Here is a 57,671-nt window from a genome sequence, read left to right as displayed (position 1 = left end):
ATTAATACTTCACATAAAGAGCGATAGAAACACGCTTGAAGATATTAGAGATAATATATACAATTTAAAATCGATTGGTAGAAGTGAAGATTTTGTAGAGGTTATAGAGACCTGTTTTGTAGATGTTGTGGAAAGATATGAAGAGGGAATGTCGAGTGATTATTCTGCTTACATCAATTATAATCTTGTGAAAAATAAGAATGTATATTTAAAGTCAGGAGATAAAATAATAGCTAATGGAACAAAATATTACTTAAATAAAAATTATAAAATAAAAGATAATAAACGAATATTTGAAAAAAAGAAAGTTGTATATACATCTGGATATTCAATAGAAGAAGGTTGTGAGAATCTTTATTTTGATATAAACAAAGATAAGTCATATATAGTTAATTTTAATTAGGGGTGATCTTATGGATTTATCTATATATAAAGCAAAACCTGACAAAACGATAAGAGAGCATACGGATGAAGTATTGAAAAATCTTGATATATTACAAAATCTTAATTATATAAAAAGCAAATATGTTTATGAACTTTTAAAAATTGCTTGTGAATATCATGATTATGGTAAAGTTAATAAGGAGTTTCAAAAAAGAGTAAAGAATAATACTAAGTTTAATGAAAATATTGAGATGGCACATAACGTGTTATCTTTATATTTTATAAATCAAAAAGAATTTAAAAATAAAGAAGATTATTATAAAGTAGGATTTGCAGTTTTAAATCATCATAATTATTGTGATAATTTAAGAGCAATACAGAATAAAGAATGCAAGGAATTATCAAAAAGTTTACTAAGTGAATTTAAAATATATCCTATTAAAATAAGTACGCCTAGTAATTTAAAAGAAATAACAAAAAATGATGATGCAATTATCATAAAAGGGTTACTCCATAAATGTGACTATAGTGCTAGTGGAGAAATTCCAATTGAATATGAAAATAATTTTCTGAGTTGTGGACTTAATAATTTATTAAAGAAATGGAAAAACGAAGATAATGATGCAAGCTGGAATGATCTTCAGAAATTTTGCAAAGAAAACACCAATAACAATATTACGGTAGTTGCGCAAACAGGTATGGGAAAAACTGAGGCTGGACTTCATTGGATAGGCAATACGAAAGGCTTTTTTATATTACCATTAAAGACAGCAATAAATTCTATATATAAAAGAATCAAAGAAAATATTTTAGATAATCAGCATATTGAATCTAGATTAGCACTTCTTCATTCGGATTCACTAAGTTATTATAATGACGATAAAAATGATGAAATGGATATTATGGATTATTACAATCAAAGCAAACAACTATCTTTACCTCTTAGTATTTCAACATTAGATCAATTATTTGATTTTGTTTTTAAATACCAAGGTTATGAGCTAAAACTTGCTACATTATCATATTCAAAAGTAGTCATTGATGAAATTCAAATGTATGGTGCGGATTTACTTGCATATTTGATTTATGGGATTAAAACATTAAATAAATTTGGAGGAAAGATTGCAATTTTAACTGCAACATTAGCTCCATTTATAAAAGATTTATTAAAGACAGGGAAAAATCCTATTGAGTTCGAGGAAAAAACATTTATAACTGATATAAAAAGACATAATGTGAAGATATATCATAATCAGATTGATACTGATATTATATATAATAAATTTGAAGAAAATAAAAAAAAGGGTGTAAGTAATAAAATTCTTGTGGTTTGTAATACTGTAAAAAAGGCACAACAGATATACATAGAATTGTCTAAAAAAAAAGAATCAAATATAAATATTTTGCATAGTAAATTTATTAAATGTGAAAGAACAGCAAAAGAAATACAAATTTTAAGTTTTGGGAAAACTGAAGTAATAGGTGAGGGTATATGGATATCCACACAAATTGTAGAAGCGAGCTTAGATATTGATTTTGATTATTTGTTCACAGAGCTCTCAGATATAAGTGGGTTATTTCAAAGGTTTGGTAGGTGTAACAGAAAGGGTGTAAAACCTATAGATGAAGCTAATTGCTTTGTGTTTTTAGAAATAGATAAAAATCTTTTGACAAATGGAAATAAAGGATTTATCGATAGTAAAATATATTCAGTATCAAAAGATGCATTGAAAAATATAGATGGGGTATTAACAGAAATAGATAAAGTAAATATAGTAAATAAGTATTTAACAATACAAAATTTAAAAGGTAGTGACTATTTATTTAATTATAACAGATTTATGAAATGGGTAGAAGATTTAGAGCCTTATGAGCTAGACAAAAAAGATTCCAGATTAAGAAACATTGTATCATACAATGTCATACCTAATAAAATTTACCAAGAGAATAAAAATGAGATAGATGAGAATTCTAGAAAGCTATTAAAATGCATAACAAAAAAGTTAGAAAAAAAAGAGTTAGATAAAATAAGATTAGAGAAAATAAAGGTAAAAGAAGAAATTTTAAAATATACTGTACCAGTTGGTAGATATGATATCTACTATCAAGGCACAAATGTAATAACTAAAAAAATTAAATTAAGTAGAAATGAAGTTATTAATGTTGTTAATTGCAAGTATAATGAGTTGGGATTTATACGATTGACAAGCAAAGAATTAAAAGATGTAGTAGATAACTATGATAATTTTTTGTAATAGGAGGTATTGGTATGGATAAGCCAATTAGTGGAATGATGATTTATTATTACATTGTTTGCAAGAGGAAATTATGGTACTTCTACAATCAGATACAAATGGAATCAGACGATGAAAATATTAAAATAGGAAAGGTTCTTGATGAAAATACTTATGAAAGAGAAGAGAAACATATAAATATAGATAATGTAATTAATATTGACTATATAAAAGATAAAGGGATATTACATGAAGTTAAAAAAAGTAGAAAAATCGAAGAAGCAGGAATAATTCAGATAAAATATTATTTGTATTATCTAAAACATAAAGGTGTGGAAAACATTAAGGGTAAAGTTGACTATCCACTTCTAAAGCAGTGTATTAACATAGAATTGACAGAGGAGGATGAGAAGTGTATAGAAGCTATTTTAATAGATCTAAAAAAAATTGTAGGTAGAAAATTACCACCTATGCTTGAAAAAAAAGGGTTTTGCAAGAAATGTGCATATTTTGAACTGTGCTATATTTAATTAAGGAGGTGAGCTAATTGAAACGTAGTTACTATATATATACTAATGGAAATATACATAGAAAGGATAATACACTGCAATTTACAAATAGTTATAATGAAACTAGAGATATTCCTATAGAACAAGTAAAAGATATATACTTTATGTCTGAAATGACATTAAATACAAAATTTATAAATTTTGCATCAAAAAATCAAATACCATTACACTTTTTTAATTATTATAGTTTTTATACAGGTAGCTTTTATCCAAAAGAGGTTTTGCTTGCAGGTAACTTGTTAGTAAAACAAGTTAGGCATTATGATGATGACAGAAAGAGAATTGGTATAGCAAGGAAATTTATTGATGCTGCTGCTGCCAATATTTATAGAAATTTAAGATACTATAATAGTAGAGGTAAAGATGTAAAAAAAACAATGATAGAAATTGATTCTCTGAGAAAAAAAATATTAAAAACTGATAGTATTAATGAATTAATGGGTATTGAAGGTAATATTAGAAAACAATATTATTCTGCGTGGAATATTATAGTTGATCAGCAAATAAATTTTGAAAAGAGAGTAAAAAATCCTCCTGACAATATGATTAATACAATGATTTCTTTTGTTAATGGATTAGTGTATACAAGAGTATTAGGAGAAATATATAGAACTCAACTTAATCCGACTATTAGCTATTTACATGAACCAGGAGTAAGGAGATTCTCATTAAGTTTGGATTTAGCAGAGGTATTTAAACCAATTTTAGGTGATAGATTAATATTTTCACTACTAAATAAAAATCAAATTACAGAAAATAGTTTTACAAAAGATTTAAATTATCTTCATTTAAAAAAAGATGCATCGAGATTAATCTCGATGAAGTTTGATGATATGCTTAAAAAGACAATTCGGCATAAAGATTTATCAAAAAATGTAACGTATCAGCATTTAATTAGACTTGAATGTTATAAATTGATAAAACATTTAATGGGAGAGAAAGAATATGAGGGGTTTAAAATTTGGTGGTAGGAGGAAAAAAAGAAATGTATGTTGTTTTGGTATACGACATAAGTGGACTAGGAAATGGACAAAAAATATTAGGTAAAGTGTTTAAAATCTGTAAGAAATATTTAACTCATATTCAAAATTCTGTTTTTGAGGGTGAAATAACAGAAGGACAAATAGTAAAATTAAAGTCAGAATTAAATAAACTTATTAGAAAAAACATAGATTCTGTGATAATATTTAAAAGTAGAAATGAAAAATGGTTAGATAAAGAATTTTGGGGTAAAAAGGATGATGCATTATCTAACTTTTTTTAATACTAATGAATTGTCGATGTAACATAGTGTGAAAATACTGGGAGTACGACAAAAGTTAAAGGCATGCAGGTTTAGGTAGATAGAATACTTAATTTGTGATATTATTAAATTAATAATAGACATAATAAAAAGAGGTCGACAAAAACTATAATTTAAGTGTACATTAATAGGGGACTTAAATGAGATGCGTATTAATCTATCCATATTGGAATGTAAATCTAGGATTATGAAGTCTATCGGTTACTTTTAACGGAGTATTAATCTATCCATATTGGAATGTAAATGTTAAAATATCATCTGCTCCAAATCCATTAGCCATGTATTAATCTATCCATATTGGAATGTAAATTGGTCTTTAAATGCTATATGACGTATATATGGTTCAAAGTATTAATCTATCCATATTGGAATGTAAATTTATAATATATATATCTAAATCTTCTTGAATGTCTAGTATTAATCTATCCATATTGGAATGTAAATATTGGAATTGATAGTTACGATTTTGTAAGCGAAGTTGTATTAATCTATCCATATTGGAATGTAAATAAACACAAGTAACGGTATCTATGTTAAAAGAAGCCAGTATTAATCTATCCATATTGGAATGTAAATTATGAAACTAGCTTGGAGTTTAGCGCAAAGATGGAGGTATTAATCTATCAATATTGGAATGTAAATCATGTATTTATTTTGAAATGAATGTGTTGTGTCTTGGTATTAATCTATCCATATTGGAATGTAAATAAAGAAATGGTTGAGAAATATATAAAAAAGCATTTAGCGTATTAATCTATCCATATTGGAATGTAAATGGTGATGAATGGTCCAGACTTCCACACTTTTGTTAGTATTAATCTATCCATATTGGAATGTAAATATTGAAGAATGTATGAATAAACTTAAAAGTACAACAGTATTAATCTATCCATATTGGAATGTAAATGAATATAAGGGACTAATTGTAAAAACTGGTGTTTATGTATTAATCTATCCATATTGGAATGTAAATACAGCTGAAGATAGATTTATAAAATATTTATATTAGTATTAATCTATCCATATTGGAATGTAAATATACATAACCACCTTGCATTACCATAGCTGTTATAGTATTAATCTATCCATATTGGAATGTAAATTCCCCACAAATGCTGTTCCATATTACAGCTGTTTCGTATTAATCTATCCATATTGGAATGTAAATTATGATGCAAATACATTGGTTTTGCCTTCTGAATATGTATTAATCTATCCATATTGGAATGTAAATAATAATGAAGCTTATTAAATATAGTCTTTACATCATAGTATTAATCTATCCATATTGGAATGTAAATAACGGCTTAAATGGCGTGTGTGATATTATGGTTTATAGTATTAATCTATCCATATTGGAATGTAAATTTTATACGTTTGCAAATATAAAGATTACCATAATAGGTATTAATCTATCCATATTGGAATGTAAATACTTTAGATTTGGCTGCTGCAAGTGGAGAAAGTCTGTATTAATCTATCCATATTGGAATGTAAATGTGTGACTTGAAGTTGAAGCAGGAGTAGAATACTCAGTATTAATCTATCCATATTGGAATGTGAATTAGAAAAAGATATCATGACATATTCCCGGATTTAAAGTATTAATCTATCCATATGGAATGTAAATTTAAATTAAGCATGAATTTATTCACCTCTTTTTTTGTATTAATCTATCCATATTGGAATGTAAATTTTTATAAAATGCCTATAAAGGAATTTAAAGAATATTGTATTAATCTATCCATATTTTGAATGTAAATAAGTGTAGCCATAGTAGAAGATGGTGAAGAAGCCAGTATTAATCTATCCAAATTGGAATGTAAATGTTTTCTTTGAAGTAAAAGCGATTTCCTTATCATTCAGTATTAATCTATCCATATTGGTAAGTTAAATTATAAGTACCTGTACAAAATATATAAATGAAGATTATTTAACCAGAAGGCTCAATAATAAGCTTACTATAATTAACCCTATTAATAGTAGAAATATTAAGCTCCCATTTTTTTATCGTACCAGAATGAACATTCAATAACTCACCTAATTCCTTACGAGTTAAATTCAATCCCTCTCTTATTGATAATATTTTCTTTGATGGATTATTTTTAATAAACCTCAAATAACTATCACATAAATAATCTTCATCTACCTGTAATACTTCAGCAATTTTTCTTATATTATATAAAGAAGGAAAGTATTGGTCATTTTCAAAACCTATTAAATATTTCCTACCAATGTTAGCTTTCTTAGCAAGAGCTACTTGTGATAACCCCTTTTTTAGTCTATTTTTTCTAATTCTATTCCCTATTGTAATCTCTGGTAACTGATTAACTGATAACTCACTATATCCTATTTCTAATGTAGTCTTTTGGTTAGCATAGATAATGAATTACTAATGATGCTAAGGAATGAAAAGAAACATGCAAAAGAAATATCACTTCAAGAACCTATAGGAATTGATAAAGAAGGAAATGAGATCAGTTTAATTGATGTTATTGAGACAAAAGCAGATTCTATTGTAGACCAAGTCGATCTGAAGATGAAAATACGTCTATTATATAATAAAATGAAGTATGTACTAGGACAGAGAGAGAAAACAGTAATAGAGCTAAGATATGGGTTGAATAATGGAGCAGAAAAGACTCAAAGAGAGATAGCAAATATGCTAGGGATTTCTAGGTCGTATGTTTCTAGGATTGAAAAGAAGGCACTTAGTAAGTTGTATAAGGAGTTTAATGGAAGTAGATAATGATACACAGAAAATAAAAATAACATATTTAAAGAATTATTTAGTAAGGCTACGGTGATAAACTGTAGCCTTACTTTTGATTAAAGAATATACAGGCTGAAAATAGGAAAGAGTAAAAAATAATAGTTTTATCAATCCTCATCTAGGACTACGACTGCGTTCTCGACGACGATGACGATCACGCTCACGACGACGGTGGCTATCATGCTCGCGACGACGGCGATCATCAAACTCAGGACGACGGTAATCATCAGGTTCACCACGATGATAATCGTCAAACTCATGACGATGGTAATCATCATATTTGCGACTAGGGCGAACATCAAGCTCAGGACGACGATAATCATCATGCTCATAACGACGGCGACCATCAAGTTGGCGACGAGTACGATGCATCTTATCCAGATATAAGATTATATCACGAACCCATTTATTTATATTTTTTCCGTCATTGAAGGTAGTGTCAACATGTAAATTGTAAATTCTTTTAATACAATTAACAATACCCTCTGCAAACCAACCTCTATATTTATAAGGTGCACCTTGGTCTATCGTATCCATATCTTGAAGAACTGTATTAAATTTATCAGTACCAGTTTCAAGTACTTCCATACCACTTAGTTCATCATCTAGGATGGGGCATTCGGTTCTAGTCGTTTGATAAGTACCATTTTGGATAGCAATTCTTTTATCACTCTTAGTAGCCATATTTTGGTTAATTAGGGTTTGAAGATCTCTAAAATTATCATTGCTTAATTTGACTTGCACTATGTAAGCTTTTAGCTTTCCTCTGTCATATATAGGTTGTACATTTACATCTCGATCTTGATGTACTCCATAGCTGTCATCAAGTAAATTTACTCCTGTTTCTTCCATGAATTCAGTATTGGCAAGATTAAAGGGGCTACCTGAACTGGAATCAGGTGTTCCCCCGGGCAAAACTAATTTTTCGGGTGTTTGTGATGAGTAAAATTCTTGAGGTTTTCTTGGTATGTCTTCACCACCACTTTTTTTGTGGAAAAAGTATCCTTCTTTATTTCTTCTTCCCATAAGAAATTTAGTAGGTGTATCCGGTCCGTCATTACAATATACTAGCATATAATAGGTTGCCATATAAAATCAATCCCTTCTTTTTTATATAATACAAGGAGTATAATACAGATTTATAACAAGTACAATGCATTTGGACACAGTCAGTAATGAACCAGACATAATCGGGACATAAGTAGGAATTAAGGAATTAAATTAAATCTAAAAATGATTAATAAGTTTAGCCACTAAAGTTTGGTCTAGTTCAGGAACAACTGTAAAAGATTGATTTTACAAAGGGGGAATTAGAGATGCAAAATGAATTAGAATCAGTTATAGAGAAAGTACAAAAATTACTTAGATTAGCAGAGAGTCAGAATGAGTATGAGGCTCAATCTGCAGTCACAAAAGCTTCAAAGGATAAAGAAATCCAAGAGAAAACTACTTAATTAAGATAAAGATTATAAGGCATTTGTTCCAATATGGTATTGTCCCTCTAGGATTGAGGAGATAGGTACTGAATTGTCTAAAGGGCTTTTTAGTATTCAATACCCTAGCCTTTTAACTTTATGTGAATATTAATTAATGTTTCAGTAATTTTTAACAAGGTTAAAATAATACCTAAAATAATAATAAAAGTATTCATAAAAGGTCCTCCCCATTCGTCAGGCGAGGGACACACCATATTAGTAATATTATAACAGAATATTAAAACAATGTAAAACAAATAGTTATAAAGACAAATTATATATATACTAATACATTATATATTCTTGTTGCTGAGATAGTAATTATATATATTCAATTTGGAGTGTAGTTTTTTGGTTAGCATAGATAATGAATTGCTAATGATGCTGAAGGTTTGAAAACAATAAATAAAGGGTATATAATTGAGTATATATTGAATTTGAATATTAGTATAAAAGAATTTTTTTCAAAACTATGGGTTAATATATTTTAAGTTTTTGAAAGGGAGGTTTATTGATGAAAAATAATTATTATGCACAAAAATTAAATTCAACAATGTTATTTAAGGCATACGAAACTGAAATACCCAGAGTAAAACAGTATTTGGATGCGGAAATCTCTTTTGTTAGAGATAATCTGACAAGCAGTGAAAGGGTTTTGGAATTAGGTGCAGGTTATGGACGTATTGTTAAGGAATTAGCGGGTGATTGTAAATCAATTGTTGGCATTGATGTTTCTGTAGAAAGTGTTGAGTTAGGAAAGGAATATTTGAAGGATAGTCACAATGCAAAGATTATAGATATGGACGTACATAATCTTCAGTTCGAAGAAAAGTTTGATGTAGTACTTTGTTTGCAAAATGGTTTGTCTGCAATGAAGATTAAATCGACTGATTTGATTGAGAAGATTTTGAAAATGGTTATGAGTGGTGGAAAAATTTTTTTCAGTACTTATAGTGAAAAATTTTGGGAGTATAGGCTAATGTGGTTTGAAGAACAAGCTGATAAGGGGTTAATAGGTGAGCTTGATTATGATAAATCAAAGGATGGAGTTATTATTTGTAAGGATGGTTTTAAAGCTACTACGCATACTCAGAAAGATTTAGAAGAGATTGGAGATTTATCAGGGTATGACTATAAAATTCATGAGGTAGATGAGTCAAGTGTTTTTCTTATTATCCATAAAAATTAGATTTAGTAATGAAAAGAGTTTTGCGGAGAAAACAGAGTAGGTAGAAAAGAGGAAAACAATAAATGATATTCATTACTGGTTATGGACCGATTAACAATTTTTTTGGTAATGTAAAAGGTATATTCTGTCCCATACATGGTCATGGAACAATTAAAGAAAATAGAGCATATATTTATTCAATGTTATATCAAGAAGTGGCGAAAATCTGGGTTGAACAAGAACTATTTAATCACGCGATAGCAATATACGCCCATGATCAGATAGCAATAAATACATTCTTTCAAAATGGATTTGGTATGAGGTGTGTAGATGCTATTACATCTATTAATAATGACAAAATAATATATAAGAGCATACCAAATATAAGCAGAATCAAAAATTAATCCTATAGTAGTTGATGATAAAACGCTAGAAATGATGGAGCAGATAGAGTATGATTTTACAAAATTTGAAGGCTCATGGATGACCCAGTCAGGAGTGACAGTTAGAGCAGAAATACTTGACCGAGAACTAGATTGTTAATATTAATACCTTTTTTCAAAAAAACTTTAATAATAGAATAGTTCATATTAAAATATAGATAAAAAAATATTAAACATAATTGAAATAAACTAAATATTAACAATAATGTAAATGTGTCAAAAATTGCGAATTTTACATACAATATTTGACAGACTTTTTATTGTGATAAGTGTATTGTATACATTGTACTAAAGTTGATTTAATTAAGGGGGATAATAGAATGAAAAAAATATTAGGTTTAATATTAGCTGGAAGTTTAATTTTATCACAAGGCATGATTGCAAATGCAGCTTATAAAGAATATGTAGAAGATGAAAATAATGATACAATGGAAAATGCGGATACTTATGATGTAGAAGAGAGTAATACATTTGTTCATGGAACTGTAAATGGTTATGATGATACTGATTATTTTAAACTTGTTGCCACTACATCTGGAGAGATGGATATAGATTTTTATTTTGGTGAAGCTAGTAGTGATATAGACATAGATTTTTATGTTTATGATTCATCAGAGGATATACTGATAAAGATTTCTGATTGTAAGGGTAATGAGAATTACAAAACTGATGTAAATAAGAATGATTATGTATATGTACGTGTAGACTATGATGGTGGAAATTTAGCAGAACCATACGAATTATGTTTTGATATGGATTAATAAAAAAAGATAAATTAGATTTACTTTAGTACGAGCCTGCCTTAATTGGTAGGCTTAAATTTTATCATTAAATATCATCTTTATTTCCTAAGAGAAGATAAGGTAGTAAAAAAAATTATAATTAGTATAATAATACCCAAAGAAAATGATTGCTAAAAACGGCATGAATTATAACAAACGGGGGGAATATAATGTTTGAATTAAAAGAACAAGATTTTGGAAGGATTAAACCACTGATTGATAATATAAGCCATAGTAGAGCACTAATATTTTCAGTTGTAGAGGGTAACTTAAAAGGTAGAATTTTTGTAGACAATATGGCTACACCAAAAACTGCATTTATAGAAGGTGAATTTTTATATCTAGTTGGTTTTGAAGACAATACCAACTTTAATAAAAAGCTAATCAAGTATATATTTGATGAAAAGATTCCGAAATCAAAGGACAAGGAGCTAATACTATTTTTATGCTCTGACAAGTGGATGGAAATTGATAAAATGTTTAAGAAACGTGGTTGTATTACTATTCAAAGGAAAACTTTTAGCTTTGATGTAGATAAGTATAAAGAAGTTAGAAATAGATACGATAAAATAACTTACAAAGATGAAGTTAAAAAAATCAAGGATACATCAAATTTTGGATTTAGAATTGTTAATAATGAAGAGATAATAAGTGAGTGTATGTCAATTGCAGTAGGTTCAGGTGAAGCAGAAATAAATATAAATACAAAAGAGGCATATAGAAGAAAAGGATATGCGACTACAGTTGCCATGGAATTCATTGATTATTGTATTTCCAATGAACTTATACCAAACTGGTCTTGTTGGCCATTTAGGAAGGAATCCATTAACCTAGCAAAGAAATTAGGGTTTAATGAAAAATCAGATATTCCTGCTATTTACTGGGCAAAGAATATGTAACAGTATAGTTTCTTAGTAATAAATAAATATAAATTAAAAAAATAATAGTTAGAAGTAAAGTAATTGTAGCCAGTCATCCTATGATAATAACAGATTTATCATGGAATAAACTGGCTATATTTTTATTCTAACAGACAAAAAAATCATATGAAACATTAAGAGTGATATTTAATGAAATTAGTCTAAGCAAGGTATGGTATGGATAAACCAACTTAAGAATTGACCAGAACAAACTTAATGCAAAAATTCCAATAATTTAATATCAATAATAATATGTTAAACAAAGTTTTAACTCACTATTATATCTTGACTATATACAGAATTGGTAATAAAATTACATGTATAATATATATTATTAGTGTTTAGTTCTACACGTACATATTTTTAAATATTTCAAATTGAGCATGTGTTGTAAAAAATAAAAAATTTGGTAATGATTACAAGTTTTATATGTAAGGGGGTTGTTATAACGGAGTTGCTAAAAAATGCTGTTACGGGAGTAAATATTATACCTACAGTTTTATTAGGAGTAGTATTGTTGTACTGGATTATTGTTATTATTGGTGCATTTGATTTCGACTTTCTGGATGTAGATATCGACATAGGTGCTGATAATTCAGGTCCATTCTATGCAATTTTAGCGTTTCTAAATGTAGGAGAATTGCCTTTTATGTTAATTATAAGCATATTTATACTGAATTTTTGGATTATATCAATGTTGATATATTACTTACCTTTTGTTGCAGTAGGAGGTCTGTTAAATGGAATATTACTAATACCTACCATGATAATCAGTATATTTCTGACAAAGTATGAAACCATTCCTCTAAAAGGTATATTCAAGTATAGCAATATGCAAGATAACAAAGACAATCAAGTACTTGAACAACTATGCATACTTATGTGTGATGTGAAAGATGGACGTCTAGGTCAAGCTAAAATCAAAAGAGATGGTGCTTCAATAATAATTAATGTTAAATCCGAGTATGAGGAAGAGTCATTTAATAAGGATGAAGCTGCATTTGTCAGCAGAAAAGACACAAATAAAGATATATATTACATTGTCAAGTTAGATTTATAAAATTAAAAATCTACAATTCTATTAGAAGGAATTCAGTTCCAACAATGAAATTATCTCAGTAAAAAATAAGGAGTGTTAAAATGAATTATTCAGTTCAAATTATATTAGCTACTGTAGGAGTAGTAGTAATAGTTGTTGGTGGATTACTTGCACTATTTTCAAGATTCTATCACAAGGTAGAACAAGGAAAAGTAATAGTAAGAAATGGTGTTGGTGGTCCAATAGTATGTTTTGGTGGTATTTTTGTAGTACCAATAATTCATAGATATGAAGTAATGGATATCTCGGTTAAAAGAGTAGAAATAGCAAGAGAAGGAAAAGATGGTTTGATTTGTAAAGACAATCTAAGAGCTGATATAAGGGTTGCTTTTTTTGTTAGAGTTAATCAAACTAGGGAAGATGTATTGAAAGTTGCTCAGTTATTAGGTTGCCAGAAAGCATCAGACCCAACAACGTTAATGGAATTCTTTGATGCCAAGTTTTCAGAAGCCTTAAAAACAGTTGGTAAGAAATTTGATTTCGTCCAGCTATATACTGAAAGAGAGACTTTCAAAAATGAAATTCTACAGATTATTGGAACAGATCTAAATGGTTATGTTATGGATGACGCGGCAATCGATTATCTAGAACAAACAGATGTTGGGCTTTTGAATAGTAATAATATCTTGGATTCAGAAGGTATCAAGAAAATAACTGAACTCACTTCAGAACAAAGAATTTTAGCTAATCAGATTGAAAGAGATAAGCAAAAAACTATTAAACAACAGGATGTATCTGCAAGAGAGGCTATATTAGAACTTGAGAAGCAAAATGCTGAGGCAGAAGCTAAGCAAAAAAGAGAAATAGCGATTATTAATTCTAGAGAAACAGCAGAAGCTGAAAAAGTAGCCCAAGAAGAGAGATTCAAGTCAGAAATGGCAAGAGTTAAAACTGAAGAAGAGATAGAGGTTGCTGAGCAAAATAAAGAAAGACAAGTTATTGTTGCTATGAAGGCAAAAGAAAGCACAGAAGCTGTTGAGACTGAAAGAGTAGATAGAAAAAGATTACTAGAAAGAACAGAGAAAGAAAAGTTAGTTGAACTTGCTACTATAGAAAAAGAAAAAGAGGTAGAGGTTCAGAAGAAAGATATTCAGTCAGTTATAAGAGAAAGAGTGGCTGTTGAGAAAGATACTGTAGTTGAGGAAGAAAAAATAAAAGATACACGTGCAATTGCTGAAGCTGATCGTTATAAAACTGTAGCTATCAAAAAAGCAGAAGAACAATCAGAGAAGGATCTCATTATAAAAGTTAAGACAGCAGAAGCTTCAAAACAAGCTGCTGAGAGAATTGCAGAAAAGACAATCATTGATGCTGATGCAAAATTAAAAGCTTCACAAAAAGAAGCAGAATCAATAAAAGTAATTGTTGATGCTAAGGTACTTGAAGAATCAACTAGTGGTATAGCTGAGGCAAAAGTTATTGAAGCGAAAGCTTTAGCACAGGCAAAAGGTGAAACTGCTAAGATTGATGTAAAAGAAAAAGAAGGAAATGTTGAAGCTGATATCTTGAAGAAAAAATATTTGGCAGAAGCGGAAGGAATCAAAGAAAAAGCTACTAGCATGAAAGCATTAGACGAAGTAGGAAAAGAGCATGAAGAGTTCAAACTCAAACTAGAAAAAGAAAAAGAAATTGCACTTGCAGATATCAATATCCAAAAAGATATAGCAAGTTCACAAGCAGCTGTTATCACAGAAGCACTCAAATCAGCTAAGATTGATATTGTTGGTGGAGAAACTATGTTCTTTGATAAAATCGTTGGTTCTATTACAAGAGGTAAATCATATGACCGTTTAGTTGATAATAGTGAAGTACTTAGTGATATAAAGGAAACATTTATAACAGGAGACCCAGATTACTTTAAGAAACAATTACAAGAATTAGTAGGTAGATTTAACTTAACATCTGAAGATTTAAAGAATCTATCAATAGCTGGAGCTGTTAATAAAATGATGAATAATGCTAATGGTGAAGACAAAACAATGTTAGGTAAACTATTAGATACTGTTAATAAGGCAGGAGTTGCTGACTTATCAGCAAAATTGATGGAAACTACACGTAAATGAGGTAGATGATATTGGATGTTAAAGATAATAAAGATATAAAAACTAAAAATGATAATAACGATATGGAAAATGGTACATATGAAGTTATTAAGAACAGACTTGTAAAACAAGGTAATGACTTAAAGGAACGTGTCCACAAACTAAATTCCGTTAGAAAAGAAGTCTTTGGTTCTATTGAAACAAAGCTTCTTGGAAGCGAACGTATTATAACCGAGAATAATTGTATACCTAGAGATATGGCGCCAGTGGATGACTTCTTTATCTTTGGTTACAATGTTCATATCGGATTAAAATCCAAGGTGGAACTTAGTGATGTATTTTCTATTTATCAATATAAAGATCGTACATTCCAAAAACAGACACTTGAATTAATTAATGATGATCAGTTTCTAAGAGATTTTGATGAGCTATACAAATATTATAAGAATACGTTTTTCGCTAAATTCACTATAATTGAACCATACTTCTATATGGTTTTCCAGACAGGTAAAAATGCTACAGACATTAAAGTATTCAAATGGCTGATAGAAGATGGAAGATTAACATATGTAGATTGTAGAAGTGACCATGAAGTTAAATTCATAGGTAAAAACGAATTCAAGTTTGTCAAAGCATCAAGAGATGATCAAAGAACAGGGATACATCCACATGTCTCAATTCTTGATAAAGTCTTTGTAGAAACTATCGGTGGAGACTTGACAATAAAAGTAGAAGATAATACAGAAACAGGTAAAGGGATATATTCTGAAGATGTTGAGGATAAGGACCAGAACCTTGATGATGCTGAAATATTTTATGCGGATTTAGACCAGATAATAATACTTAAGATTAAGCCATACAAGGAGAATGATTACAGGTATTTCATATTCAACAATAAGTTGAAAAATGTTGTAAGAATTGATTCCATAAAAGATACATGTATGCTCCTGCCAGGAAACCATGGTCTTATATTCCCTCAGGGTTATTATCTTCAAAACGGCGAATATAAAGTATTTGATGTACCAGCGGATAATTCAGTTTTTGATCAGATGATTAGTTCATCTAACGGAGAGGATTATCAGTATATCTTCTATAACATTGATAGCGGAATATATTTAGTATATTCATATAACATAATTGAACAGACAATAGATACACCTATTGTCTGTAGTGGATACTCCCATTTTAATAATGGTGAGATGATTGTCTTCAAAAATGAAGAAGAGCCTAGAAAAAATCATATGATACAGATATGGCAAACACCTTATGTTGGAAAAAACTTTGTAAGTGAAAGTAAAAATGATTCTATCTTATTTAATATCGGCAATAAGGATATAGTAAACTGTATGGCTGAATGTAAGATAGTATATAAACTCATTCAAAAAGGTGAGAGCTATCAGAGTATATATATTGATATTGTAAAAGAATCGGAACAAATAATAGATTCATACTTCTGGCTTGATAAAAAAGAGGTATATAACTTAAAAGAAGTACTTATATCTATAAAAGAGACATCAACATTTGCTATTGGTGAATTCGAGAAAGTAGTAAGAATCAAAAAAGCTACAAAGAAGCAAATAAGCAGTGTTTCAGATGAGGCAGAAGAACTTCTCAAAAAACTGGAATATGGTACATTTGATAGTATAAATGAATATGTAAAGGTATTAGCTGACATACGAAATCTTCGAGGCAAGATTGTTTCCCTAAGGGACCTAAGATATACAGATATACCATTCGTTGATTCATTAGGTGGCAAAGTTAAAGATAAGAATGAGGAGTTCTCTAAAAAATGTGTAGAGTTCATAATTGAGCCTGAAGGTCTTAAACCTTACGCTGATAAAGTAAAAGAATTACAAGATAGCGTTGATAAAGTTAACAAATCAAAAGAGGGAAAAGAACTCTGGGAAAAAATAGATGAAACATGTGCCGAATTAGAACTTTTGATAGATATTGTAAGTAATTTTAAGATTGAAGACCCAACTATGACTACAGAAATCATTGATAAAATTTCATCCTTGTTTTCTCTGATTAATAATGCTAAGGCAAGATTAAAAACCAGAGTGGAGCAATTTACGAAAAGTGAAATGACTACTCAGTTTAATTCACAAATGAAATTACTTAGTCAAGCTGTAGTTAATTACCTAGATGTCTCTGATACAGTAGAAAAATGTGACCAATATCTCAATAAAGTTATGGTCCAGATACAAGAATTAGAAGGTAAATTCGCTGAATTTGATGAGTATATAGATAAGCTTGGTGAAAAAAGAGAAGAATTATATACTGCTTTTGAGAGCAAGAAACAGGCATTGATAGATAAGTTGAATAAACGTATCCTTGGATTGGTTAACTCTTCGGAGCGTATCATAAAGGGAATAACCAATAGGCTTGATAGTTATGATTCAGTGGAAAAGATTAATGGATATCTTGCTACTGACATTATGGCTGAGAAGGTTAGAGATATTATTTCTCAGCTAAGAGAATTAGGAGACAATGTCAAGGCAGATGAAATTAGCTCGAGACTGAAAAAATTAAAAGAAGATGCTATCCGTCAACTAAAAGATAAAGAAGAACTTTATGTTAATGGTGCAAATGTTATAAAATTAGGGCGACATCATTTTTCAGTTAATACAAAAGCCATTGATTTGTCTATTGTACAAAAAGATGATGAATTATATTATCATATAACAGGTACTGATTTTTGGGATAAAGTGGTTCATGAGGATATAAGTAGATATGAACATGTTTTTTCACAGAGTATTGTATCAGAAAGCAGAAATGTGTATAGAGGTGAATACCTTGCTTATTTGGTGTTTAGAGCAGCAAGTAATAAACAGTATGAAAGTTTGGATGTGCTATACTCTAAATCTGAAACTCAGTTGGTTGAAATTGTTCAAAAATATATGGAACCAAGATATCAAGAAGGCTATACCAAAGGGGTACATGATAGTGATGCAGCTAAGATATTAAAAGCATTACTTGAACTTAATCAGAACATAGACTTGTTAATATACAGTAGTCAGGTTAGGGCTTTGGCCAGACTATTTTGGAATAGATTAATAGATGCTGATACGAAAAAATTATTGACATCCAGGTTAAGAGAATTAGCTAAGGTGAGTGAATATTTTAATACATCACCTAATTTGGAAAGTTATATACCTTATATAGTGGAAAAACTTGAAAACACCTATAATAATATAGTGCTGTTTGATAGCAAGAATATGCCTGATGCAGCCGAATATCTCTGTAAGGAAATCATGAAAAATAAAGATTTCGTAGTCAGCATAGAAGCTAAAAAAATATATGATGGCTTTGTTTGCTATCTACGAGATAAAAATGCCCTAGAAACTTTTGAACTATCTGTCAAAAACAGTAAAGATGACATAGAAGGTCTTTTTTATCTAATCAAAGAATGGGTTAAGGCCTATGGAATAGAGACTAATGCTTTTGAAGATATAGATGAGGATGAATTGCCAGGGTTACTTGATGAAGTAATTGTTCTATTAATTGAGAACGATGCTAACTTAGGTAGAGTTATCAATGTAGATTCCAAGATAACCATAACCGAATTAGTTGGCAGCCACTATGTAATTAACGAAGGAACATACAAATTAGCCTATACTAGATTTATGAACAAATTAAAATACTATAGTGAAGTTACTGTAAATGACTATATCAAATTCCAAGATATCAAGAAGGAACTTATCAAGGAATTTAAAACAGAACTCAATCTTGATGAATTCAAGCCAAAAGTCCTTTCATCTTTCGTTAGGAATAAGCTTATTGATAAAGTATATTTACCTCTAATTGGAGATAATCTTGCTAAGCAGATTGGTGTTATAGGAGAAAATAAGAGGACTGATTTAATGGGTATGCTATTATTAGTATCTCCACCAGGCTATGGTAAAACTACTTTGATGGAGTATATAGCAAGTAGACTTGGTATTATACTCGTTAAGGTTAATGGTCCTTCCCTTGGTAACGATGTAACATCATTAGATCCAGGAAAAGCAAATAATACCAGTGCCAGAGATGAACTTAAAAAACTCAATCTTGCACTTAAGATGGGAAATAATGTAATGATATATGTTGACGATATCCAGCACTGTAATCCAGAATTCTTACAGAAATTCATATCATTGTGTGATGGACAAAGAAAGATTGAAGGAGTATATAATGGTATTGGGCAAACATATGATCTAAGAGGTAAGAAAGTAGCTGTGGTAATGGCAGGTAATCCTTATACTGAAAGCGGTGAAAAATTCAAGATACCAGATATGCTATCAAATAGAGCGGACGTCTATAATCTTGGAGATATGCTTAGGGAAAATGAAGAAGCCTTCAAGCTTAGTTACATTGAAAACAGCTTAATCTCTAATCCTGTACTTAGTAAACTCACAAGCAGGAGCCAAAAAGATATATATGGTCTTATTGAAATGGCTAACGGAGCTGAAAGAGAAACTGTAAATCTTGATAACAATTATTCAATAGATGAACTTAATGAGTATACTAGTGTCATAGAAAAGCTATTTAGAGTCAGGGATGTAGTTCTAAAAGTTAACATGGAATACATTTATTCTGCAGCTATGGCTGATGAATATAGAAATGAACCCCCTTTCAAACTTCAAGGTTCTTATAGAAACATGAATAAAATAGCAGAAAAGATTGTACCTATAATGAATGACGAAGAATTGAATCATCAAATACTGGCAAGCTACGAAAATGATTCCCAGACACTAACCTCTGATGCCGAAGCTAACATGCTCAAGTGGAAAGAAATTGTGGGTTGCCTTAATAGTGAAGAACAAAAACGTCTTGATGAAATAAAATCTATATTCCTCAAGAACAAACTTATAAAAGGCGATGACAAATTAGGTCAAGCTGTAAGCGTTTTAAGTAATCTTACAGACAACATAGAAATGATTAAAGATATCTTATCTGGAAGTATAAAATAAACTAAGTTAGTATATTAAAATAAGATTCATCAGAAGAAGGGGTTGTCTGATAATACTTTTTGGGATGTTACTAAATTGTATTATCTAACAACCCCACTTTATTTTATAATACAGCAAATTAAATATTATATAATCTGAACCGCAGAGTGTAGATAGTATAGGGGAATATGTAGCAGTGAATATTCCCCTATACTATCTACACAACTGTCAGCCACTTTCAATCATCTTTTATTAATTAGTTCACAATCTACCACATATATATTTATTAACACACATAAACAAGGAGTAATTTTTGAATAAAAAAGATATCAAGGTCATAATGAAATTCCCTGACAATAAAGAAAATGATTGTAAAAAAAATATCGACAATATATTAACTGAATTATATGCCGAAGCTATTATCAATAAACTAAAAGAAAATGTTCCAGAAGATAAGATGGTAGACTCTATATCAAATATACAAAAGTTACTTAAATTTAATGAATCAAAAAATTATTAGATTTGTAGTAATTTTTAGTCAATATTTCTAAATAAATAACCCCTTAAAAAGGTCATAAAATGACCTTTTTTATCTTATATGAAAGTTTTAATTAAGCATATGGAATAAAACCATTTTCATATGCATTAAGGTACTTTCCTAACAACTTAAACTTCCTACGGATGACGTAACATAGTGAGTTTTTTGTTTTACAAAAATTGGAAAATGTATTATAATATAGGAGTCTAAGCATTTAATAAAATAAAATTAAATAAAACGATTATTAAGATAATTCATTCTATTAATTATACAAAATAGTAATTGAATATACAAATTACAATCCATAATTTGACACAACTGCTATATTATTATAAAATGTGTTATATTATCCATTACAATAATTATGAAGTTACTATTAAAATTAGTAATAACTGGCTAAACTATATTTAGTAAGTACTTGATAATATAATCTGAAGTATACTGGGAGTTTAATTAATTACATATAAGGTTAAAGTATTCTATAGGTTATTAAGGAATGTATGAGAATTTTTAGGAGGAGAGTACATGAACACATTAAAAAAAATAGTTATCTTAGGAACTATGGTATTATCGTTGACGGCATGTTCGTCTAATAATAACGATAAATATATGACACTATACAAAGAATTACTGGAGCAGCAACCCCCAGATATAGAAAACATAGTATTTGAAGATGAGTCAGGAAATAAATTATCAGAAGATGAATCTGGTTTTATAACTATTTATAACAATACCAAATTAACAGCATCGGTAGATGGCAATTCAACAGATGCAGAAGTATATTTTGTTCCATCAGGAAGTGACAATAGCGAATATCAACAATTAGTAACTTCAGGCTCTATAGAGGATGATAGGGCAGAGTTTATATTAAAACAAGAAGAATTTTCAGATGGTCTTGGATATTTATGGGTAGTGGTATATAATAATGAATTAGGAAGAAAATCTGAAGAATTTAAAATATCACTTGCAGAAGAATAGTATAAGGAGGAAATATGATGAATACAGCTTACTTATTAATAGATTACGTATATGATTTTATTGATGATAGAGGTGTTTTATCTTTGAGTAAGCGTGGGCAGGCTATAAAAGATAATATAATAAAAGTTATTGATAAAATAAAAGAAGATAAAGATATATTGTATATATGCAATGATGACCATGAGGAAGATAGTTACAAGTTTTCACCTGAAGCTAAGTTGTTTCCTTTTCATTGTGATAAAAAAGGAAGTAAATTAGCTATTGATGAAGATGTATTCATGAAAATAAAACCTGAAAAAACATATAATATATCAAAGGTAATGTATTCTTCATTTAACGGAACCAGATTAGATTTGGTTTTAAGACAACAGAATATCAAAGAGCTAGTATTAATGGGAGTGTGTACAGATATATGTGTTCTGCACACAGCTATAGATGCATATAATCTTGGATATAAAATCACTATAATTGATGATTGTTGCTGTGGATTAACAGATGAAGGACATGGGTTTGCACTTAATCATTTTAAGAATACTTTAGGAGCTAAGATTGTAACCAGTAATGAATTACTAAAAAGTTAACATTCTTTTTATTGGAGGACATTACAAATGAAGAAACGGATGGTTAATTATCTAAAGAACAAAAGTACTTATTTTTATGTAGAAGTAGCAGTCATGATAGTTATACTGACTGTACTTATCGCTATTTTCGTTCCTAAACAGATTAGTAAAATAGACAAATTAAAAAGAGACACAGATATATCTAATGCAACGCTGTTAGGCAATGCAGCTGAAAATATAATTAAAAGCGATGATGAATTCAAAAATTATTCTATAGATAAGTTAAACATTAATAAACAAGTTGTTGTAAATTCAAATGATATCCATGATAAATTTATAAATGCATTAATAAAAGAATTAAAAGGTTTTAAAATAGACCAATTACCTGTTATAAAAATGAAAAAAGGTGGTTATACTCATTTTAGTATCAGTATAGATAATAATAACGTATATGTCTATGCTGATAATGGTGACGATACAAAAGATTTACAATTGTATCCAAATAAATACGATTAGAAAACAGGACTATGTGTGCTATTTGCACACTTTTCTTTGCTATATAAGTTGAATTAAAGTTATTGAACTTATTGAAATGGGTATATAGACGCTTAAGTTCAATATATTATATTGGACTACTGATTTTTTAAAAAACTTGTATTGTGGTATTTATATTGTTATAATCAAAATGATATAACACTAAAATTCAATTAAGCTTAAGGGTGATATAATTGTTAGAGAGATTCTTTCCATCAGAGTATACTGATTCAATTAGACAAATTAATTATAGAAAATTGTATGATGAAGGTTATAGAGGAATATTATTTGATATAGATAATACACTTGTTCCATATGATATGGAACATCCTAATCAAGAGATAATAGACTTATTTGAGGATATAAAAAAGATTGGTTTCAAAATAGCATTGGTTTCCAATAACAATAAAATCAGAGTTACTACATTTAACGAAAAGTTAAAGGTATTTGCTGTTCATAAGGCATTAAAACCAATGACTAGAAATCTTAAAAGAGCTATGGAGGCAATTAAAACTAACAAAAAAAATACAGTTTTAGTAGGAGATCAAATATTTACCGACATCTATGGTGGTAATCGAATAAAAATCAAGACAATATTAGTTGTACCTATTGCAGAAAAAGAAGAATGGATAACTAAAATAAAAAGAAACACTGAAAAGAAAATCATAAAAGCTTACTTAAAGAGGGTAAAAAAGAATGAATCAAAACATTAATGGAAACACCAAAGTATTAGGGTTGATCGGCAATCCTATAGAACATACTATTTCACCTAGTATCCATAATCTTTTAGCGACTAAATTAAATATGAATTATGTATATGTACCTTTCAAAGTTGATGACGGTATGCTAGATAAGGCAATTGAAGGTGCTAGAGCACTTAATATACAAGGACTCAACATAACTGTTCCATATAAGGAGCAAGTAATGGATAATCTGATAAAGATTACTCCCCTTGCTGAACAAATAGGAGCTGTCAATACATTGAAATACACTGAAAGTGGATATGTTGGTTATAACACAGATGCAGAAGGACTTAATATATCTCTAATAAATAATTCCATACAGCTGAAAAATAGTAAAATCGTTATAATAGGAGCAGGAGGAGCTGCTAAAGCTGTAGGAATGCTTTGTGCTAGAGAAAAATGTAAAAAAATAACTATTATTAATAGAACTGTTATAAAAGGCGAAATACTTGCTAATAATATAAGACAATATTACGATGTTGAAACTGAAGCACTAGGATTAGATGAAATTCATAAAATATCACCTTTTGATATAGCTATTCAGACAACACCTATAGGAATGTCCCCAAATGTACATGATAATCCAGTAAAAAATGATGATTTCTATAAAAAATTTCATATAGCCGTAGATTTGATTTATAATCCCAGTAAGACTAAATTTCTAGTAGAAGCTGAAAGAAATGGAATGAAAATATTAAATGGTTTTCAAATGTTATTCTATCAAGGTGTCAAAGCATATGAAATTTGGAATGATATCAGTATTCCAGAAGAGATATTAAAAGAAGTTATGACTGATTTGATTAATCAATAGGGATAAAAGGAGTGTATCAATGGAAGAAAATATTTTATTAGTAGGTTTTATGGGCAGTGGTAAATCTGTAGTAGGAAAAGAACTATCTAAGATACTGAACAGAGATTTTATAGATACTGATACAGAAATTGAAAAAGAAGAAAAAAGAAGTATTAAAGATATATTTAATAATGATGGTGAAGACTATTTTCGTAATCTTGAATCCAAATTATTGGAAACACTTGTAGATAAAAATAATTGCATTATATCAACTGGTGGAGGTATAGTACTAAGAGAAAATAATAGAGAGCTGTTAAAAAAAATAGGTAAAGTAATCTTTTTACATGCAGATGTTGAGCACATCCTTAATAATGTAAAAAATGATGATACTAGACCTTTATTACAGACAGAAGATTATGCCACAAAGGTATCAGAGATGTTAGAATCCAGAGAAGATAAATATCTCAGTTCAGCAGATATTATTATCCAGACTTCTGGTAAAGATGTAGAAAGTATTGCTGAAGAGATAATTACACTATTATAATTAAAGAAGGAAGATACTATGAAGAAAATTACAGTTATTAACGGTCCTAATCTTAATTTCCTTGGGATTAGAGAGAAAAGTGTATATGGCAGTAAAGACTACAATGGTTTGGTAGAAATGATAAAAGAGACTGCTGATTCATTAAATATTGAAGTGGATGTATTTCAGTCTAATTCAGAAGGAGAGATTATTGATAAGATTCAACAATGCTATTTTGATAAAGTTGATGGTATTATCATTAATCCAGGGGCTTATACACACTATAGTTACGCTATAAGAGATGCCATAGCTTCAGTTAATATAAAAACCATAGAGATACATATTTCCAATATATATGAAAGAGAAGAATTTCGCCATGTATCGGTAATTGAACCAGTATGTGTACAGCAAATATATGGAAAAGGTCTTGATGGCTATATTATTGCACTAGAAAAGATAGTATCACTATAGACTATTACTATAACACAGCAAAACATAAATAATAGAAAGGAAGATAATAATGAGATTACAAAAATTAGAAAACAGTCTAGATGACTTACAAATCGATGCGGTACTTATTAGAGACAGTTATAACAGAAGATATCTTAGTGGATTTACAGGTTCTAACGCATACCTATACATATCAAAAAACACGAAAAAACTTTTAACAGATTTCAGATATACTGAACAAGCTAATAAACAGAGTCCTGGCTTTGATATAATAGATTACACTAAAAGCGGGTTATTAGAGATATTAAATGATATCATAGACAAAGATAATGCAAAAACAATAGGATTTGAAGACGAAACAATATCCTATAAGGAATTCATTACATATGAAAAAGGATTGAAGAATGTAGAACTATTACCTATTGGTAATACTGTTGAAAAAATAAGAATGATTAAAGACGAAGAAGAATTAAGATGTATTCAGAAAGCGGCTTCTATTGGTGATCTTGCTTATAAACATATTCTAAAATTTGTTAAACCAGGAGTTACAGAAAAAGAAGTTGCATTAGAAATTGAAACTTGTATGAAGAAAAATGGAGCTGAAAACTTATCATTTGATACTATCGTAGCGTCAGGTCTTAATTCATCAAAACCTCATGCGGAACCTTCAGATAAAAAGATTGAAGAAGGTGATTTTGTAACACTTGATTTTGGTTGTATATACAAAGGTTACTGCTCTGATATGACAAGAACTTTTGTTGTAGGCAAAGCTAGCGAAAAACAAAAAGAAATATACAATATAGTACTTGAGGCACAGTTAAAAGCTCTAGAAGCTGTAAAAGCTGGATGTGTAGGTAAAGATATAGATAAAATAGCTCGAGATATTATAACAGATAAAGGATATGGAGATAACTTCGGTCATGGATTAGGTCATAGTGTAGGATTATTCATACATGAAGAGCCAAGATTCTCATACAGTGATGAAAATGTATTTACAGAAAATATGGTAGTTACTGTAGAGCCAGGAATATACGTACCTGGATTTGGTGGCGTTAGAATAGAAGACTTAGTATGTGTAACCAAAGATGGAATAATTAACTTCGTATCATCACCAAAACAATTAATTGAATTAGTATAATTATACTCTATACTATCTATAATAAGTTATATAGGTATATTCCACAATAGAGTTTTTGTGGATTAATCTTAATATTTGTTATAAAACTATTGAAAAAAATTCCGTATTAGTTTACACTATAAAAGATAAAAGTTAGGGAGGAAATTATATATGGTATCAGCTGGAGATTTTAGAAACGGTCTAACAATTCAATATGAAAATCAAATATACACTGTTATTGAATTTCAACACGTAAAACCTGGAAAAGGAGCAGCTTTCGTTAGAACTAAGCTTAAAAATCTAAAAACAGGTTCAGTTATTGAAAAAACATTTAGACCTACTGAAAAAATGCCAAAAGCGCATATTGAAAAGAAGGATATGCAATACTTATATACTGATGGCGATTTATTCCATTTCATGGATAGTGAAACATATGATCAAATCGCAATTAATAGCGATCAAATAGGCGATACATTAAAATTTGTTAAAGAAAATGATATGGTAAAAATCTTAAGCCATGAAGGAGAAGTTTTCGGAATTGAACCACCACTATTTGTAGAGTTAGAGATAATTCATACAGAACCAGGAGTAAAAGGCGATACAGCTACTGGAGCAACTAAACCAGCAGAAGTTGAAACTGGTGCCAGTGTTAACGTTCCATTATTTGTTAACATCGGAGACAAAATAAAAATCGATACAAGAACAGGTGAATACTTATCAAGAGCATAATATCACTTGATTTATAGATAAAAGCCATTAGGCTTTTATTTTTTTGCTCAGGACGAGCAAGTAGCTGGCGTAACATATACATATACTGTTTTGCAAAAGCCAAGTCAGAACAAAACATTTTTTCTGATTTACTTGTAATATCAATCACTGATTTATGTGTAAGAGATTTTGGTATTTATTGACATACTTAACAATATAAACTATACTATTATTGAAATTGCTAATCATTATCAATTATACTCCTGACATGTAGAAAAAGTTATATGATAAGTTTATTTGGACAAGTATTTATATCTCTTATATGTTATTAGACCAATAAGAAAGAAGTGATTGATATTTTTGATAGATTAAGACATAAAAGATTTCATCGTTATCATGATATTATAGAATGTTTAATAGGAGCATTAGAAGCAAAAGATACATATACAAGTGGTCATTCTGATAGGGTTGCCCATATGGCATATGATATAGGAAAAAAATATGGGCTTAGAAAAAAAGAATTGGAAGACTTGCATCTTGCCGGTCATTTACACGATATAGGAAAGATAGGTATTCCTGATAATATACTCAATAAACCAAGTAAATTACAACCACATGAATATAATATTGTAAAAAATCATAGTAGAATGGGATATGATATATTGATGAAATCCAAAAATCTTAAAGATATAGCTATCATAGTGCTGTATCACCATGAAAGATGGGATGGAAAAGGATATCCAGAAGGTTTAAAAGAAAAGGAAATACCATTAGCATCAAGAATAATTGCAATAAGTGATTCAATAGACGCCATGATTTCTGAAAGACCATACAAAAAAAGTTTATCTTGGGACGAATGCAAGAAAGAAGTTGTATCCAATAAAGGGATACAATTTGACCCATGTTTAGTCAATATCATTGAAAGCTTATGGAACAAATGGGCAAAAAACTTATAAAATAAAAACTCTGTTTAGCTAACATAAACAGAGTTTATTTAAATTATATTATTTTCTATAAACTGCTTTTGGCTTAACATAATTATTACGCTTTTTACTGATGGATATAAAAGCTATAGAAGTTATTGGAATGCTGAATATCAAGCCAATACTGCCACACAGCGCCCTTAATATCTCTCCAGCTATCTGATCAGAATTAATAAATTGTACTAATGACCTGTTATACAAGAAAAATACTAAAATCATGCTTATAGAATTACCAGCATAAGCTAATATAAGTGTGTTGGACATGGTTCCCATTATATCTTTACCAATTCGCATACCTGCCGTAAAAAGTTTATCTTTACCTATTCTAGGATTACTCTCATAAAGCTCTCCCATAGAAGAAGCAATTGACATACTAACGTCCATAATGGCTCCAAGAGCCCCTATAATGATACCAGCATACAACAAATCTCGAAAATTAAGATTATACCCTTCAGTGAAATATGATAAAAGTTCAACATTTTCATCACCAATACCTTGAATATGTGTTAGAGCCCCAAAATAAAATGTTAACAAACCTGCTGTAATCACTCCGCCTATAGTACCAATAATAGCTGCATAAGTTTTAATATTGAGACCACCAATAACAGACAATGTAATTAAAGTAGATATGATACTTATAACACTGACCACTATAATTGGATTATATGATTTCATTATCAATGGAAAGAAGCCAAAAAGTATCAAAGAAACACATATGGTCAGGCTTATAATTGAATAGAATCCATTTTTACCTCCAAAGAGTAATAAGGCACCCATAAAAACTAATAAAAGGTAAATTAGATACTTATCACGGGCATAAGAATATACCCTTCCATTTTCTATGGTATCCCCTGTCTGATTACATACAATAATAATTTCATCCCCTGGTTTGACAACAATTTTATATATTGAAGCTGTATTAATCACGTTTTCAATCTCTGCTTCACCAGCCAGGTCTCGTTCTGTCACTTTTACCAGTAATTTTTGATATCTCATACAATTTTCTTCATCAACAGTATCCTCTATAACGGATATGACTTTTCCATGTATGTATTTCCACTCATAACTTATCTCTTCAGTACAATTAACATCAATAGGTTTTATTATAAAAAAACATAACATCAATAAATAGATTATTCTCATAACATATTTGCTCCTTATCAGGTAGTGAGTTGTTGATAGTTACTTTAGATTTATACAATATATGAGATATTAAATTTGTTTATGATTAAACAAAATTCTTATCATAAAAAAGTTTGTACAGGCATATATTGTTTTAAGAAAGGTGGACAAGTGATGAAAAAAGAAACTGTTGAAAAAATATTAACAACTAATCTTCGAGGATGGTTTGGCTCATTAAAGAAAGAGCAGTTGGACTTATTGCAGGAAATCAGATTGAGAGTTAATAAACCTCTTATTATAAGAATAGATAATAAAGAATACTTTCTAAACCAAGACCAGTTAGTAACAAGCAGCAAAAGAGCTTATATCATAACTGAAAAAGATTTGAAGGATACTATGGAATTCATAAGCAACTATTCCCTATATGCCTTTGAGGACGAGCTGAGAAATGGATATATAACCGTTGATGGAGGACATCGTGTTGGATTGGCAGGAAAGGTTGTCGTAGAGAATAATAGAGTAAAGACTATAAAAAACATAACCTGCATAAATATCAGGATTTCACATGAAATAAAAGGCTGTGCCAACAAAGTTATACCCTACATATTTCAAGAAAATACAATATACCATACTCTAATAATATCTCCTCCTAGATGTGGCAAGACAACATTATTAAGAGATATAGTAAGACAGCTCTCAGATGGTGTAAGTAATAATACAGGAATAACCATAGGTGTAGTTGATGAAAGATCTGAAATAGGAGGCTGTTATAGAGGCATACCACAAAATGATGTAGGAATCAGAACAGATATACTTGACGGATGTCCAAAAACTGAAGGTATGCTCATGCTTATAAGATCAATGTCTCCAGAAGTCATTGCTGTAGATGAAATAGGGAGCAGTGAAGATATAGAAGCCATAGATTTTGTTATCAATGCAGGTTGCAAGATGATATGTACTGTACATGGCTCGTCACTGATTGAAGTCAAGAATAAACCTATACTGGAAAAATTGATAGATAAAAATATAATTGAACGTTTTATTGTTCTAGAAAGTAAAAATGGAGTTGGTGATGTAAAGAAAATATATGATAAGCAGGGCAAAATGATAAGTATTGTTGTTGATAATTAAGTTAAGGGGGTTATTTCATGGTTGTAAAAATATTAGGTGCCACTCTAATACTTATATCATCTTCACTTTTAGGTTTATATTATAGTAAAAGTTACATAAGAAGAAGCAATGACCTTAGAATATTGAAAAAAGCGCTGATTCTATTAAGAGGTGAAATCAATTACTCATTATCTCCAATGCCAGAAGCCTTAGAAGATATCAGTAAAAGATTTGACCACGAGATAGCTGATTTTTTTAAATCCATATCAGAAGAACTAAAACTCAATTCAGGAAAAACATTGACAGAAGTATGGAAGAAAAAAGCTGAAGAAATATTGAAAAGGACTTATTTGAACCCTACAGATATTAAAAATATTATAATCTTCAGTGAAAATATAGGGTATCTAGATAAAGAGATGCAAAATAATAATATCAATCTACTTCTAGAGCAAATAAATGAAGAAATAAAAGTTACTATGGAAGATGATGCCAAATACAATAAATTGTATAGAAGCCTTGGAGTTCTTGGGGGTATATTGGTCATTGTACTTTTCATATAGCAAAAGATAATTTGACGTGCCTTATTCTGAGGGGAGGGTAATAATGGATATATCTATTGTTTTTAAAATAGCTGCAGTTGGAATCGTGGTTGCAGTCCTCAACCAATTATTAAAGAAAGCAGGAAAAGATGAACAAGCTATGTTAACTACATTAGCAGGATTAGTTGTTGTCCTTTATTGGATTGTGGAATATATAAGTGAACTGTTTGAAAAAATACAGACGTTGTTTCAACTGTAGAAAATATATTGAACTTATTGAAATGGATGTATAGATGTTTAAGTCAATGTATATAGGTAAAATCTGAAAGGAATGTTTTGATGGAAGCTGTACAAGTTGTCATTATCGGTATTGTATCAACAATATTAATAGTTGTACTAAAAAAAAGTAATGCTGAATTTGGTATTTATATAGGTATTGCAGCTAGTATAGTTATCTTCTTTATTGTTATTGACAAGTTAGGTGTAATACTGGATTTGATATCTAGAATTACAGGTTTAATAAATATAAATGATATATATATTAAGATACTACTGCAAATACTGGGAATTGCCTTCATAACAGAATTTGGTGCCCAATTATGTAAGGACGCTGGGCAGCAAGCGATAGCAAGTAAAATAGAGATGGCAGGAAAAATAATGATATTAATTATATCCATGCCCGTAATACTATCAATCATTAATATGATAACTAATATCTTAATATAGATTGCTACATATACGGTCAATTAGTTTTAAATGAATTAGGAGAATACTATGAGAAGAATTAGATGGTTATTGATAATAGTTATGGCTTTAAAATTATCATCTATAAGTGTGTTTGCTTCATCAGAAGTAGATAATATATTAGCAGAGCAGGAAAAAGTTATTGAGTATGATGATATTCAATCCGCGGTGGACGAAATACTCAGTAATGAAAATGGGTTTAAGATTGACTTCAGGGAAACATTGAACAAAGTTATTAGCGGAGATTTGGACCTTAACTTCAATGATATGTTTGGATTAGTGTTAGATAATATCTTCATAGAAGTAAAAGGGAATATAAAATTGATAATAGAACTTATTGCCATTGCTTTGATAGCAGCAGTATTCACTAATTTTACTACTGCTTTTAATAATAAATATGTAGGCGAAGTTGGCTATTTTGTTGTTTTTCTATTGATGTCAACCATAATATTGAAATCTTACAATATATTGAATACTATAGCGCTTCAAGTAATATCTAATCTACAGACCTTTATTAAAACTTTGATACCTAGCTTATTTGCTGCTACTGCTTTGTCGGGGAATTATACTTCAACTTTTCTCTATAGCCAGATAATGCTAATCATAATTGGCGTAGTAGAAAACATTATTCTAAAATATGTAGTACCTTTTGTATATATAATTATTGTTCTTGAGATAATTAACAGCATTACAGAAGAAAGTATTTTATCCAAGATGGTGGAACTATTCAAAAACATAGTAAATTGGGGAATCAAGGTACTTGTTATCGTTTTTGCAGCAGTTCTTACCATGCAGAGTTTTACAACACCAGTCATAGATGGTATAGCTAATAAATCTGTAAAAGTTGCAGTATCAGCTATTCCATTTGTTGGTACTACATTAAGCGGTGTAGCTGATACAGTTCTAGGGTGTGCAGTCTTAATAAAAAATGGAATAGGTATAGTAGCATTGATAATTATCATTGTGATATGTTTGATACCAATAATAAAAATACTTGTTGTGACTTTATTATATAAATTTGCATCTGCCATAATCCAACCAATATCCGATAAACGTATAGTTAATTGTTTATCCAATGTTGGGGATATATGTTTTATACTCCTTGGAATAGTTATTATTACCGCTTTTTTATTTATAATCACGATAACAATAATCTTGAATGCAACAAGTATTACAGCTTACATAAGATAAAATATTATTCAATGAAGGAATGAAAATATGGAAGTATTCTATAGTTTTATAAAAAACATAGTTATCTTTTTATTATTAGCTAAGATATTGGAATATCTCATACCTGGTGGAAATATGAAGAAATATTTTCGATTGTTTTCTGGAATTATATTGATGATTATAATAATAAATCCAATAATCAAATATAATGGGATACTTGAACAATTCAATTTGGATGTTATCAAGAATCAATTTAAAATCAATTATACCGATACCCAGGGAACTGAAAATAAGTACGCAGATGTTCAAAATGAGATAACCTTGAAGATTTATAAAGATAAGATAATTAATCATGTAAAAGGACTACTGGAAGATGAAAAAATCTCTATAACCAATGCTTCAGTAGAAATCGAAGAAGATATCAACAATGAAGACTACGGTACAATCAAAGAAATAAATCTCACAGTGAACAGTGAATATATTGAAAATAAAGATTCTCAGATAGATAGAGTAAAAATACAAAAAATTCTCATAGGAGAATCTAATGATAATATGGCATTAAGGTCATCTGAAGATATTCTATTAGAAAAAAAAATAAAAAAAATAATTAAAAACTTCTATAAATTGTCCTCTAATAATATACATATTACTATAGAGACATGTTAACTGTTTTTACACTTTGTTTTTAACCTAAAAGCACAGGAGGATAAAGATGAAATTGGATTTTTTTACAAAAGGTAATAAGACCGAAAAAGATAAAAAAAGAATAAGCTTTCTCTTCATTATGTTTTTGACAGGATTATTGCTTCTATTATTTTCAAAAAATCTTATCAAACCAAGCAATAATACCAAGGTAGATAATAGTATCATCGCACCTAATACATATAAGGCAAGTGATCCCCAAACGTATGAAGAAAAACTTGAAAAAAGACTTGAGAAGGAATTTGCTAATATTGATGGAGTGGGTAAAGTTGAAGTAATAATTATGTTAAAAACAAGCGGTGAAATAATTATAAATAAAGATACCCCTAATTCACAAACACAATCCGATGAAGTAGATAGTGAAGGTGGAACAAGACAAAGTATTCAAACAGATTCTAAAGAAGCCACTGTACTTATTAATAACTCCGATGGTTCTACTAAACCAATCATATTAAAAGAGCTTGAACCAGAAATTAGTGGCGTTGTAATAATAGCTGAAGGCGGTGATGATATACTTGTTAAAAAAAACTTAATTAATGCGGCTAAAGTATTATTAGACGTTCCTATGCATAAAATAGAAGTAATGAAAATGGTTCAAAATAAGGGGGAATAATTATGCAAACTTTTAAAAAGAATCAAATTATAATTACTGCTTTGGTTATTATGATTGCGATAGCGGGATATCTTCAGTTTACAGAAAATGATGGTACTCCTACACAAGAAGTGTTGAATAATCAAAGTGAAGAACAGAAAAAAGATAATGTTACAACACCAACAGCATTAGTACCAAATGGTGAGAACACCAATACTGATGCAAAAGCTGAAGAAAATGCAGATGATGTATCAAAGCAACAATCACCAAATAGTATTGCTCAACAACCAGAGCAAAAACAGGAACAAGGAGAGAACAAAACAACTGAACCTGCTTCAGCTGTTCCAGAAAATGAAAATAAGGATGAAAAAAAAGAAGAAGCAAAAGAAACTTCTAGTGAAAAAAATGATGGTAATGTAGGGGAAGCTATCCTGACTAGTGGTAATACATTACAAGCGGGATATTTCTTACAAAAGAAAATAGACAGGGAGCAGGATTATTCAAAATTAAAGGAAGGTTATCTATCAATAATTGACAATCAAAATCTGAAAGATGAAAATAAAGTGGAAGCAGTAAAAGAGATGATTGACCTTCAAGATAGAATTGAAAAAGAAGCTGCTGCTGAATCTATATTAGAAGCTAAAGGATTCAAGGATGTATTTGTGAGAATGATTGATAATAAAGTTGATGTAGTAATTAATGCAAAAGAATTATCACAAGCAGATCTTGCAAAAGTAGAAGATGTAGTAAGGAGACAAACAGGGGTTGACGCAGAAAATATTGTAATCACGTTATTAGATGTTACTAAAGCACAATAAACATATATAGAAACGATATTAGGCTTTTATGTAAGGATTACTATTACATGGAAGCCTAAAATTATTAGAAAAAATAATTTGCAAAACCTATAAGATTTGTTATAATTAACCTAGAAATGGTTTTATTAAAAATAGCATGAATGAATTCATATAATAAAATATAGCTGAGATAGGAGGATTAATTAATGGATAGGCAGACAGTTAAAATACACGAAAAAGATAAAGTCGGAGAAGTCCATATTGCAGATGAAGTTATTGCTATAATCGCTGGGTTAGCAGCTACAGAAGTAGAGGGAGTAGCTGGTATGGTAGGTAATTTTACTGGTGATTTAGTTGAGATGCTTGGTAAAAAGAACTTGGCGAAAGGTGTTTTAGTTGATGTTGGAGAAAAAGATGTTTCACTTGAACTCTCATTGATCGTTGACTTTGGAAGCAGTATTCCTGAAGTAACTAACAACGTTCAAGAAAAAGTTAAGAATGCAGTAGAGACTATGACAGGACTTGAAGTAGATGAAATTAACATAAGAGTAGCTGGTGTTAACGTAGAAAAAAGCAAATAGATAGATTATAACCAGTAAAATGGGTTATAACTGTAATTTTTTTAATATTTGCTTGTACAATTAACTAAATATAGTATAATAAAGATACCCTTAAATATTTATATTTAAGGGTATTAAAATGTAATAAAAATATTTATTCAATATATATTTAATCCCAGGAGGTATATTATGAACAGAAGGATCATGAGAGAGCATATTTTTAAACTAGTATTTGCTATTGAATTTAATGAAGAAGAAAGATTTACTGATAGAGTAGGAGTATATCTTAACGAGCTTGAAACAAGTGATACTGCTAAAGAATATATAAAACATAAAGCTATATCTATATTTGAAAAATTAGAATCTATAGATGAAATGATTAATAAGAATGCTGAGAAATGGTCCATAAGCAGAATGTCCAAAGTAGATGTAAGTATTTTAAGAGTTGCTATCTATGAAATAAAATTTGACGAAGATATCCCTACTAATGTAGCAATTAATGAAGCAATAGAAATTGCTAAGAAATATGGTGGCGACCATTCACCATCATTCATTAATGGAATACTTGCCAAAGTTGTAAACTAATAGAGGTGATATTAATGAAAAAAAGTATTTTTTCAGTATCACAGGTAAATGCCTATATAAAGAAAATATTTGTGAATGATTATGTCATCAATGATATTTGGATAAAAGGTGAAGTTTCCAATTGCAAAATACATCGTTCAGGACACGTCTATTTTACTTTGAAAGATAATAATAGTGCAATATCCTGTGTTGTATTCAAGAACTATCGTGATTTTGTAGAATGTGAGCTAAGAGATGGAATTAATATTACTGCCAGAGGTTATATTTCAGTATATGAAAGAGCAGGGACATTCCAGCTTTATGTACAACAAATAAAATCAGATGGTATGGGAGATTTGTATAAGAAATTTGAGATATTAAAAGACAATCTCCAGATAAAAGGATATTTTGATTCGGATAATAAAAAGAAGATATCCAGATATCCAAGAAGAGTAGGTATAGTAACTTCTGATACGGGAGCAGCTGTTCGTGATATAATCAATGTATCAAAACGAAGAAATCCATATATAGGACTTGTGTTATACCCATCCCTTGTTCAAGGAGAGGGAGCGGCAAATAATATTGTAAAAGGTATAAAATATCTTGATAGGGTTACCGATGTTGATGTTATTATTATTGGTAGAGGTGGAGGTTCCATAGAGGATCTATGGGCTTTTAATGAAGAGATAGTCGCAAAAGCTATTTATGAAGCTAATACTCCAATAATATCGGCTGTAGGACATGAAACAGATTTTACAATATCAGATTTTACTTCTGACCTTAGAGCACCAACCCCTTCAGCAGCAGCTGAACTTGCTATCCCAGCTTTTGATGAAATAGATGGTATATTAGAAAAATACAATTATAAGCTTACTAATAGTATGAATAACAAGATTGAATCCTGCATAAAAGCTACCCAACTAAATAAAATAAAACTTGACTTTAATAGTCCATCAATGAGAGTATTAAAGGAAAGACAATATATAACAGAATTTGAAGATAGATTAAATAGAAGAATTAAGGAATTGATTAATAATAATAAAAACTATGTAAGTCTGTTACAAAACAAATTAAGTGTATTATCTCCAATAACCAATTTAGAAAAAGGTTATTCTTATATAGAAAACACTGATGGACAGGTTAAAAGTATAACGGATGTCAATATGGGAGAGACTCTATTAATACAATTACATGATGGAAAAATAGAGGCTGAAGTTAAGAATATAGAAAGTGGAAAGTGGGGTAGTTATGAGTAATAAATTAACTTTTCAAGAGAATTTGGACAGCTTAGAAAAAATAGTTGAACGATTGGAGTCAGGAGAAACAACTCTTGAAGAAAGTCTAGAACTATATAAACAAGGCATGATGTTTTTAAAAGAGTGTAATAACAAGATTGATAAAGTAGAAAAAGAAATTGAAGTTGTACAAAATGAAAACTAAGGATTGTGTAATGTTATTTACGGAAGGAAATGAACAGAGTAATGAATTTTAGTAATGAGCTAAAAGATAAACAGAAAGTAGTAGAAAAGATATTATTGAAATATATGCCAGAAAATACTTCAGCATATGACCATGTTGTTTATAATGCAATGAAGTACAGCCTAATGGCAAATGGAAAGAGAATACGCCCTATATTAATGATGGAGGCATATAAAATATGCGGTGGTAACAATATAAGAGAAATAGAAGCATTTATGGCAGCTATGGAGATGATTCACACATATTCTTTGATTCATGATGACTTACCTGCTATGGATAATGATGATTACAGAAGAGGTATATTGACTTGTCATAAAAAATATGGCGAAGATATAGCTATTTTAGCTGGAGATGGTCTTCTTAATAGTGCCTACGAAATAATGATTGATGCTTGCTTAAAAGATAATAAGGTCAAAGCTAAGCAAAAATTAACAGCTTGTAAAGAAATAGGAAAAGCCTCTGGAGTAAAAGGAATGATTGGTGGACAAGTAGCAGATGTCATACAAAATGATATCACTATGGATGTTATTAACTATATTCATATTCATAAAACTTCTGCTATAATAGAAGCTTCTCTAACTGCGGGAGCAGTACTTGCTAATGGTAGTATGCAAAAAGTAGAAACTTTTAGAAAGATTGGTAGATGTATTGGATTAGCATTCCAGATTCAAGATGATATACTAGACATTGTTAGTACAACAGAAGAACTAGGAAAACAAGTTGGTAGTGATAATAAGAATGGTAAAAATACTTATGTAACTATAAATGGTATTGATGAATCAAGGCAGATAGTTAATGAATTAATTGAAAAAGCCTTAGATAGTTTAAAGAGTTTTGATAGCAGTGAAAAAGAATTTTTGGAAGAATTTATTTTTTATCTGAGAAACAGAAAAAAATGAGGTGTATTTGGTGGAAAACTTTTATACTATTACAGAGAATAGAGTTTTATTAGCTGCAATTATTGCTTGGTTTGTTTCACAGGGTATTAAATTCTTTACATGTCTAATAAAAACAAGGAAAATTAGAATGGATAGAATTATGGGTTCTGGGGGTATGCCTAGTTCTCATACAGCCTCAGTCATGGCAGCGACTTTCTCAGTTGGGGAATTATTAGGCTATAATGATCCTATATTCGGAGGATTGATGATAATATCTTTTATTGTAATGTATGACGCTGCTGGAGTCAGAATGGCAGCAGGTAAGCAAGCAAAAGCAATCAATAACATTGTTGAAGCCTTAGGGTCTTACAGATTAAAGATTGATGGACAGTTAAAAGAATTGCTTGGACATACATATATGGAAGTATTAGTTGGAGCTGCTTTAGGTATTGTTATAGCTCTATTAATCAATTAATTTTAATGGTAATAAATGTTAAAATAAATATATAGATTTGTAAATTTGTTAATTAATGATACTTGATTTATTTTTAAATATGATATATTATTGGATATACTAAAGATGCAGTATCCTAGTTGGTACCATTAATCTCGAAGACGGGCCTAAAAATCCGTAAAAGGGCATATCGATGAAGTTCCTGGTGTTGGCTGGTGACGCCCAGTCGCGGGCTTATGCTGGGAGTTAAGACATAAGGGCGATCCACAATGGCATGTGGGCGTGGACCCTTTTGTCGTGGAGACCTGCGTATGTGGAAACTGTTAGATACAGTTATCTACGGCGCGGGAGTAAACCTGTCATGCGGCGAAAGCTGTGGACAGAGTAGCCTGCCTTGCGTGAAATAAAGGGAATAGTAATTTAAGAGCAAAACTTTTGGCCAAAAGTGAAGCAGATATTGTTACTTGAAACTTTTTTTCGCTAAAGAGGCTAGGGATTAAATGGTATCACTGAGGAAAACTCCTAGGCTGTTCATTTTTTGAAGCTTATTTAGGATTACAGTGTGGTTGTAAGGTGATCTAGCGCTACTTATGGTGACATAGTAGGAATTAATTTAATGGGGAACCACTTTTTTGGCGACAAAAAAGTATTAATTCGGGAAAACCTGCTGGACTATAAGCCGCAAAATTTACTAAATTTGCTATCTTTAGTATTAATTCATGTTAATACTAAATTACATAATAAAATATTTCATAAGAAAAATCGAGGTATAATAATTTGAGTAAAAATAAAACTAAAGTAAAGTTTAGGAGTTTATATACACATAAAAAAATAAATACTTTTTGGATTGGAATAATAACAGTCATTACGTTAATAACAGCCATACTACTTGGATATATTGCACTAGTACTTATGGACAATGTAAGCCTATACGGTGCTATTTTTATTGTATTAATAATAGTATTGTTAGGTATATTTTTTGATTTGCTAGGTATTGCGGTTACTGCAGCGGAAGAAACACCGTTTCATTCAATGGCTGCGAGTAAGGTAAGAGGTTCTAAAGAAAGTATAACTATTATTAGGAATGCTGGAGCTGTAGCTAATTTCTTTAATGATGTAATTGGAGATATATCTGGTATTATATCAGGACTCGCTACTGGAGTCATTGTTCTCAAATTAGTAGCTAAATTTTCCATACAAGATACTATCATTAATGTACTTCTTACTGGGGTGATTGCTGCTATTACAGTAGGGGGTAAAGCTATAGGTAAAGAAATTGCACTAAGGCACTCTAACTTGATAGTTTATAAATTAGGTGTAATTTATAGCCTGTTCAGGAAGCAAAACAAAAACAAATAAATTAAAGATAAGTAAAGGTGTTGAAAATAGTGAACGAAATATTAGATGGGATTAGTAGCCCTAGTGATATTAAAGCTTTAGAAATAGACCAATTGAACACACTAGCAAAAGAACTCAGAGAATATCTGATAAAAGTAGTAAGTAATACTGGCGGACATTTAAGTTCGAATTTAGGAGTTGTAGAGTTAACATTAGCACTTCATTATTGCTTTAATTCACCATACGATAAATTGATATGGGATGTAGGACATCAGACTTATATCCATAAGATGATTACTGGTAGAAAAGAAGAGATTAAGACTGTTAGAAAATTTCAAGGATTAAGTGGATTCCCAAAAAGAGCAGAAAGCGAACATGATATATTTGAAACAGGGCATAGCTCAACATCTATATCAGCTGCCCTTGGTTTCGCAAAAGCTAGAGAATTGTTGAATGAAAATAATTATGTGGTACCTATAATAGGTGATGGATCTATGACAGGTGGAATGGCTTTTGAAGCATTAAATAATGCTGGAAGGCTAGATTCTAATTTTATTGTGATACTAAATGATAATCAAATGTCTATATCCAGAAACGTAGGTGGGTTATCATCTTATTTAGATACAATAAGAACAGATACAGTATATAAAGAAATGAAAGAAGAAGTTGAAAAAGCACTTACTAAAATTCCTAGAATAGGTAAGGAAGTTGTTAAGGTCATAAGAGATGTCAAATCTGGTATCAAACAGTTGGTCATACCTGGAATGCTATTTGAAGAATTAGGATTTACTTATCTAGGTCCAATAGATGGACATAACATATCTGCATTAATAAAAACACTCAATCAAGCTAAAAGACTAAATGAGCCAGTACTCATACATGTTAACACAATAAAAGGTAAGGGATATAAACCGGCAGAACTGAATCCTACCAAATATCATGGAACTAAACCATTCTATATAAAAAATGGCAGACCTAAGAATATACCTTCTACAGACACGTATTCAAAAGTACTTGGTGATACACTTATTGATATAGCAGATAATAATAAGAAAGGTTTAGTAGCAATATCAGCTGCGATGCCAGAAGGTACAGGGCTTGATAAATTCGCAAGAAAATATCCTGATAAATTCATTGATGTTGGGATAGCTGAACAACATGCAGTAACTTATGCAGCCGGACTTGCAGCTAGTGGCATTAAACCTGTAGTAGCTTTATACTCATCATTCTTACAGAGAGCTTATGATCAGATTATACACGATGTCTGTATGCAGCGCCTACCAGTAGTATTTGCAATTGATAGAGCAGGTTTGGTAGGTGAGGATGGTGAAACCCATCAAGGTATATTTGACATATCATTTTTGAGCCATATGCCCAATATGACAGTAATGGCTCCAAAAAATAAAAGTGAATTACAATCTATGATTAAATTTGCTGTAGACTATGAAGCACCTATAGCCATAAGATATCCTAAGGGTAAAGCTTCAAATGAATTAAAAGAATATAATGAAGAAATAACTTATGGAAAAAGTGAGATTATTAAAAGAGGCAGTAAGATAGCTATTATCGGTGTTGGAACCTTGACACAGACAGCATATAACGTTTCTGCTATGCTAGAAGAGAATGATATTCTGTGTACACTGATTAATGCTAGATTTGTTAAGCCTATTGATAAAGAATTAATTGAAGAGATTGCAAATAGCCATGATTATATATTCACTATTGAGGAAAATGTTATTTCTGGTGGATATGGGAATAATGTTGTAAAATTTGTATCTGATACCCAAGTTAATGCAAAAGTTGTATGTATAGGTATAGAAGATGATTTTATACAACATGGTAAAAGAGATGAATTAATAAAATTATGTAAGTTAGATGAAGAAAGTATATATAATAGGATTATGACATACGTGAATAAGTAAAATATATACACTAAGAATTTGCTTTAACGGAAGGAATGTATATAGTTATGGTACAAAAAGAAAGACTTGATATATTACTATTCAATAGGGGTCTTGCTGATTCAAGAGAAAAAGCAAAATCAATTATTATGACTGGAAATGTTTTTGTAGGTGGGGAAAGGGAAGATAAACCAGGTACCAAATTTGATATTAAGTCAGAAATAATTGTAAAGAAGAACCCTAATCCATATGTAAGCCGTGGAGGATTGAAATTAGATAAAGCTGTAAAAGAATTTGGATTGAAACTCGAAAACAAAATATGTGCTGATGTAGGAGCTTCGACAGGTGGTTTCACTGATTGTATGCTTCAAAGTGGTGCTAAGAAAGTATATTCCATTGATGTTGGATATGGACAATTTGCTTGGAAATTAAGACAGGATGAACGGGTTGTATGTATGGAAAAAACCAATGTTCGTTATGTTACAAAAGATATGTTGGATGATGAAGTTGATTTTGTCTCCATAGATGTTTCTTTTATATCTTTAACCAAGGTATTGGAACCTGTTAAAAAATTGATGAGTGAAAATAGTGAGATGGTTTGTCTTATAAAACCACAATTTGAAGCTGGAAGAGAGAAAGTTGGAAAAAAAGGTGTTGTAAGAGATAGAGCTGTTCACGAAGAAGTTATTATGAAGATTATGAAATATGTTTTGTCAATAGATTTCTCCATAAAAGATTTAAGTTTTTCACCAATAAAAGGTCCAGAAGGAAATATAGAGTATTTGCTTTACCTGACTACTGAAGGGCAATCAACAATGGATGATGAAGAAATTATGGGTATTGTAAAAACAGTAGTTGATAAAGCTCACGAAAAATTATAAAATATAAATGTGCCATTATTTAGGAAATGAATATGAGATTCTAATAGAATTCTGTAAAATAAGTATTTCCTGAATTATAGAAGGATGGTTTTATGAATAAATTTGTAATAATACCTAATCTAACGAAGGATAAAAAACTAGAAACAACAAAGTTAATTGTTGATTGGTTAGAAAAAAATGACTGTAAAATATGTTTGCCAGCACAAATAGCTAATTATATCAATAAGCAGCAATATAGCTGCCCAGAAAGTGATATGTATAATAATGCTGATTGTGCTATTGTATTAGGAGGAGACGGAACGATTCTTAATGCAGCAAGAAATCTGCTAAAATATGATTTGCCTATACTTGGCGTTAATCTAGGTAATCTAGGTTTTCTAGCTGAGGTAGAAAAAAAAGATGCATTGAGTACTTTATCAAAGATCATTAAAGGTGATTATTATGTCCAAAGAAGAATGATGTTGGATGTAAAAAAATTAATTAATGATAAAGAAGATTTAATAGGGGTTGCATTAAATGACATTGTAATAGCTAGAACGTCTATATCTAGAATGATGAAATACAGTATTTATGTTAATGATGGACATGTTAACAATTATTCTGCAGACGGTATAATAGTTTCCACACCTACAGGTTCTACAGCATATAATTTGTCTGCTGGAGGTCCTATATTGGACCCTAAGAATGAGATGATGGTTATAACTCCTATATGTCCTCATACATTGATGTCTAGAAGTATTGTACTTTCAAAAAACGATGTAGTTAATATTTCACTAGAAAATAACAGAAAGAGTTGGAATGACGATATTATGATTACTATTGATGGTCAAGAGAGTATTAACATAGACCAAAAAGATAAAATTATAATATCTAACTCTTATAAAAGTGCTAAACTAATTACATGTAATAAAAATGGATTTTATACGCTTCTAAGAAAGAAATTAGGTAATTGCTAACTTTAGACAGCTATTATAGATTCATCTTATATTTATAGGGAAGGTATTCCTAATTATTAATAAACTAGGAGGAAAATGGATGAAAATTGAACGCCAAACTAAGATTCTTCAATTAATTAATCACTATGATATTGAGACTCAGGAAGATTTAGCAAGTAGACTTATCGAGGAAGGGTTTATAGTAACTCAAGCAACTATATCAAGAGATATCAGAGAATTAAGGTTGACTAAGATTGCTACATCAGACGGAAAACAGAAATACGTTGTATTAAAAAATAAAGAAACCAAATTAAATGAAAAATTTATAAGAGTATTCAAAGATGGTTTTTCATCTATGGACCGTGCAGGTAACATTATTGTTTTGAAGACATTAGTTGGTATGGCTATGGCTGTAGCTGCTGCTATTGATGCACTTAATTTTGATGATATAGTGGGGTGTATAGCTGGTGATGATACTATTTTCTGTGCAGTAAGAACAGAAAACGATGCCATTAGAATTATGGAAAAAATGAACAAATTGGTCAATAATAATTTATAGATTCAATTTGATGAGATACTATTATACTTTCTATTAAGTAGGAGGAAATTAATATGTTAATACACCTTCATGTAAAAAATTATGCGTTAATTGATGAAATCAACGTAGATTTTGATGATAACCTAAATATATTAACTGGTGAAACAGGAGCAGGGAAATCCATTATTATTGGTTCTATTAATGCTGTTCTTGGTGGTAAAGTCAGTAAGGATATGATAAGGACAGGTTGCGATAGCGCATTAATTGAACTTCTGTTCTATGTTGATAATAATGTTGTTTTAAGCAAATTACATGAATACGATATTAATATGGATAATAACAAAGAACTCCTAATAACAAGGAAAATAAATATTAATGGTAGAAGTGTCTTTAGAATGAATGGACAAGTTGTTACTACATCCATAGTAAAGGATATTTCTACTAAGCTAATTGATATACATGGTCAACATGAACATCAATCTTTACTGAATAAAAAGAATTATCTTTCCTTACTAGATACTTTTTGTGGTGTCAATGTATTAGGATTAAAAGAAAAACTCAGGGAAAAGTATGCTTATTACATGGAACTAAGTAGTAAGATTGATCATTTCATGCTTGATGAACACACTAGAAAAAAAGAAATATCTTTTTTGGAATATGAAATAAATGAGATAACATCAGCTAATCTGATAATTGGTGAAGATGAGAAACTCAAGGAAGAATACACTTTACTCTCAAATGGTAAAAAGATTATTAAGTCCATGTCAGAAATACATACTTATGTTAATGGAGACAGTACCAACATGACTGGTGCAATAGACCAAATTGGGCAATCTGTAAGGTTGCTGTCTGGAATAAAAACACTAGATAAAAATATAATGAACATGGAAGAACAGATCTCAAACATTGAGATTATGTTAAGTGATTTTAATAGAGATATAAACGACTATATAAGTAGTTTTGAGCTAGATGAATCAAGATATTTTGAGATTGAAGATAGAATCGATTTAATTAATAATTTAAAAATGAAATATGGAGATACTATAGATGAGATATTAAAATATAAAGAAGAAAAAGAAAAATATCTAGAAGAATTAATCAATCATGAAGAACATTTGAATCAAATAAATAAAGAAATAATTAAACTAAAAAATGAAATTGAAGTTTATTGTGGTGACTTAACTAGAATTAGAAAAGAAAAAGCTAAACATATCAGTAAACTGATTGTAAATGTATTAAGGCACATTAATCTGTTGAACACTAATTTTATTATAGATGTCAACAGAGCTAACAAATTTAATTCTAATGGATGGGATGAAATTGAGTTTTTAATCTCAACTAATGTGGGAGAACCATTGAAATCACTTAGTAAAGTAGCATCAGGAGGAGAGTTGTCAAGAATTATGCTGGCTATCAAATCAGTTCTAGCTGGTAGTGACGATATTGAATCATTAATTTTTGATGAAATTGATACTGGTATTAGTGGAAAAACTGCAGGGCTGGTTGCAGAAAAGCTTGTTCAGATTTCAAAAGAACATCAAGTCATCTGTATAACCCATTTGGCTCAAATAGCTGCTATGGGAGATGCTCACTTTATTATTCAGAAGAAAGTTAAAGATAATGTTACACATACTTTAATAAATAAATTAGATAAAGAAAGCTCTATCAATGAATTAGCAAGACTGCTTGGCGGTATAAAAATAACTGATGCTGTTATTGCAAATGCAAAAGAAATGAAGGACTACGCAGAAAAAGTTAAAAAAATTCAATAAAAAGTTTAAAAGGTTTAGTTCAACTTACATAATAAATAAAAACTCATAATTATACATAACCTAATCAAGAATCTAATTCTTGATTTTTTCATATTTATTCGTTATTACAGCATATTTGTATAAAGAAAGATTATTATGATAGAGAAATTCTGGTTTATTTGTATAGTCAATAATTTCATATATTGATTCTATTTACTAGCATAATAAAATTTGCGTAAGGGAATTTTAATAGTACACAAATAATGAGAAGTATTAAAATCCCCAAAGAATAGTAAATAGGATGTGAAATAATGAGAAGTAAAGGATACAGATTTAGAATTTTTCTATTTTTTAGTCTATTAGTCATTTTAGTAATTAATGTTGGATCAGATGTACTTATAAGCAGGTATTTACCAGGTGAAATCAAAATTTTAGTTAACGAAGAACGAGACTTCCTATTTAATGTTCCATTAGACGCAAAAATAAATGGAAACCTAGAAGGCGTTGTTATGGTTAATCAGGAACCTGTCAAAGATAATCTTGTACTCAATCTACAAAAATCTTTTACAATTAAACCTAAAAAAACAGGTGTTATTGATGTAGAACTAAAATTATTTGGTATATTGCCTATAAAAACAGTAAAAGTTGATGTAATAGATAAAAAAAGGGTTGTTCCAGTAGGTAAAACCATAGGTGTTACAGTATATACAGATGGAATTTTAGTACTTGGAACTGGTTTGGTATATGGTGAAGACGGAAAAAAGTATAATCCAGCAAAAGGAAAATTATATACTGGTGATTATATCAAAGCAGTAAATGGAGAACAAATATCAAGAAAAAAAGAATTAATAGAGATTGTAAAGAAAAATCAAGGTGAACCAATAGAATTAGATGTCATAAGAAATGATAAAAATCAAAAAGTTAACATAACTCCTGTTAAAACCATAGAAAATAATCAATATAAAATCGGAGTTTGGGTTCGAGATGATACTCAAGGAATTGGAACAATGACTTATATGGATTTGGATAAAAAAACTTTCGGGGCATTAGGACATGGTATAACAGATGTTGACACAAAGCAACTTATAGAAATTGAGACTGGTGAAGTCGTTAATACAATGATTACAACAATTAAAAAAGGTGAAGATGGAGTACCAGGAGAGATATCTGGAATTATAGTTGGCGGTGAAGGAAATCGCTTAGGAGAGATAAAGAAGAATACCTCTCACGGTATATTTGGAGAAGCATCCAATGAAGGAATAGACCAAGTTCTAGAGAATGATATAATACCAATAGGTTTTAGATATGATGTACATGAAGGTCAAGCCTTTGTTAGAAGTGATGTTAGCGGTAAATTAAAAGATTATGAGATATTGATTAAAAAGATCTATCTAGGCGATGAATCTAATAAAGGTATGATTATTGAAGTTGTTGATGAAGATTTGATAAAAACAACAAATGGAATTATTCAAGGAATGAGTGGAAGTCCCATTATTCAAGATAATAAATTAATAGGTGCAGTCACTCATGTTTTTGTCCAAGATTCAAAAAAAGGGTATGGTGTTTTTATAGAAAACATGTTAATTGAGGAGTAATATATAGAGAGAATATGTATCTTGTGCATGTCGAATCTTGCGAATATTATTTATTGAATTAATATATAGATAGTATTATAATTATAACATGTCATATGGTAACGTATTCTCTATATAAATGAATAAACAGGATATCATAAGATAATAATATGGAACGTAATATCGTTTCAAGGAAGAGAAGGGGGAAAAAGGTTGAGCGATACAATCAAAGTCTTAATTTCGGATGATAGCGTTAAAATGTGCACTATTTTATCTGAATATTTAAACTCAAAAGAAGATATCACTGTAGTTGGAGTTGCTAATAATGGTGAAGATGCATGTAAGCAAATAAAGGAAAAAGAACCTGATGTTGTTTTACTTGACATTATTATGCCACAACTAGACGGGCTGGGAGTATTAGAGAGAATGTACGAAGATAAGGACATTAAGAAAGTTCCTATGTTTATTATGTTGACAGCAGTGGGACAAGAAAAAATAACATCTAGTGCACTTAATCTTGGAGCGGAATATTATATAATGAAACCTTTTGATAATGAAACAATAGTTAAAAGAATAAGACAATTAAAAGGTAAAATGCAGTTAATTAAACGTGATAGAAGAAATGATTTTGTTTCTGAAACCGAAAAAGGTTATTCAGCAAGAAGTCTGGAAGCTGAAGTAACTAATATAATTCATGAAATTGGAGTTCCAGCACACATTAAAGGTTATCAATACCTTAGAGATGCTATAATAATGGCTATTAATGATATGGACATACTTAATTCCATAACTAAATTACTATATCCATCTATAGCAAAGAAATTCAATACAACACCTAGCAGAGTTGAGAGGGCTATCAGACATGCAATAGAAGTGGCATGGGGAAGAGGTAAGATGGATACCATTGATAAATTATTTGGATACACAATAAATCATGGTAAAGGTAAACCAACTAATTCGGAATTTATAGCTCTAATTGCGGACAAGTTGAGATTAGAGCTTAGAGTAGGATAAATAAAAATTATAAAATGTATATAATTTTTATTTATGGATAAAATAAATATTGTGAAGTTAATGATTAAATTCACTAACTTTACGCTGACTTATAAGTGAGGTGTTAGAGCCAATGTACATTTAATAGAAGTTATTAACGTAACTGTTTTAGATGTAATGAGGTAATCAGCATTTATAAGTAATAAAGCTAGTAATCGTAAAAGATTACTAGCTTTTTAATACCACACTAATGCTAATTGACAATAATTAAAAGTATGGAGGGCTATAATGGCTAAAGAAAAAGTAAAAGACAAAGGTGGAACTCTCGGTGGACTATCTAAAAGTTATAATAATAATAGGAGTGTGAATGGTAAAATTAAAAATTCTAAGGATACCACAAGTCGTAATTCAGATAATTTGAATCATAAAGATTAAATTATTTAATATTTTTTGGTATTTTTATTGACACTAGTGACTATAATAGTATATAATTGTTTTAGTCATTAGTGTCCATAATAATTATTTATTTAATTTTTAGGTCAAGGAAAGGAAATGATTATGCCTAAAATAGTTGATACAGAAGCTATAAGAATAGAGATAATAAAAAAAGCATTTGATGTTTTTGTTAAGAAGGGCTATTACAAATCAAGTATGACGGATATTACCAAGAGTTGTAATATGAAGCGAACAACCATTTATCACTATTTTAAAAATAAGGATGAAATATTTGAACATACTGTATTATACGTTATAGAAACTCTTGAAAATGATATTATAGATATTTCTAATGATGATGAAATGACTCTAATGAAAAAAATAAAATATCTAACTAATAAATGGGATAATGAATTTAATAATAACAATATTCTATTACTTCTTGTTGAAATGTGGTTTGCCATAAAGAGAGAAGAAGGAGAATTATTTGATAGAATCAAAAAAAGAATAACATTAATGAATAAATCTATCAATAAAATTGTTGTGCAAAAAGCAAAATACATGGTTAATTCTAAGAGAGATAAAAAACAATTGATTGAATACTCAATGATAATGTCTATACTGAATCAGGTTTCCCTTGAAAAAGGATTCTTGAGCGAAAGTATAATCTCTGTTATATCATCTTTTTAAATTAATGAGCATGTTTAGTAATAATTTATACAAGTTTCATATATATTATAGTAAAGTGTAAAATATTACATAGTTGAATTAAATAATTTAACCTTGTTGTTAAAAGGGAGTAGCTTCAAAGTTATAAAGTCAACAACCGCGGTATGTAATACCTGGCTTTATAGTCCTTAATGGAAAGCAAGACTTTTATGACAAAATGTAGATAACTAATCTGCAATTGTTATAAAAGTCTTTTAAATTATACAAGATAAATTAAAGGAGGTCATTTTTATGAAATCACCAAAATCATTTTTTAGTAAGGTAGCGATAAAAGAAGGTATAAAATATTTAGAAAAAGATCCTATAACCAATTTTCCAAAGCTTATTGATTGGGCAGGTAAGATTCCTATGTTACCAAGCCAAAGACATCAATATGAGGCAATAATTGATATGTGGCAAGATGAAAACTCTATATGGCACGATTTTATAGAAAGAATATTGACTAAGATACATCCCAATATTAGAAAGACACTTTTAATGAATTTTACTATCAATGCTGGGATTGAAGGACTTAAACTAATTGATGCCAACAAAGAGAAATATGACTGTAACATACCTTGGGCAATTCTAATGGATCCAACCTCTGCATGTAACCTGAAATGTATTGGCTGTTGGGCTGCAGAATATAAGAAAAATGATACATTAGATTATGATACTTTGAGTAATATAATAAAACAAGGTAAAGAACTAGGTACATATATGTATATTTACTCTGGTGGCGAACCTATGGTTAGACGAGATGATATAATAAAACTTGCAAAAGAACATAATGATTGTGTATTCTTGGCATTTACTAATGGTACTCTTTTTGATGAAGATTACGCAAAAAAACTTCAGGAAGTCGGGAATGTTACATTTGCCATAAGTATTGAGGGTTATGAAGAACAAACAGATATGAGAAGAGGAAAAGGTACATATCAGAAAGTAATCAAAGGGATGGATATATTAAGGGAACATGGTATTCCTTTCGGATTTTCTTCATGCTATCATAACAAAAATGAAGAGATAGTATCTTCTGAAGAATACATAGATTTCATGATTGAAAAAGGTTGCTATTTTGGATGGATATTCACTTATATGCCATTAGGAAAAGACGCAGTACTTGACCTATTAGCAACAGCTGAACAAAGAAAAGATATGTATTATAAAGTACGTGAATATAGAAAAACAAAACCAATATTTACTATGGACTTCTGGAATGATGGAGAATATGTTAATGGATGTATTGCTGGGGGAAGAAATTATCTTCATATCAATGCAAATGGTGATGTTGAACCTTGCGCATTCATTCATTATTCAAATGCAAATATTAAAGAAGTAAGTTTACTAGATGCCTTAAGGCAACCTTTATTCAGACAGTATAGAAAACATCAACCTTTCAATGATAACATGCTTAGACCTTGTCCATTACTTGATAATCCAGAAATGCTTAAAAAGATGGTACATGAATCAGGAGCTCTTTCAACACAGCCAATGGATAGAGAGGATGTAGATGAACTTACAACCAAAACCAAGGAAGTTGCAGAAAAATGGGCACCTGTAGCAGAAGAACTTTGGGAAGAATCACATGGATGTATTAATTGTAAAGCTGCTAACCAATAATATAATAAAACTATAGCTTTTTCTATACATTTTGGGAGGATGGCACTTTGAAACGAGACAGGCGAATCAATGCATTATTACTATTTTTAAAATTATTTTCTGTTTTTAATGTTGTGGTCATAGCTATTATTATAAGCCACTATTGGGGAAAAATTACACCAGAAGATATTTTTAACTATGTTCCTGATAATTACTTTTTAGCTGCTATTACTATTATAGGGTTATTTTTGATTAAATCACTTAGTGTGGTATTACCTTTGATGGCTCTTTATATTAGTTCAGGAATGATATTTTCGCCGTTGTGGGGTATTATTGTTAATCTGATTGGATTGTTTGTTAGTTTGACAATGCCTTATTTGTTAGGTAGATTTTGTGGAAAAGGTTTATTAGATAAATTATTAGTGAAATATAAAAACATAGAGAAGCTTAGGACAATTAAGAGTAAGAATGAATGGTTTTTATCATATATATTGCGTATGATTGGTATTCTGCCAGGAGATATAGTTAGTATGTCCCTAGGAGCTATGAATATTGATTATAATAAATATATAGTGGGTTCAATAGTGGGATTATTGCCTAGAATGGTAGCAGCTACATGTTTAGGTTCAACCATAACAGATCCTACTTCCCCAGTGTTTATACTGTCATGCGTAATCACAGTTGTGCTAACTGGAGGATCAATGTTCTTGCATCAGAGATTTCTGAAAAAAGAAGATGTAAAGAAATAATGCTAAAGTAATAACCAGATTATAATTTACCAAATAAGGAGTTTAACTTAATAAGATAATTAAGTTTGCTCCTTTTTCTGTTACCTAATTATAACAAAATAACTAAATTAAGTATAAAAATTCTCTTTATGATAATTAATAATTGTGTTAATATTAAGAGTAATGAGTATTAAGAAAATAATATATTCCAAACATCTTTGGCAAGTAACGAGTATTGGGGGAATATAGATGCAAGATAATTTTTATTATAGTGAGGAAAAACTATTATTTGATAACGAAGTAAAAGTAAACTATCGTATAGCAAAAGTTCTATTTTATATTGCTGTAACAGTTATTCCACTAGTGATAGTTCTGCAATTACTTGGAGTGTTCATATATTACATGGTTGATGCAATAATGGCAATAGTAACTGCTTTTATTCTTTTAATCATGCCTAGAATACTAACAATAGTACATGTACATAAAAAGAAGTGGTTTAAGTATATACTATTGTTTTTAGTTGTAATGATGTTACCATTAATTTATTTAGAATATGATTATATGGTATTGATTTTATGGATATTTCCATTATTGATAAGCTGTATGTATTTTTCTAATAAGCTTAATACCATTACGGTAATTTTTGATGTTGTTGTGTTAGGCTTTACAAGTTACTATAGATCCTATCAAAGATTACAAAACAATTTGATTTCTCAGCGTATCGGAGGATTGTTCAAAGATTTCATTATAAGCTATATAACTTATGCAATGTTAGTCATAATATCATATGTCATAATATATTTATTGACTAAGAAAACCAATGAGTTATTACAGGATGCTATAAAAAAGAAGGAATTTGAAATTCTTTCAATAACTGATTCAATGACGGGAATATACAATTATAGATATTTAATGAGTGAATTAGAAAAGAACCAAGAACTGTTTCATAAGGAGAATATTCCGTTTACTGCTGTTCTTTTTGATGTAGATCATTTTAAATGCATCAATGATACATACGGTCATGTTGAAGGTGATTGTGCATTGCAGGCGATAGTTAAATGCTTACAGAAAATAGTAAGGGAAAATGATGTCATAGGTAGATACGGTGGAGAAGAATTTATGGTTATTCTATCTAACACTACAGTTAATGAAGCATATATGATAGCGGAAAAATGTAGACAAGCAGTTTCTAGATTAAAGATAGAAAATCTTGATAAATATATTTCTATAAGTGGTGGTGTGGCTGAATATAATGGAGAAAACATAAAAGATTATATTAGGAGCATGGATGAGAAGATGTATGATGCTAAGAACAATGGAAGAAATATAATAATAGCATAGACTTCTATAGGCTTAAGTGAATATTATATAATGTAAAACACTAGTGTTATGTTAATTCATTAGTGTTTTTTTATGTATAAAAAGTGGTTTTATAAATTGTTAACTTTAGTAATTAATGGTATAATGTTATAGGTCTTATTTGTCTCGTTAGATAGTAAGATTATTGATAATATACTAAAATGATAAGATAAAAATAGGAGATAAAGATGAAGTTTAACAAAAAATTATTGAATATACCAATTGTTTTAATGATAGTCATTGCAGTACTTTGCTTATTGAATGTTCCGTCAAGAATTAATATGCTGAATGGAATTTCAGGTGCAGAAAAAATAGGTATAATTAATATAAACTATAATACTGAACAACAAAAAAATGAATATGGTGAAGAGATTTTTGTTACAGATAAACAGAAGTTATTTAATATCATCAATACCATCAATAACGGTAAGATCGATACAGAAGCTGCTCCAGACAGGGGTAGGGCAAATTATGAATTGAGATTTTATAAGGATGGCAAAAGTATCAAAGCAGATTATTGGCAGAATGAAAAATATAATCTAAGTATTGAAGGGGTTGAGGGAGAAATAGTCGTTGATAAAAAGTTGGAACAAATTATGAAAACAATAATTCAAGAAAATAGTAATGAGTAAGTTGGTTTTTGGTATGGAGGTAAAGTGTAAATGAAAAAAACAACTACTATGATTAGTTTATTATTTGCTATCATGTTTATGACATCAACTGTTTTTGCTGGGAATACGAATATACTACAAAATAGTTTTGAAGAGAGTGAGGATATCTATGTTAAATTAAGTGAGCCTATTCTTTTAAAAGCTCGTCAATATGTAGATGGACTTATGAATGCTCATTTCGATCAAGTATTTGCTTATTCCAATGAGGGATTTATGCTGTGTTTATATGAAGCTCTTTATGAAGATTCGAATAAATACTTAAATGAAGGTAAAGTTGTTAGTAGTGAAGGTGAACAGATTCCATTTCTGGATACACATCAAGAGAGAATGCTTAGAATTGATAGATTAGTTGCAGATGGTTACATAATGGAAGATGAGCTAACTGTAGAAATAGATAGAAAAGTAATAGCTTCAATTCTTTATCGTATTTATAAAGATAAAATACCATTTAAATGTTCTGTAGATTACCCGGATACAGAAGATATAGCTGTTAGATGGGCAGGTGAAGTTGGATTACCAACGTTTGCAGTTAATACAGGATTGAAGATTAATCCTGAGGGTTCTATTAAGAGTGATGAAAATTTTAGCCTTTTATACTATCCATATGATTATTTGAAAATCATTACTTATGCGTACTTAATGTTTCCTAATCCTTATTCTGGCAATTATGTGGACTTAGAATTCATTAAGGAAGATGTTAATGATATAAAAGCTGAAAAAGTTAAGGAATTAATTGCTCTAACAAGGAAAGAAGTAACGAAACCCAGATTAGGAGATTTTCGACGTGATGTGTTGAATAATGAGAATATAGGAACTATAGTTGATTCTTATCAAAAAACTAAGTCACATGAAACTCTCAAGAAAATATACCAAATTCTAAAGGACAGTTTTAATCTATTTGAATATCAAGATAATATTGGTTACTTAAGATACAAGTTTAGTGTATGTAAATAAATCAAATATCTTATCTTATGAAAAATTGTTCTTAATATCTATCTATAAATTAACATGAAATAATATTTGGAGGAAAAAATGACAAGATTATACTTAACAAGACATGGAGAAACTGAATGGAATCTTATTGGAAAAGTTCAAGGAAGTAAAGATTCCAATTTAACACAGAAAGGTATTATGCAAGCAACAAAACTTGGGAAATATCTAGAGACTACTGATATTGACGTAATTTATTCAAGTTCCAGTGGCAGAGCATATAATACTGCAAAAATAATAGCTGGTAATAGAAATATAGAAGTAATTAAGATGGATGGCTTGAAGGAAATGAACCTTGGTATTTGGGAAGGTAAAACTTTTGAAGTGATAAAAGCAGACAATGAAGAGATGTATGATACTTTTTGGAACAAACCTCACTTAGTAAAAAAGTTTCCAGGAGAAAGCTTCAGTGAATTTGAAAAAAGGGTTGTAGGATCAGTATTGGATATCGCTGAGAGCAATAAAGGTAAAGATGTTTTAATAGTTGCTCATGCACTAGTACTGAAAGTTGTTATGAGTTTTTTTGAGAATAGACCATTGGAAAAATTGTTTGAAGATCATTTCATGTATTCAACTTGTCTTAATGAAGTTGAGATACTAGATGGTGATTATAAAATAGTAAAATATAATCAAACAGATCATTATGATATTGAAGTTGGTTAAGTAAGTTTTATAATTATAAAAAGCATTTTGGATTATTTGCATACGTTATCATTAAAAAGAGATAATAATAAGTATATAAGTTGAATAAATAATAAAAGCTTATATCTAGGAGGTTATTATGAAATCGTTAAAAATAATTTTGACAGTAGTATTTAGTTTCGCTGTAGTTGCAGCTGTTATTCTATATACACAAATTAAGAAAATATCCAGCTCAAATAATCAATCAAAAAAACAAGTAGAAAAACAGGAAAAGGATATAAAGACAACAGCAAAAAGACCTCTTGATTTTTCAGCATTTGAATCGGATCTTAATAAATTAGGAGACATAAGATACAAAGAGATTGAAAAATTATTGATTGAATCAGATATTAAATCTATACAGAAAAGTATTGAATCAAGAAATCTAACTTATAAAGAGCTAGTATTATTTTATATAAAAAGAATTAAGGAATTCGATAATAATAAATTAAATACAGTTTTACAACTAAATCCAGATTCTGTAATTATAGCCAGAGAAATGGATGAAAAGAAAAATAATGGTGAAAGACTTAGTGATCTGCATGGTATCCCAGTCCTTTTAAAAGATAATATTGGAACAGGAGATAAACTTACTAATACTGCTGGTGCCAAAGTATTAGAAGATTCTTCATGTGATAGAGATGCTTATATTGTTAAGAAACTAAGGGAAGCAGGAGCTATAATATTAGGAAAAACTAATCTAAGTGAATGGGCTAATTTTATGAGTATTGATTCATCTAATGGTTATTCTGCACTTGGAGGACAAACCCATAATCCTTATGGTAATTTTGATGTTGGAGGGTCTAGTTCTGGTTCAGGAGCAGGAGTTTCTGCTAATCTTGCACCATTAGCTATTGGTACAGAAACAGCTGGATCAATTATATCTCCTTCTAGTCAAAATAGTGTAGTGGGAATCAAACCTACAGTAGGTCTTTGGAGTAGAGATAGAATTATTCCTCTTGCTATTGACTTAGATACAGCAGGACCTATTGCAAAAACAGTTGAAGATGCTGCTATTTTACTAGGCGAATTAGTTGGTGAAGATGAGAATGACATTGCTACTTCTGATGTGCCTGAAAAAGATGATTATACAACATACTTAGATAAAAATGGTTTACGAGGTATGAGTATAGGAATAGTAACTAACAAAGAGGTGACTTCTAGTTATCGTCATGATGATAGTGATATTATCAATAGAATCAATGAAGAATTGATTAATCTAGGTGCTGATGTAAAAAATATCGAATTGGACGAAAAAGCTTTCAGGGTAGATGGACATGTAGATATGATGGCTTATGAATATAAAACAGGAGTAGAAGAATATTTGAATGCCATAGGTGATAATGCTCCAGTCAAGACTATAAAAGAAATAACAGGCTTTAATAAAAGAGATTTGGACAGCAGAGCATATTATGGACAATACTTCATTGAAAAAGCAAGGGATATTAATATTACAGAGGAAGAAAATACAAAAATTTTGTCCCATAATAGATCCAATACAGGTTCTGCAATAGATGAAGCATTAGAAAATGACAAAGTTGACGTTTTGATATCTCTTAATAATTATCTATCAGGGATTTACCCTATAGCAGGTTATCCTGCAATCACAGTACCAGCAGGATATAGAGATTCTGGTGAGCCTGTAGGATTAACAATAACTAGTACTAAATTTAGTGAAGGTATATTAATAAAAGCGGCATATGCTTATGAACAAGGTACTAAGCATAGAATACAACCTGATATTAAATAGAGATATGATTATTATATAATATCAATCAGCCTAAATCTGATTGATATTATATTTGAGTTAATCGGGAATATAAGAAAG

Annotated in this window: 59 protein-coding genes, 1 pseudogene and 1 CRISPR repeat array (1 of these 61 running past the window's edge); of the genes and pseudogenes, 56 read left to right on the top strand and 4 right to left on the bottom strand. The window is 29.7% G+C overall.

The window, feature by feature from the left end; genetic code table 11:
* The 5 genes in view from cas5 to cas2 are tightly spaced (at most 17 nt apart) and all read left to right on the top strand, a layout consistent with a single transcriptional unit that may run on beyond the window.
* Positions 1 to 403, top strand: the end of a protein-coding gene (gene cas5 / locus AACQ14_RS17105; protein ID WP_339364803.1) for a CRISPR-associated protein Cas5. Its footprint begins 677 nt before the window's first position; 403 of the gene's 1,080 nt are visible here — the last part of the coding sequence; its start codon lies beyond the left edge, outside the window; it ends in the stop codon at positions 401 to 403.
* A gap of 10 nt (positions 404 to 413) precedes the next feature.
* A complete protein-coding gene (gene cas3, locus AACQ14_RS17100; protein ID WP_339364802.1) occupies positions 414 to 2,639 on the top strand; it encodes a CRISPR-associated helicase Cas3' in 2,226 nt (741 codons plus the stop codon).
* A gap of 14 nt (positions 2,640 to 2,653) precedes the next feature.
* Positions 2,654 to 3,148: a CRISPR-associated protein Cas4 gene (locus AACQ14_RS17095; protein WP_339364801.1), complete on the top strand. Its 495-nt coding sequence runs from the start codon at positions 2,654 to 2,656 to the stop codon at positions 3,146 to 3,148.
* A gap of 17 nt (positions 3,149 to 3,165) precedes the next feature.
* Positions 3,166 to 4,158 carry a type I-B CRISPR-associated endonuclease Cas1b gene (cas1b, locus tag AACQ14_RS17090; protein WP_339364800.1) on the top strand — a complete coding sequence of 331 codons (993 nt, stop codon included), beginning with the start codon at positions 3,166 to 3,168 and terminating at the stop codon, positions 4,156 to 4,158.
* A gap of 14 nt (positions 4,159 to 4,172) precedes the next feature.
* A complete protein-coding gene (cas2, locus tag AACQ14_RS17085; protein WP_339364799.1) occupies positions 4,173 to 4,451 on the top strand; it encodes a CRISPR-associated endonuclease Cas2 in 279 nt (92 codons plus the stop codon).
* A 188-nt stretch (positions 4,452 to 4,639) separates the two neighbouring features.
* Positions 4,640 to 6,055: direct repeats of the CRISPR family, unit length 30 nt; unit sequence GTATTAATCTATCCATATTGGAATGTAAAT.
* Between the two features lie 368 nt (positions 6,056 to 6,423).
* Here cas2 and AACQ14_RS17080 read toward each other — a convergent pair.
* Complete coding sequence (locus AACQ14_RS17080) at positions 6,424 to 6,609, bottom strand: helix-turn-helix domain-containing protein (protein ID WP_339364798.1); 186 nt, start codon at positions 6,607 to 6,609, stop codon at positions 6,424 to 6,426.
* Between the two features lie 18 nt (positions 6,610 to 6,627).
* Positions 6,628 to 6,786, bottom strand: a pseudogene (locus AACQ14_RS24775) (helix-turn-helix domain-containing protein); the annotation flags it as partial.
* A gap of 72 nt (positions 6,787 to 6,858) precedes the next feature.
* Here AACQ14_RS24775 and AACQ14_RS17075 point away from each other — a divergent pair.
* Complete coding sequence (locus AACQ14_RS17075; protein WP_339364797.1) at positions 6,859 to 7,239, top strand: sigma-70 family RNA polymerase sigma factor; 381 nt, start codon at positions 6,859 to 6,861, stop codon at positions 7,237 to 7,239.
* A 138-nt stretch (positions 7,240 to 7,377) separates the two neighbouring features.
* On the opposite strand, the gene AACQ14_RS17070 is transcribed toward AACQ14_RS17075, so the two are convergent.
* Positions 7,378 to 8,289 carry a hypothetical protein gene (locus tag AACQ14_RS17070; RefSeq protein WP_339364796.1) on the bottom strand — a complete coding sequence of 304 codons (912 nt, stop codon included), beginning with the start codon at positions 8,287 to 8,289 and terminating at the stop codon, positions 7,378 to 7,380.
* A gap of 290 nt (positions 8,290 to 8,579) precedes the next feature.
* On the opposite strand from AACQ14_RS17070, the gene AACQ14_RS17065 reads away from it, so the two are divergent.
* The 19 genes from AACQ14_RS17065 (at position 8,580) to AACQ14_RS16975 (ending at position 28,020) form a co-directional block, all read left to right on the top strand.
* Complete coding sequence (locus AACQ14_RS17065) at positions 8,580 to 8,717, top strand: DUF2786 domain-containing protein (RefSeq protein ID WP_339364795.1); 138 nt, start codon at positions 8,580 to 8,582, stop codon at positions 8,715 to 8,717.
* A gap of 535 nt (positions 8,718 to 9,252) precedes the next feature.
* Positions 9,253 to 9,927 (top strand): class I SAM-dependent methyltransferase, encoded by a 675-nt coding sequence (locus AACQ14_RS17060; protein WP_339364794.1) that lies wholly within the window; start codon positions 9,253 to 9,255, stop codon positions 9,925 to 9,927.
* Positions 9,928 to 9,989: 62 nt separating this feature from the next.
* Positions 9,990 to 10,310, top strand: coding sequence for a hypothetical protein (locus tag AACQ14_RS17055; RefSeq protein WP_339364793.1), 321 nt, complete (start codon positions 9,990 to 9,992; stop codon positions 10,308 to 10,310).
* Between the two features lie 359 nt (positions 10,311 to 10,669).
* Positions 10,670 to 11,110: a hypothetical protein gene (locus AACQ14_RS17050; RefSeq protein WP_339364792.1), complete on the top strand. Its 441-nt coding sequence runs from the start codon at positions 10,670 to 10,672 to the stop codon at positions 11,108 to 11,110.
* Positions 11,111 to 11,301: 191 nt separating this feature from the next.
* Positions 11,302 to 12,030 carry a GNAT family N-acetyltransferase gene (locus AACQ14_RS17045; RefSeq protein WP_339364791.1) on the top strand — a complete coding sequence of 243 codons (729 nt, stop codon included), beginning with the start codon at positions 11,302 to 11,304 and terminating at the stop codon, positions 12,028 to 12,030.
* A 475-nt stretch (positions 12,031 to 12,505) separates the two neighbouring features.
* A complete protein-coding gene (locus AACQ14_RS17040) occupies positions 12,506 to 13,111 on the top strand; it encodes a hypothetical protein (RefSeq protein WP_339364790.1) in 606 nt (201 codons plus the stop codon).
* Positions 13,112 to 13,191: 80 nt separating this feature from the next.
* Entirely contained in the window at positions 13,192 to 15,213 is a 2,022-nt protein-coding gene (locus AACQ14_RS17035) for a flotillin family protein (RefSeq protein WP_339364789.1), read from the top strand.
* 5 nt (positions 15,214 to 15,218) lie between these two features.
* On the top strand, positions 15,219 to 20,144 hold the full coding sequence (locus AACQ14_RS17030) for a DNA repair ATPase (RefSeq protein ID WP_339364788.1): 4,926 nt from the start codon (positions 15,219 to 15,221) through the stop codon (positions 20,142 to 20,144).
* A gap of 292 nt (positions 20,145 to 20,436) precedes the next feature.
* Positions 20,437 to 20,643 (top strand): hypothetical protein, encoded by a 207-nt coding sequence (locus tag AACQ14_RS17025; RefSeq protein ID WP_339364787.1) that lies wholly within the window; start codon positions 20,437 to 20,439, stop codon positions 20,641 to 20,643.
* A gap of 543 nt (positions 20,644 to 21,186) precedes the next feature.
* Positions 21,187 to 21,639 carry a hypothetical protein gene (locus AACQ14_RS17020; protein ID WP_339364786.1) on the top strand — a complete coding sequence of 151 codons (453 nt, stop codon included), beginning with the start codon at positions 21,187 to 21,189 and terminating at the stop codon, positions 21,637 to 21,639.
* Between the two features lie 17 nt (positions 21,640 to 21,656).
* A complete protein-coding gene (locus AACQ14_RS17015) occupies positions 21,657 to 22,220 on the top strand; it encodes a cysteine hydrolase family protein (RefSeq protein ID WP_339364785.1) in 564 nt (187 codons plus the stop codon).
* Between the two features lie 27 nt (positions 22,221 to 22,247).
* The gene (locus AACQ14_RS17010; RefSeq protein ID WP_339364784.1) at positions 22,248 to 22,715 is read left to right on the top strand and encodes a type II secretion system protein; all 468 of its coding nucleotides are present in this window, start codon (positions 22,248 to 22,250) and stop codon (positions 22,713 to 22,715) included.
* Positions 22,716 to 22,927: 212 nt separating this feature from the next.
* Positions 22,928 to 23,446, top strand: coding sequence for a YqeG family HAD IIIA-type phosphatase (locus AACQ14_RS17005; protein ID WP_339364783.1), 519 nt, complete (start codon positions 22,928 to 22,930; stop codon positions 23,444 to 23,446).
* Positions 23,430 to 24,287: a shikimate dehydrogenase gene (aroE, locus tag AACQ14_RS17000; protein WP_339364782.1), complete on the top strand. Its 858-nt coding sequence runs from the start codon at positions 23,430 to 23,432 to the stop codon at positions 24,285 to 24,287. Before AACQ14_RS17005 ends, aroE begins: the two co-directional genes overlap by 17 nt.
* Before the next feature lie 19 nt (positions 24,288 to 24,306).
* A complete protein-coding gene (locus tag AACQ14_RS16995; protein WP_339364781.1) occupies positions 24,307 to 24,810 on the top strand; it encodes a shikimate kinase in 504 nt (167 codons plus the stop codon).
* An 18-nt stretch (positions 24,811 to 24,828) separates the two neighbouring features.
* Positions 24,829 to 25,260: a type II 3-dehydroquinate dehydratase gene (gene aroQ / locus AACQ14_RS16990; RefSeq protein WP_339364780.1), complete on the top strand. Its 432-nt coding sequence runs from the start codon at positions 24,829 to 24,831 to the stop codon at positions 25,258 to 25,260.
* A gap of 49 nt (positions 25,261 to 25,309) precedes the next feature.
* Complete coding sequence (locus tag AACQ14_RS16985; protein WP_339364779.1) at positions 25,310 to 26,377, top strand: M24 family metallopeptidase; 1,068 nt, start codon at positions 25,310 to 25,312, stop codon at positions 26,375 to 26,377.
* A gap of 150 nt (positions 26,378 to 26,527) precedes the next feature.
* Entirely contained in the window at positions 26,528 to 27,085 is a 558-nt protein-coding gene (gene efp, locus AACQ14_RS16980) for an elongation factor P (protein WP_339364778.1), read from the top strand.
* Between the two features lie 326 nt (positions 27,086 to 27,411).
* Entirely contained in the window at positions 27,412 to 28,020 is a 609-nt protein-coding gene (locus tag AACQ14_RS16975; protein WP_339364777.1) for an HD-GYP domain-containing protein, read from the top strand.
* Positions 28,021 to 28,068: 48 nt separating this feature from the next.
* Here AACQ14_RS16975 and AACQ14_RS16970 read toward each other — a convergent pair whose 3' ends face one another.
* Positions 28,069 to 29,190 (bottom strand): YibE/F family protein, encoded by a 1,122-nt coding sequence (locus AACQ14_RS16970; RefSeq protein ID WP_339364776.1) that lies wholly within the window; start codon positions 29,188 to 29,190, stop codon positions 28,069 to 28,071.
* 153 nt (positions 29,191 to 29,343) lie between these two features.
* On the opposite strand from AACQ14_RS16970, the gene spoIIIAA reads away from it, so the two are divergent.
* From spoIIIAA to AACQ14_RS16815, 31 genes are all read left to right on the top strand, one after another.
* Positions 29,344 to 30,300 carry a stage III sporulation protein AA gene (gene spoIIIAA / locus AACQ14_RS16965; RefSeq protein ID WP_339364775.1) on the top strand — a complete coding sequence of 319 codons (957 nt, stop codon included), beginning with the start codon at positions 29,344 to 29,346 and terminating at the stop codon, positions 30,298 to 30,300.
* A gap of 17 nt (positions 30,301 to 30,317) precedes the next feature.
* Positions 30,318 to 30,839 carry a stage III sporulation protein AB gene (locus AACQ14_RS16960; protein WP_339364774.1) on the top strand — a complete coding sequence of 174 codons (522 nt, stop codon included), beginning with the start codon at positions 30,318 to 30,320 and terminating at the stop codon, positions 30,837 to 30,839.
* Between the two features lie 43 nt (positions 30,840 to 30,882).
* Positions 30,883 to 31,077, top strand: coding sequence for a stage III sporulation protein AC (gene spoIIIAC, locus AACQ14_RS16955; RefSeq protein ID WP_113675648.1), 195 nt, complete (start codon positions 30,883 to 30,885; stop codon positions 31,075 to 31,077).
* Positions 31,078 to 31,157: 80 nt separating this feature from the next.
* Complete coding sequence (spoIIIAD, locus tag AACQ14_RS16950; RefSeq protein ID WP_339364773.1) at positions 31,158 to 31,544, top strand: stage III sporulation protein AD; 387 nt, start codon at positions 31,158 to 31,160, stop codon at positions 31,542 to 31,544.
* A 48-nt stretch (positions 31,545 to 31,592) separates the two neighbouring features.
* A complete protein-coding gene (locus AACQ14_RS16945; RefSeq protein WP_339364772.1) occupies positions 31,593 to 32,753 on the top strand; it encodes a stage III sporulation protein AE in 1,161 nt (386 codons plus the stop codon).
* A gap of 27 nt (positions 32,754 to 32,780) precedes the next feature.
* Complete coding sequence (locus AACQ14_RS16940; protein ID WP_339364771.1) at positions 32,781 to 33,398, top strand: stage III sporulation protein AF; 618 nt, start codon at positions 32,781 to 32,783, stop codon at positions 33,396 to 33,398.
* 46 nt (positions 33,399 to 33,444) lie between these two features.
* Positions 33,445 to 34,047: a stage III sporulation protein AG gene (locus tag AACQ14_RS16935; RefSeq protein ID WP_304941910.1), complete on the top strand. Its 603-nt coding sequence runs from the start codon at positions 33,445 to 33,447 to the stop codon at positions 34,045 to 34,047.
* Positions 34,048 to 34,049: 2 nt separating this feature from the next.
* Positions 34,050 to 34,844 (top strand): SpoIIIAH-like family protein, encoded by a 795-nt coding sequence (locus tag AACQ14_RS16930; RefSeq protein WP_339364770.1) that lies wholly within the window; start codon positions 34,050 to 34,052, stop codon positions 34,842 to 34,844.
* 185 nt (positions 34,845 to 35,029) lie between these two features.
* Positions 35,030 to 35,404 (top strand): Asp23/Gls24 family envelope stress response protein, encoded by a 375-nt coding sequence (locus AACQ14_RS16925; protein WP_113675642.1) that lies wholly within the window; start codon positions 35,030 to 35,032, stop codon positions 35,402 to 35,404.
* 168 nt (positions 35,405 to 35,572) lie between these two features.
* Complete coding sequence (gene nusB / locus AACQ14_RS16920; RefSeq protein WP_339364769.1) at positions 35,573 to 35,968, top strand: transcription antitermination factor NusB; 396 nt, start codon at positions 35,573 to 35,575, stop codon at positions 35,966 to 35,968.
* A gap of 14 nt (positions 35,969 to 35,982) precedes the next feature.
* The gene (gene xseA / locus AACQ14_RS16915) at positions 35,983 to 37,203 is read left to right on the top strand and encodes an exodeoxyribonuclease VII large subunit (protein ID WP_339364768.1); all 1,221 of its coding nucleotides are present in this window, start codon (positions 35,983 to 35,985) and stop codon (positions 37,201 to 37,203) included.
* Positions 37,196 to 37,387 (top strand): exodeoxyribonuclease VII small subunit, encoded by a 192-nt coding sequence (gene xseB / locus AACQ14_RS16910; protein WP_339364767.1) that lies wholly within the window; start codon positions 37,196 to 37,198, stop codon positions 37,385 to 37,387. The genes xseA and xseB overlap by 8 nt, the downstream gene beginning before the upstream one ends.
* Before the next feature lie 41 nt (positions 37,388 to 37,428).
* The gene (locus AACQ14_RS16905) at positions 37,429 to 38,325 is read left to right on the top strand and encodes a polyprenyl synthetase family protein (protein ID WP_339364766.1); all 897 of its coding nucleotides are present in this window, start codon (positions 37,429 to 37,431) and stop codon (positions 38,323 to 38,325) included.
* Between the two features lie 10 nt (positions 38,326 to 38,335).
* On the top strand, positions 38,336 to 38,779 hold the full coding sequence (locus tag AACQ14_RS16900; RefSeq protein WP_339364765.1) for a divergent PAP2 family protein: 444 nt from the start codon (positions 38,336 to 38,338) through the stop codon (positions 38,777 to 38,779).
* A gap of 756 nt (positions 38,780 to 39,535) precedes the next feature.
* On the top strand, positions 39,536 to 40,117 hold the full coding sequence (locus AACQ14_RS16895) for a hypothetical protein (RefSeq protein ID WP_339364764.1): 582 nt from the start codon (positions 39,536 to 39,538) through the stop codon (positions 40,115 to 40,117).
* A gap of 29 nt (positions 40,118 to 40,146) precedes the next feature.
* The gene (dxs, locus tag AACQ14_RS16890; RefSeq protein WP_339364763.1) at positions 40,147 to 42,018 is read left to right on the top strand and encodes a 1-deoxy-D-xylulose-5-phosphate synthase; all 1,872 of its coding nucleotides are present in this window, start codon (positions 40,147 to 40,149) and stop codon (positions 42,016 to 42,018) included.
* Between the two features lie 47 nt (positions 42,019 to 42,065).
* Positions 42,066 to 42,878 carry a TlyA family RNA methyltransferase gene (locus AACQ14_RS16885; RefSeq protein WP_339364762.1) on the top strand — a complete coding sequence of 271 codons (813 nt, stop codon included), beginning with the start codon at positions 42,066 to 42,068 and terminating at the stop codon, positions 42,876 to 42,878.
* Positions 42,879 to 42,970: 92 nt separating this feature from the next.
* Positions 42,971 to 43,834 carry an NAD(+)/NADH kinase gene (locus AACQ14_RS16880; protein WP_339364761.1) on the top strand — a complete coding sequence of 288 codons (864 nt, stop codon included), beginning with the start codon at positions 42,971 to 42,973 and terminating at the stop codon, positions 43,832 to 43,834.
* A 79-nt stretch (positions 43,835 to 43,913) separates the two neighbouring features.
* Positions 43,914 to 44,372, top strand: a complete 459-nt coding sequence (gene argR, locus AACQ14_RS16875; RefSeq protein WP_212691139.1) for an arginine repressor — start codon at positions 43,914 to 43,916, stop codon at positions 44,370 to 44,372.
* Positions 44,373 to 44,425: 53 nt separating this feature from the next.
* On the top strand, positions 44,426 to 46,123 hold the full coding sequence (gene recN / locus AACQ14_RS16870; protein ID WP_339364760.1) for a DNA repair protein RecN: 1,698 nt from the start codon (positions 44,426 to 44,428) through the stop codon (positions 46,121 to 46,123).
* Positions 46,124 to 46,413: 290 nt separating this feature from the next.
* Complete coding sequence (gene spoIVB / locus AACQ14_RS16865; RefSeq protein WP_339364759.1) at positions 46,414 to 47,697, top strand: SpoIVB peptidase; 1,284 nt, start codon at positions 46,414 to 46,416, stop codon at positions 47,695 to 47,697.
* 237 nt (positions 47,698 to 47,934) lie between these two features.
* The gene (spo0A, locus tag AACQ14_RS16860; RefSeq protein WP_242986550.1) at positions 47,935 to 48,690 is read left to right on the top strand and encodes a sporulation transcription factor Spo0A; all 756 of its coding nucleotides are present in this window, start codon (positions 47,935 to 47,937) and stop codon (positions 48,688 to 48,690) included.
* 267 nt (positions 48,691 to 48,957) lie between these two features.
* Complete coding sequence (locus AACQ14_RS16855) at positions 48,958 to 49,104, top strand: hypothetical protein (RefSeq protein WP_339364758.1); 147 nt, start codon at positions 48,958 to 48,960, stop codon at positions 49,102 to 49,104.
* 123 nt (positions 49,105 to 49,227) lie between these two features.
* Positions 49,228 to 49,794, top strand: coding sequence for a TetR/AcrR family transcriptional regulator (locus tag AACQ14_RS16850; RefSeq protein ID WP_339364757.1), 567 nt, complete (start codon positions 49,228 to 49,230; stop codon positions 49,792 to 49,794).
* Between the two features lie 270 nt (positions 49,795 to 50,064).
* The gene (locus AACQ14_RS16845) at positions 50,065 to 51,435 is read left to right on the top strand and encodes a radical SAM protein (protein WP_339364756.1); all 1,371 of its coding nucleotides are present in this window, start codon (positions 50,065 to 50,067) and stop codon (positions 51,433 to 51,435) included.
* Positions 51,436 to 51,482: 47 nt separating this feature from the next.
* Positions 51,483 to 52,163, top strand: coding sequence for a TVP38/TMEM64 family protein (locus tag AACQ14_RS16840; protein ID WP_339364755.1), 681 nt, complete (start codon positions 51,483 to 51,485; stop codon positions 52,161 to 52,163).
* Positions 52,164 to 52,391: 228 nt separating this feature from the next.
* The gene (locus tag AACQ14_RS16835) at positions 52,392 to 53,483 is read left to right on the top strand and encodes a GGDEF domain-containing protein (RefSeq protein WP_339364754.1); all 1,092 of its coding nucleotides are present in this window, start codon (positions 52,392 to 52,394) and stop codon (positions 53,481 to 53,483) included.
* 206 nt (positions 53,484 to 53,689) lie between these two features.
* On the top strand, positions 53,690 to 54,133 hold the full coding sequence (locus AACQ14_RS16830) for a hypothetical protein (protein ID WP_339364753.1): 444 nt from the start codon (positions 53,690 to 53,692) through the stop codon (positions 54,131 to 54,133).
* 30 nt (positions 54,134 to 54,163) lie between these two features.
* On the top strand, positions 54,164 to 55,126 hold the full coding sequence (locus tag AACQ14_RS16825) for a hypothetical protein (RefSeq protein ID WP_339364752.1): 963 nt from the start codon (positions 54,164 to 54,166) through the stop codon (positions 55,124 to 55,126).
* 78 nt (positions 55,127 to 55,204) lie between these two features.
* The gene (locus tag AACQ14_RS16820; protein WP_339364751.1) at positions 55,205 to 55,825 is read left to right on the top strand and encodes a histidine phosphatase family protein; all 621 of its coding nucleotides are present in this window, start codon (positions 55,205 to 55,207) and stop codon (positions 55,823 to 55,825) included.
* A 118-nt stretch (positions 55,826 to 55,943) separates the two neighbouring features.
* A complete protein-coding gene (locus tag AACQ14_RS16815; RefSeq protein WP_339364750.1) occupies positions 55,944 to 57,593 on the top strand; it encodes an amidase family protein in 1,650 nt (549 codons plus the stop codon).
* Positions 57,594 to 57,671: the final 78 nt, after the last annotated feature.

The sequence above is a fragment of the Vallitalea maricola genome (assembly GCF_036985595.1).
GTDB lineage: Bacteria > Bacillota > Clostridia > Lachnospirales > Vallitaleaceae > Vallitalea > Vallitalea maricola.
This window is presented reverse-complemented; position numbering and strand designations above follow the sequence as displayed.

Excerpts from the sequence above, each read along its gene's own strand:
- cas3 (WP_339364802.1), top strand. The coding sequence starts at position 414 with ATGGATTTATCTATATATAAAGCAAAACCTGACAAAACGATAAGAGAG.
- AACQ14_RS17095 (WP_339364801.1), top strand. The coding sequence starts at position 2,654 with ATGGATAAGCCAATTAGTGGAATGATGATTTATTATTACATTGTTTGC.
- cas2 (WP_339364799.1), top strand. The coding sequence starts at position 4,173 with ATGTATGTTGTTTTGGTATACGACATAAGTGGACTAGGAAATGGACAA.
- AACQ14_RS17070 (WP_339364796.1), bottom strand. The coding sequence starts at position 8,289 with ATGGGAAGAAGAAATAAAGAAGGATACTTTTTCCACAAAAAAAGTGGT.
- AACQ14_RS17065 (WP_339364795.1), top strand. The coding sequence starts at position 8,580 with ATGCAAAATGAATTAGAATCAGTTATAGAGAAAGTACAAAAATTACTT.
- AACQ14_RS17060 (WP_339364794.1), top strand. The coding sequence starts at position 9,253 with ATGAAAAATAATTATTATGCACAAAAATTAAATTCAACAATGTTATTT.
- AACQ14_RS17055 (WP_339364793.1), top strand. The coding sequence starts at position 9,990 with ATGATATTCATTACTGGTTATGGACCGATTAACAATTTTTTTGGTAAT.
- AACQ14_RS17050 (WP_339364792.1), top strand. The coding sequence starts at position 10,670 with ATGAAAAAAATATTAGGTTTAATATTAGCTGGAAGTTTAATTTTATCA.
- AACQ14_RS17045 (WP_339364791.1), top strand. The coding sequence starts at position 11,302 with ATGTTTGAATTAAAAGAACAAGATTTTGGAAGGATTAAACCACTGATT.
- AACQ14_RS17035 (WP_339364789.1), top strand. The coding sequence starts at position 13,192 with ATGAATTATTCAGTTCAAATTATATTAGCTACTGTAGGAGTAGTAGTA.
- AACQ14_RS17030 (WP_339364788.1), top strand. The coding sequence starts at position 15,219 with ATGATATTGGATGTTAAAGATAATAAAGATATAAAAACTAAAAATGAT.
- AACQ14_RS17020 (WP_339364786.1), top strand. The coding sequence starts at position 21,187 with ATGAACACATTAAAAAAAATAGTTATCTTAGGAACTATGGTATTATCG.
- AACQ14_RS17015 (WP_339364785.1), top strand. The coding sequence starts at position 21,657 with ATGAATACAGCTTACTTATTAATAGATTACGTATATGATTTTATTGAT.
- AACQ14_RS17010 (WP_339364784.1), top strand. The coding sequence starts at position 22,248 with ATGAAGAAACGGATGGTTAATTATCTAAAGAACAAAAGTACTTATTTT.
- aroE (WP_339364782.1), top strand. The coding sequence starts at position 23,430 with ATGAATCAAAACATTAATGGAAACACCAAAGTATTAGGGTTGATCGGC.
- AACQ14_RS16995 (WP_339364781.1), top strand. The coding sequence starts at position 24,307 with ATGGAAGAAAATATTTTATTAGTAGGTTTTATGGGCAGTGGTAAATCT.
- aroQ (WP_339364780.1), top strand. The coding sequence starts at position 24,829 with ATGAAGAAAATTACAGTTATTAACGGTCCTAATCTTAATTTCCTTGGG.
- AACQ14_RS16985 (WP_339364779.1), top strand. The coding sequence starts at position 25,310 with ATGAGATTACAAAAATTAGAAAACAGTCTAGATGACTTACAAATCGAT.
- efp (WP_339364778.1), top strand. The coding sequence starts at position 26,528 with ATGGTATCAGCTGGAGATTTTAGAAACGGTCTAACAATTCAATATGAA.
- AACQ14_RS16970 (WP_339364776.1), bottom strand. The coding sequence starts at position 29,190 with ATGAGAATAATCTATTTATTGATGTTATGTTTTTTTATAATAAAACCT.
- spoIIIAA (WP_339364775.1), top strand. The coding sequence starts at position 29,344 with ATGAAAAAAGAAACTGTTGAAAAAATATTAACAACTAATCTTCGAGGA.
- AACQ14_RS16960 (WP_339364774.1), top strand. The coding sequence starts at position 30,318 with ATGGTTGTAAAAATATTAGGTGCCACTCTAATACTTATATCATCTTCA.
- spoIIIAC (WP_113675648.1), top strand. The coding sequence starts at position 30,883 with ATGGATATATCTATTGTTTTTAAAATAGCTGCAGTTGGAATCGTGGTT.
- spoIIIAD (WP_339364773.1), top strand. The coding sequence starts at position 31,158 with ATGGAAGCTGTACAAGTTGTCATTATCGGTATTGTATCAACAATATTA.
- AACQ14_RS16945 (WP_339364772.1), top strand. The coding sequence starts at position 31,593 with ATGAGAAGAATTAGATGGTTATTGATAATAGTTATGGCTTTAAAATTA.
- AACQ14_RS16940 (WP_339364771.1), top strand. The coding sequence starts at position 32,781 with ATGGAAGTATTCTATAGTTTTATAAAAAACATAGTTATCTTTTTATTA.
- AACQ14_RS16935 (WP_304941910.1), top strand. The coding sequence starts at position 33,445 with ATGAAATTGGATTTTTTTACAAAAGGTAATAAGACCGAAAAAGATAAA.
- AACQ14_RS16930 (WP_339364770.1), top strand. The coding sequence starts at position 34,050 with ATGCAAACTTTTAAAAAGAATCAAATTATAATTACTGCTTTGGTTATT.
- AACQ14_RS16925 (WP_113675642.1), top strand. The coding sequence starts at position 35,030 with ATGGATAGGCAGACAGTTAAAATACACGAAAAAGATAAAGTCGGAGAA.
- nusB (WP_339364769.1), top strand. The coding sequence starts at position 35,573 with ATGAACAGAAGGATCATGAGAGAGCATATTTTTAAACTAGTATTTGCT.
- xseA (WP_339364768.1), top strand. The coding sequence starts at position 35,983 with ATGAAAAAAAGTATTTTTTCAGTATCACAGGTAAATGCCTATATAAAG.
- xseB (WP_339364767.1), top strand. The coding sequence starts at position 37,196 with ATGAGTAATAAATTAACTTTTCAAGAGAATTTGGACAGCTTAGAAAAA.
- AACQ14_RS16905 (WP_339364766.1), top strand. The coding sequence starts at position 37,429 with ATGAATTTTAGTAATGAGCTAAAAGATAAACAGAAAGTAGTAGAAAAG.
- AACQ14_RS16885 (WP_339364762.1), top strand. The coding sequence starts at position 42,066 with ATGGTACAAAAAGAAAGACTTGATATATTACTATTCAATAGGGGTCTT.
- AACQ14_RS16880 (WP_339364761.1), top strand. The coding sequence starts at position 42,971 with ATGAATAAATTTGTAATAATACCTAATCTAACGAAGGATAAAAAACTA.
- argR (WP_212691139.1), top strand. The coding sequence starts at position 43,914 with ATGAAAATTGAACGCCAAACTAAGATTCTTCAATTAATTAATCACTAT.
- recN (WP_339364760.1), top strand. The coding sequence starts at position 44,426 with ATGTTAATACACCTTCATGTAAAAAATTATGCGTTAATTGATGAAATC.
- spoIVB (WP_339364759.1), top strand. The coding sequence starts at position 46,414 with ATGAGAAGTAAAGGATACAGATTTAGAATTTTTCTATTTTTTAGTCTA.
- spo0A (WP_242986550.1), top strand. The coding sequence starts at position 47,935 with ATGTGCACTATTTTATCTGAATATTTAAACTCAAAAGAAGATATCACT.
- AACQ14_RS16855 (WP_339364758.1), top strand. The coding sequence starts at position 48,958 with ATGGCTAAAGAAAAAGTAAAAGACAAAGGTGGAACTCTCGGTGGACTA.
- AACQ14_RS16850 (WP_339364757.1), top strand. The coding sequence starts at position 49,228 with ATGCCTAAAATAGTTGATACAGAAGCTATAAGAATAGAGATAATAAAA.
- AACQ14_RS16845 (WP_339364756.1), top strand. The coding sequence starts at position 50,065 with ATGAAATCACCAAAATCATTTTTTAGTAAGGTAGCGATAAAAGAAGGT.
- AACQ14_RS16835 (WP_339364754.1), top strand. The coding sequence starts at position 52,392 with ATGCAAGATAATTTTTATTATAGTGAGGAAAAACTATTATTTGATAAC.
- AACQ14_RS16830 (WP_339364753.1), top strand. The coding sequence starts at position 53,690 with ATGAAGTTTAACAAAAAATTATTGAATATACCAATTGTTTTAATGATA.
- AACQ14_RS16825 (WP_339364752.1), top strand. The coding sequence starts at position 54,164 with ATGAAAAAAACAACTACTATGATTAGTTTATTATTTGCTATCATGTTT.
- AACQ14_RS16820 (WP_339364751.1), top strand. The coding sequence starts at position 55,205 with ATGACAAGATTATACTTAACAAGACATGGAGAAACTGAATGGAATCTT.
- AACQ14_RS16815 (WP_339364750.1), top strand. The coding sequence starts at position 55,944 with ATGAAATCGTTAAAAATAATTTTGACAGTAGTATTTAGTTTCGCTGTA.